Consider the following 57,671-nt stretch of genomic DNA (forward strand, 5'->3'; position numbering starts at 1 on the left):
AATATCAAATCTGCTTCAACCTGAGCAAAGAATGCCACACGCTCATCCACATTCCCTCCAGCAACCTGCTGTGCTAGTGCTAAGTAATCTTGATAATGACGAGATTCAGATCGAAGTAATGAAATGTAAAACTTAGCCAAATCATCATCTAAAAACGGAGCTAACTTAGCAAAGCGCTCACAAGAACGCGCTTCAATAAAAGCACCAATGATCAACTTATCAATTAAGGTACATGGCTCATGAGTAATCACTCTCGTAAATAACCCTTTTGCATAGCGCCCTGCTCTAATATTTTGATAAGGCACACCACGCTGATCCATAATCTCTAATACTTGATAAAAATGATGAAGCTCTTCTTTTATCAATAACACCATTTTATCAATCAGATCTTGGCTATAAGGTGAATCAGCGCGTGCAGTGATCTTTTTAGAGATGTTACTTTTACCCTTTAGCGTCTCTAATGACCCTACATGTTTATAAGCAAATTCTTCATACGGTTTGAACCAATCCAGTAATGCCTTTGCTCCTTCAGCATCAACAGCGTATTTGCGAATTAAATACATTGCACTCTGTGCCGCTTTTAATTCACACATTAAGTGGTCACGCAAAATAACAGATAAGTTTTCAGGCTTTCTTGCTTCTTCTATCCATTCGTCAGGCGTTTCACACTGCAGAAAAGAATAAATTGGGTCTAATAAAGATTTGTCGTACATAGTTTTTAACCATTAAAAGTTCTTATCGTCAGTATACCAAACCTCACTATATAAATTCATTACGTAAGGTAAAAATCAACAGTCCTTTTCTTTCAATAACTTAAAATCAAAGCTGTTGTAATTGCGTTTGAGATCTCAATAAACAAGCAAAAATAGCTTGATCATTAACCGATTTAAAAGTACTGTATAAATACACACTGTATGGATGAACAGGTATTTTATTATGAACACAGCAATGGCTTTTACAACTTACTCAAACTCATTTAATTATTCTATCTCTCAACGCATCTCTAGCGCTGCAAGCCAAGTAAATGCACAGTGTGAGAGCCAGTTTATTCAAATTTTAAAAAGTCTGTCTAAACAAAATAAATGGATTTTTATTACTGCAAATACAACAATGCCAAGTAGCGAATCGCTTCTAAAGCATGGTATTGAACTAAGTAAATTCGTACGTTTAAAAGAATCTCATCGTTTAACGGAAAGTGAAACGATTGAAAAAGCAAAACAATTAGGCACAGCCAGCGCCATTATTTCGAATGCTAATTGTTTTTATTTTTCCGATTCACAGTGGTTAACCCTGAACAGAAAATTAACCGTATTACACTAAATGTAGATGAGCATAACTGTAAATTGACAGCTACTGTGTTTTCTCATTTAGGTGGACATGGAGTAAATCAAAATCATCAGTTGATTGAGAAATGTCTGTGAAGGTGTTTTCAAGAATATAATTAATCTGCTCTTCATCCAAAGTATAAGGCAGCTTAATTTCTAGATCGGTGATCCCTTCAATACGCGCTAGGCGAATTAAACGAATAATATTTGATTCATCATTAATATGAGAAGAAAGCACTTGAAGCGCTTCTGCTTGAAGTCTTTCAGATAATGGTCTTGCATCATGAACAGAAGCATTCCATACCGTTCCAAATGTCGGAATGATACTCTTTAACGCTTGCGAAAACGTCCATTTTTGCTTACTTGAATTTACAAGAAACGAGCTGTAATCAAACTCTATTTTATTGCTCATGAATTGCCTCGATATATTCCAACATCTACTTTCAACATCCTATTGAAAAGCATTATTTTTTGTTTCTAATTATTAGTATCCCGAATATTGTTCTTATCGCAAGTAGAAAATTGGACATTGATCACACTTAATAATTCTTAGCTCTTTACCTTATCATTGCTCTAACACATATTTTACACTCACACATTTTGGCAACAAAAACCGCTACAATGAGCGGTTTTTATATCATTTGATTCTAATTGAATTGAGGATTAATTATCCGTCAAGCTCGTATTTTTAGAGACAATTGGATCAATCTTTATTTCGTACTCATTAAAGTAAATCTTACAGGGACTGTGTTCACGTTTAGTTGTTACTTGCTCATCTGAATACTGAATAGTCACTTTTGGATAAACTCGTTCCGTAACCTTAACAACATTTTCTGTTAGTTGTTTTCTTAGTTCTTCCTCAGCAGATTGGAAACGATGCATTGAAGCGGCAATTTCACGATTCGATTCTTCTTTCATGTTTTGCACACGTTCGACTTGCTCTGGTGTTCTCTCTGCTTTTGGAATTTTTGCTAAATCCATTTCTGCACGCACCACTTTCATGGTGTTTTCTTGTGCTTCTTTGTATTTAGCATTTAAGGCAACGATATTCTCTTTGTACTTATCAAAACGAGTAAATGCTTTTACTAATGTTTCAGTACCTGCCGTTGCACCTAAGTTTACGGTTGTGATATTAGAACCAGCATAAACTTCGCCACCAACAATAGAACCGTTACGACCACTCTTATCCATTACCGTGACAGAATTCTTACTCTTGATGAAACTCTGAATTGCATGAATACCAAGCTCAATATCGCCCGACGCTTGTAAGTCAGCTGATTGAACAAACTTAGCCGTGATTTTTCCACCTGCTTTTACAAAACACGTGTAATCTTCACCCGCTTCTACTTGGTGGCCAATAATGCCTTTCATGGCAATAACATCACCATGGGCTTGAACATCAGCAGATTCAATAAAGCCACCAACAGTTACGCTACCAGTTGCTCTTACAATCATATCTGGTGCAATATCACCACTTACAATCACACTACCTTTAAACTTAATGTGACCTGTTGAAATATCAACCGCATTCAAGCAAAGTGCGTTATCGACATCTGCACCATCTTTGTTAATCCATGGCATTCCAGATGTCGCAGCAATAACCAGATCAGGGTCATCAGGAGATATCATCGCTCCTTTACCTGCTCGCAGTTTGGTATTTTTTCCCGCGGTTGCTGGAATCACTTCCCCACGAACGGTAAAACCATCAACACCTTTTGTTGGTGGAATTCGTCGAATCAATTCATCGCCTTCCACAACCGTGATGGTTTCGCCCAGATCACGCATGTCTACTTTATCTTCTTCCCCTTCTTTTTCCTGAGGCTTTAGTGCTTGCTCACGAAAATCTTCAACTAGGGGAACAAAACTTGCGTTGGTACCATCAATCGGTTCTTTACCTTTAGCGATAACAAGCGACACTTTCTCGCCAGCAGGTAAATTACGACTCAAAAACATGATTTTCTTGAGTGCATTTTTACTGATACCACGGGTAATCTCCATGCTAGTTAAGCCAGAAATCACATCACTACTTACAAGATCACGACCACCATACGCACCAATGACAGCCATTGTCGCTTTCATGTCACGCTCTTCTATCGCAATAATAACTTCTGCATCACGTCGAGCTGCAACCGTACGGTTCTGATGATGAGCCATCATGCCGTTTTTCACATCTTGTATAATCGTTGTAATGATTTTTTCATCAAAATAAAAATTACACGCATTAATCTCTTCTAAACAATCTTTAAAGCTTTTTAATGTCGGTTCTTCATCCGGCTGAAACTTATCAGGAAAACGTAATACTACAACTGAGTCATCTTCCACTAATGTTAGAAGAGATTTCCACATACTTATCACTCTTATTTATCATTAAACCCAAAGCATTTAGGTTAACTATGTTAATTTACTGTATTCTACAGTTCAAAATCACCTAAATCCATGTCGGTGTCTTGACGCTCAAAAAACGCCACTAAATCGTCATGTCCACCGATATATTTACGGTCAAGGTAGATTTGAGGAACGGTATTCACTGCAATGTTTTCTTTTTCTTGAATTAAAGCAACCATTTCTTCTTTTGTTAGATCTTCATCTAAGGTTAATACTTTATATTCAATGCCTTTATCGTCCAAAATTGCTTTTGCTTTAACACAAAAAGGACATACTGTTTTTGAAAAAATGATCGTTTGATGAGTATTTAACATTTTTTGCTCTCTTTAAGTTCAATAATACGAATTCGGTAATTAAATGCTGAAAACTGGGTATGGTTGCAGTTCAGGAATTAACTGATGCAACTGTTGTTCATCTTGTGCAATACCTTTTGCTGAATCACATAAGTTTTGTGCTTCGTCTTTCATTTCTGTGCTGTGTTGTTTCATTTTCTCTTTGATCTTAACTTGCACATCAGCGAACTGTTGCTGTAATTCAGTAAAGTTCAACTCCCCTTCTTGCATCTTTAAAGACAGAGAGTTAAATACACTCGCAAAAAGTTCTTTATCCATGCTTTGCATCATCACTTCAAAATCTTGTTTCCAAGTAGTATCCACTTCTTTGAAAAAGTCATGCTCTAATACCATGTCTTTTCCTTGATAAAATTTTTGCTTGGCCGTGTGACCATATTCATCAATTTTGGTCTTAACGCCTTCAAATGATCCCTTTGCATCAAATGAGGTTTCAATTTCACTAACAAAATCATTAGCTGCGGCAATGCCTTTATCTGTAAAATCGACAATTTCAGGGATATAAGCCGACACTTGTTGCTGATAACGCTCTATCGCTTCTTTTTGTTTTTGAGTTAGCTGTAACTCTTTACCGTTCACAAAAACTCGACCGTCTTGATCAATTCGTAACTTATCCTGTGACTTCTCAACTTTTACTTCGCCGTTTTGCGTTAAAAGAACATCATTTTCGACATTCACTGGACACATACTTGCCCACGCATTACCAGATATAATTAACATGGCAGTAGCGATCATTTTTTTGGCTGACATACGTCTTTCTTCTCTTTATTTTAATTAGTTGCTCAGTTTAACTGATTGCACCTATTTAGCTCAACTTAGAAAATTAACAGAAAAAATAGCAATCGTTTGCTTTTCTTGTGGTAGTCCCAAATAGTTCTGGTATGATGCTCTCAGTTTTTAAACTTTCTTTATATAGGAATTCTACAATGAGTCTTTCCGATCAAGTGCTTGCAGTTAATGACGATTTACCTATTCGTACTGATAAACCAGTGCATAGTGGTAAAGTACGTTCAGTGTATTGGTTAACTGAAGAAGACAGTCGCCGTCTTATTAAAGAAAAGGGATACAATGTTGCACCTGATGCTCCCCTAGCTATCATGGTGATCAGTGACCGTATTTCTGCATTCGACTGTATCTGGCACGGTGAAGGCGATTTAAAAGGTATTCCTGGTAAAGGGGCTGCACTAAATGCTATTTCTAACCACTGGTTCCAATTATTTAAAGATAATGGACTAGCAGATAGCCATATCCTTGATATTCCACACCCATTTGTATGGATTGTTCAAAAAGCAAAACCAGTAATGATTGAAGCTATTTGCCGTCAATATATTACAGGCTCTATGTGGCGTGCATACACTCAAGGTGAACGCGAATTCTGTGGTATTACTCTACCTGAACGTCTTGAAAAAGATGAGCAATTGGCTGAACTACTTTTAACACCATCAACAAAAGGCATTTTAAAAGGTATTGATGGGGTTCCTGAAGTGGATGATGTAAATATCACTCGCAAGAATATCGAGGACAACTACGATAAATTTAATTTCTCTTGTATTGAAGATATCGCTACTTACGAGAAATTATTGAAAGAAGGTTTTGCCGTTATTGCTAAAGCATTAAATAAAATAGACCAAATTTTTGTCGATACTAAATTTGAATTTGGCTATGTAGAAGATGCGCAAGGTAATGAAAAACTGATTTATATGGATGAAGTTGGTACGCCTGATTCTTCTCGTATTTGGGATACTAAGGCATATCGTTCAGGTCATATTATCGAGAACTCGAAAGAAGGTTTCCGTCAGTTTCTATTAAATCACTTCCCTGAACCGGATATTTTATTAAATAAAAACCGCATGGAAGAGCGCTTTGCTTTAGCTGAAGAAAATGCCCTTCCTTTGGAAGCGATGATGGACCTATCTAAAACCTATTTAGATATCGCAGCAAAAATTACTGGTGCACCAATTACATTGAGTGATAATCCAAAAGCAGAAATCATCAAAGTATTAAAAGAAGAATATCAATTAGTCGATTAGTCGATTAGTCGATTAGTCGATTAGTATTTATTTTACTGATGACCAAATAAAAATGGCGACCGCATTGGCCGCCATTTTTTATCTCTTCATATAATGAAAACGAAAGATTTCGTAATTATAGGAAGTGAACCGTTAGGTTAAGAGATGCGAAATCGATGTTTTCGTCACCAACAGTGAAGTTGTTGTAGCCAGCACCTACTGTGAACATTGGGATGATGTTGTATTCAACACCTAAACCGAAGAATGGGTCTACGCCATCATCTTTACGGAAACCTTTTGCTTCCCAGCTGTGCATACCTGCTTTGCCGTAAACGTGTAGAGGACCAAAATCGATGCTTGGTTTAACAGCAAAGTTTACAGAAGTTACGTCTGTTGTTTGGCTACCGTAATCGTAAGAACCTAGGTTCCAAGCACCCATTTCTAAACCAATGAAAGGTAACAGACCTGTACCAATGTGAGCACCGTATACCGTTGAGCTCTCGCTTCTGTAATCAGCAGAACCAACTTGTACACCGCCGTAAACTAGTGAATCTGCCGCTGCTGTTGCTGATACGCTTGCTAAAGCTAACGCTAAAAGTGTCTTTTTCATCTTAAATCCTATTTTTACAAAAGGGAGCGGCAACCTTTGACGCTCTTTTTAATATTATTGTTATTGAAGCAATTAACATGCCGAAATTAATTCTAGTGTAGGCGATACATTAACAATCGGCAATGGCATTTTTGACTCGTTTATCAGAAACTGGATATGGCGTACCCAATTGTTGAGCAAAATAGCTAACTCTTAACTCTTCAATCATCCAACGGATCTCTTTTACTTTGTCAGGGATTGGCTGTCCTTTCGGTATCTTATTCAGTAATTCTTTATAATCACTGGTGATCCCTTCAACTTTAAGCAAATGCATACGGTCACGATTTGGATCGATCGGCAATTTTTCCATTCGACGTTCAATCGCTTTCATGTAACGGTGGATATCTTGAAGACGCTTCCAACCACACTCCGTTGCAAATCCTTTAAAGATAAGATTTTCTATCTGAGCTTTAATATCCGAAAGCGCAAACGCCATGCTTAAATCAACACGCCCTTTTAACTTTTTCTGAATTTGGAAAGCGGTAGTTAAAATCGTTTCAACTTGTTTTGCAATCTCAACAACCGTATCCCCAAGCTCTGCTCGAATATGTTCTTTCATTTTTTCAAAGGCTTCAGGTTGCCAAACAAGACCACCCTGCTCATCAATTAACTTATCGATGCCACAAGCAATACAATCATCAATCAAGTCCATCACACGACCATACTGATTAAAGTACAAGCCTAATTTCGATTTATTAGGAAGATTGTCATGTAAATACTTAATTGGCGATGGCACATTAAGAAGAATTAAACGGCGTTGGCCTGCCTTCATTGCATTGTGCTGCTCTTCTTCTGTTTCAAACAGTTTAATTTCTACACTGTCTTTACCATCAACAATCGCTGGATAAGCTTTAACTTCAAATCCACCACGCTTTTGTTTATACAGCGTTGGTAACTCACCAAAGCTCCATGTTTTAAGGCCTTTTTGCTCAATATCATCATCAGCAACTTGTGATAATGTTTCTTGAACTTTATCTTTTAAGCCTTCTTTTAACTCATACAAATCACGACTTTCTTTTAGCTTGCGATTACGATGGTCAACAACACGGTATGTTACTTTTAAGTGATCTGGGATCTGTTCAAGTTTCCAATCTTCACGTAACACTTCAAACCCTGTCATTCGACGAAGTTCTTTCTCTAAACTGTCTAACAACGGCGCTTCAAATGGTACAGCACGAGATAAAAATGCATCGGCATAATTAGGTGCTGGTACGAAATTCTTACGTACGGTTTTAGGTAACGACTTAATCAATGCCATAACTAATTCGTGACGTAAACCCGGAATTTGCCAATCAAAGCCATGAGGCTCAACTTGGTTTAAAATTGGTAGTGGTACATGTACCGTTACACCATCGCTGTCTTGTCCCGGCTCAAATTGGTAACTTAATTTTAGTTTTAAGTTTCCTTGATGCCAGAAGTTTGGATAATCTAAATCCGTTACATGGCTTGCATCACCACGGAACAGCATTTCTTTTTCAAAGTTTAATAACTCTGGCGTCTCTTTTTGCGCTTTCTTCCACCACGTATCAAAGTGACGACCAGAAACCACATCGACACCGACTCGTTGATCGTAGAATTCAGCTAGCTGATCATCATCAACAAGAATATCGCGACGACGAGACTTATGCTCAAGCTCTTCAACTTCTTGTAATAACTTACGGTTTTGCTTAAAGAACTGATGTTTAGTGTGCCAATCACCTTCAACTAATGCTGAGCGAATAAAAATTTCACGACACGCAGGCGCATCGATCGCACCGTAGTTAATTTGTCGTTTAGGTACGATTGGAATACCGTAAATAGTGACTTTTTCATAAGCCATTACTGCCGCTGATTTCTTCGACCAATGTGGCTCGCTGTAGCTACGTTTAATCAAATGTCCTGCTAATGGTTCAATCCATTCAGGTTGAATTTTCGCAACAATTCGACCCCAAAGTTTTGAGGTTTCAACCAATTCAGCAACCATTACCCATTTTGGTTGTTTCTTGAATAAACCAGACGCTGGAATATGTGGAATCGTGCATTACGTGCACCTTGGTATTCATTCTTTTCTTGATCTTTTTGACCAATATGAGAAAGCATACCTGCTAAAATTGCAGTATGAACACCTTGATAGCCTGCCGCTTCTTGGTTCACTTTGTAATTAAGCTCTTTCATTACTTGGCTTAATTGATAGTGAACATCTTGCCATTCACGTACACGTAAATAGTTCAAAAAGTCTTTACGACATTGCTTTCTAAATTGATTACTTGAAAGCTCTTTCTGTTTTGCTTTTACATGTTCCCACACGTTCACAAACGTTAAGAAATCCGAATCTTCATGATTAAAGCGTTTATGTTTATCATCAGATTGCTGTTTCTTATCGCTTGGACGCTCACGTGGGTCTTGAATTGATAGCGCCGCCGCAATGATCATCACTTCTTGTAATGCATTATATTTCGGGGCTTCAAGTACCATTCTAGCTAAACGTGGATCAATCGGAAGACGTGCTAATTCACGACCAACTTTAGTTAAGCTTTTCTTCGGGTCTTTCGCATTTGAATTAATCGCACCTAGCTCTTCAAGTAGCTTGATACCATCTTGAATATTGCGATTATCAGGGGCTTCTACAAATGGGAAGGCTTGAATATCACCTAACCCTAACGCTGTCATCTGTAAAATTACAGACGCTAGGTTAGTACGTAAGATCTCAGGGTCGGTAAACTCTGGACGAGAAATAAAATCTTCTTCAGAGTAAAGACGAATACAGATACCTTCAGATACACGACCACAACGACCTTTACGCTGATTTGCACTGGCTTGTGAAATCGCTTCGATTGGTAAACGTTGTACTTTGGTGCGATAGCTATAGCGACTAATACGTGCAGTACCTGGATCTATAACGTATTTGATTCCCGGAACAGTAAGAGATGTTTCTGCTACGTTAGTGGCTAATACAATTCGACGACCAGCGTGTGGTTGGAAGACACGATTCTGCTCTTGTGCAGATAAACGTGCGTATAACGGTACAATTTCCGTATCACGTAGATTACGTTTTTCTAATGCTTCTGCGGTATCACGAATTTCTCGTTCACCCGTCATAAAGATCAGAATGTCACCCAGCCCTTCTTCACACAGTTCATCTACTGCATCAAAGATACCTTCTAATTGGTCACGATCGGTATCATCACCATCTTCAACAATTGGGCGATAACGAGTTTCAACCGGATAAGTACGACCAGATACTTCAATCATTGGTGCATTATTGAAGTGTTTTGAGAAACGCTCAGGATCGATAGTTGCTGACGTGATAATGACTTTTAAATCAGGACGCTTTGGTAATAACTCACGTAAATAACCCATAATAAAATCGATGTTTAAGCTGCGTTCGTGCGCTTCATCGATAATTAATGTGTCGTATTGATTTAAGTAACGGTCATTCTGGATCTCAGCCAGTAAGATACCATCCGTCATTAATTTAACTTGTGTACGGTCAGAGACTTGATCATTAAAACGAACTTTATAACCAACATGGCTACCTAGTTCTGTCTCCATCTCTTCAGCAATACGATCTGCTACTGAACGAGCCGCTAAACGACGAGGTTGCGTATGACCAATATTACCAAACTTACCGCGACCTAGTTCTAAACAGATTTTAGGTAACTGCGTGGTTTTACCTGAACCGGTTTCACCAGCAACGATAACCACTTGGTTATTTTTGATTGCTTCTGCAATTTCATCTTTTTTCTGGCTAACAGGTAGTTGTTCTGGGTAAGAAATCGTCGGACGATCAGTTTCACGATTATTCGCCGTTTGCATTGATTGTGCGATATCTAATGCAATTTCATCAAACACGGCGTGTCTTGATTCTTCTTTTTTGATTCGAGATGCGCCTTGAATGCGTTTACTTAGGCGAAAACGATCACGCATCATACATTCACTTAATGCTTTTCTAAGTGTTGATGCTGAATTTTGATTTGATTGACTCAAAATATTTCCTACTGAATCTTTTATTTATTCTAATAACTAAAGCAATTCTATCACATTCTTGTCTCTATCGAGCCTTAGTAGACAAAAATCTGTTTTACTTAAATGTAATAATTCTCGATTGCTCGAACTAATACCTATTTGCTAAACTGAATAGATTAATCCCAACCATTAAGACAGTCGTATGGAATTTAACGGTAAGCAAATCGAGCGTGACGCTCAAGGGTATTTAAAAAACCACACAGATTGGTGTGAAGAGTTAGTTCCACTTCTAGCAAAAGAAGAGAATATTGAACTGACCGAAGCTCACTGGGAAGTAGTACGTTTCGTTCGTAACTTTTACGATGAATTTAAAACCTCTCCAGCAGTTCGCATGCTTGTAAAAGCAATGGAAAAAGAGCATGGCCCTGAAAAAGGTAACAGCAAATACCTATTTCAATTATTTAAGTTAGGACCTGCAAAACAAGCGACAAAATTAGCGGGTTTACCGAAACCGGCAAAATGCCTATAACATCGCTTCTTATTGCTTAACTTTGGCAAGAATTAATACATTTTAAAATCGGTTAATTCTTGCCATTGTGTCTCTTCTTTCTCTATTGAATCTACTCTCGCTAATTGCGGCCCAACCTGTAACCATTCAAGAAATTGATTAATTTTATCTTCATTACCACATACTAACACTTCGACAGAACCATCTTCTTGATTACGTGCATAGCCGGTTAAACCAAGTTTTAACGCGTTATGAGCGGTATGAAAACGAAAACCTACACGCTGTACTTTTCCCTTACATTAAATAGATATGATTTTTGTGACATGCTTCACCTATAAGTGTCGATTATAATAAGAATTTCTTAATCATGAGATATTATCCTTCGCTCCTCATCATATATACGGATTTATTATGAAAGAAACGGCATTTCGTTGGATTGACAAATATCTTATTCACCTCAAGATCCAAGAAAAATTTTATTTACTCTTCTTACTTCCAACTTTGGCACTTTTTAGCCTGATGTTTATTATGAACTCAGCCGCTGACAGTATGATGTCTGAAACCTTAGAACATGAAGTTCAATTTATTGCTTCTATGTTAGATCAACAAAATATATCTCGCCAAGATGCAATTACCCTACTGTCTCAATCAGCAGAGTTTACTGTGGGTTCTGGTGAGCATACCGCTTATGTTGCTTCTGGAAACTACAGCATAAATGCAAATTCCGATGTAACCCTATGGTCTACATTATCAAGCCTACAATTATCATTAATCATAGGCATTTTATTGGTAATGGCCATTGGTGTTTATTACATTATGACATTCATCGGTGGTGCAATGTTCACAATGAATAAAGCGTTAGAAACACTTGAGTCTGGTGATCTTACGCAACGTCTAAACTTCTTCCCAGTAAGAGATGAATTTAGCACCATTGCTATGACCATTGATAAATTGGCTGAGCGTGAGCAACAGCTAGTGTTAGCCATGCAGGAATCAGTGGCATTAATCCAACAAATGAGTTCAGAATTAAGCCAAAACAGTTATAAAAGCTCAGATGCTTCTGATAAACAATTAGCTCAACTTGATCTTTTATCTAGCGCAGCAGAAGAGATGGCGACATCTATCCAAGAAGTCGCAAGCTATACACATGAAGCGTCTTCTCAATCAACGGATGCGATGGAATCTGCACGCTTAGGACAATCTCAAGTTGATTCTGCCGTTAGCTCTATTCAAGCTTTAGCACAAGAAATTAATCAAGCGGCAAATGCGGTTCAAGAATTAGATTCAGATGCTGCAAAAATTGATGAAGTGGTGACTACAATCAACGCTATTTCTGAACAAACTAATTTATTAGCGCTTAATGCCGCAATTGAAGCTGCACGAGCTGGTGAGCAAGGTCGTGGATTTGCAGTGGTTGCCGACGAAGTTCGTACATTAGCAAGCCGTACTCAGCAAGCAACGGTTGAGATTCAGACCATGATTGAAGCATTACAAAATAACAGTAAGTCATTATTAACATTAACGTCGAACACGGTGACTAATGCTGAAACTGGTCAAGAATTAATGCATAAAGTTCACAATGATATTTCAAACATTGCAGAGCGTAACGATACGATAGCTCAAAGTAATAATGAAATCGCAACCGCAGCAACTCAACAAGGAGAAGTTGCGGCAAGTATCGCTTCAACCGTTGAAGATGTTCGTACTCAGTCAAATCAAGTTCATCAGATGATCAAAGATTCTGAATCGAATATCGAACAATTGCGAATAAAAGGCCAAGATTTAGAGTTACTATTAAATGGCCTAAAAGCATAGTTAATAAATTTAAGCCATTTATATTTTTTATTTATAGATGGCTTTCATCCCTTCCATTTAAATATATGTGTCAACATTCGTTTGACGCTTATTTACAATAAGTAACATTTTTATCATTAGATATATTTCAAACCGATATTAAATGCGAAATACATCACACTTCCTATCTTTATTTTACTATAAATTCCGCTCTCAGGTGCTTTACAAAAATGCACTTATTTATATAACAAAATAACACTATTTTTGAATATATATCAAATAATGATATTTATTTGCGTATACATTCAGGAGAGCAAACATGAACCACTCCTTTATATTTAAACTATCGCTAAATAAACCTTTACTAGCGTTATTGCTTGCACCAGTTTTCACTTCTCTTATTTTATTCGCTGTCGTTGCGTTTTTAATAGATAACCGTAACAATGAAGTTGAAGATAATATTATTCAAACCGCAGAAAGAGCCGCTCTTGGTTCTGAAATTATGCAACTACGCCACAATTGGCAAGAAATCCGTGTAAAAAATAGAGATACAATGTCTGAAAATGGACAAGCTATGCAAGAGCAACAAAAAGAATTACAAAAGGCATTTGTATCCACAAACACTCATATCAAAGAGAACATTCTGTCATCAAAGGTCTTAAGTGATGCAGGTAAGGCCGATATAGCTAATTTACAAAAAACATTAATTGATTACGAAAAAAGTATTAATACTTCAGTAAAAATATTAACTGAGTTATATGATGCTCAAATCGCCACTCCTATTTTTTGGCAACCAATGGTTGAAGTACTTACTTTTATTGGTCCTATATATAATGGTTCTGCATCAGATTGGGAAAAAGAGCGCATTACTTTTACCACTAACGTAGAGCGTTTTTATGACAGTTTAAGTCGAATGGTTAATGGTAGAGATTTGAGCGAACAAAAAACAGCAGAACAATATCTTACTTCAATTACTTCTTTTTTAAGTCAATATAATAAATACCCTGAGGTTAAATACTTTACTGATAATGTTTTTGGTTCATATTTATCTCTATACCAAGAAAGTATTAATACCTTAAAAGCAAACTCTGAACAGTCTAAACTACGTGTAAAGATGGTTGAAGATATTACTAATGTGATTTCAACTGTAAATGCGCGTCAAGTTGAATTCACGCAAACACTAAATCAACGTTCTTTGAATGCAAGTAAAAATGTAGAAAACACTCAAATTTGGTCATGGTTTGGGGCAGCCGTACTTTCTACTTTTATCGCACTATTACTTGCTCGTAATATTAATAATGTCTTAGCTGCTATTTCAAAAACAATTGCAGCAATGGCTAAACAAAATTTAACGACATTAACTAATTTATCAGGCACAAACGAACTTGCAGTTCTTGCTACAAATTTAGATGCTTCAATTAAAAACATGGCCAATATGGTTGGCTCTGTCAGAGAACAGAGTAATGATGTTGCCTCCTCTTCGACCGAACTTGCGTGTGTAATGACACAAAGCTCAAGTAACGCAGAAGAACAAAGCGCACAGATAGAACAAATTGCAGCTGCAGTGACTGAACTATCAGCCTCTTCAAACTTAGTGGCTGATTCTGCGAAAAATACAGAATTACAAGCAACAGAAGCAGCAACACTGTGTGAATTAGGTCAAGAGATTGCTGAGCAAAATAAAACACGTGCAGATGACTTAACCACTCAATTAAGTGAAACTGCATCTGTTGTTGAAAACTTACGTACTCACTGTGTAAGTATTGAAGAAGTAGCAACAGTTATTAATAATATTTCTGAACAAACTAACTTACTTGCGTTGAATGCGGCGATTGAAGCTGCTCGTGCTGGTGAAATGGGACGCGGTTTTGCGGTTGTTGCCGACGAAGTTCGTAACCTTGCAGGGAAAACACAACAATCAACGGTTCACATTAAGAAGATCATTTCTGAACTGCAATCTTACTCATTAGATGCGACAGAAAAAGTAGACGGCTGTTTAGACACGATTACCTTAACTCGTGAAACATCAATTCAGTCTTACGATCACTTAGCGAATATCAATGCTGCAATTCAGTCTATTTACGGTAGCTCAACTGAAATGGCTTCGGCAGCACTACAACAATCAAATGCGGTTGAAGAAATTACAGGAACAGTTATTGGTATTAAAGAAATCATTAATCAAAACGTAACTGGTATTGAAGAATCAAGTAAAGCGTCAAACTTCTTATCAGAGCTAGCAGAACAACAACGCTCACAACTTGAGCTGTTTAAAATTAAATAAAATCACGACCCTAATCTAGCCATGGAAAGTTTAAAGCTTTCCATGGTTTATTTAATTTTCACCTCTATTCCCCTTTCCTCACTATATAAATCGTTTTATTCATTGCTTTTATGACACGCATCACAGAGAATATCGGCTCACTTTTTATCAACAGAGCATCAATATGACTGTTTCAATTTATTTAGCAAAAGGACGTGATAAAGCATTGCGTCGTCGTCACCCTTGGATCTTCTCTCGCGGTATTGACCGTATCGATGGTAAAGCAGAGCTAGGTGAAACAGTTGAGATTTATGCAAACAACGGCGAATGGCTTGCTCGTGGTGCGTTTTCTCCACAGTCTCAGATCCGTGCTCGTGTTTGGACTTTTAATAAAAACGAAGCGATTGATAAAGATTTCTTTGTTCGTAAATTAAATCAAGCTCAAGCATTACGTGATGTATTAGCTGAGCGTGATGGTTTAACTGGTTATCGTTTAATTGCTGCTGAATCAGATGGCTTACCGGGCATCACGATTGACCGTTACCAAGATTACTTTGTGTGCCAATTACTAAGTGCTGGCGCAGAAGCAACAAAAGAGCTATTAGTTGAAGCATTAGTTGAATGCTACCCAGACTGTAATATTTACGAGCGCTCAGATGTGTCAGTTCGTAAAAAAGAAGGTCTAAAGCAACGTACTGGGGTTCTACATGGTGAAGAGCCACCAGAATCAGTGATTATTGAAGAAAATGGCGTGAAAATTAGCGTTGATATCGTAAATGGCCATAAAACAGGTTTCTATCTTGACCAGCGTGATAGCCGTGAACGCGCTTGTAAATACGTAAAAGATAAATCAGTTCTAAACTGTTTCTCTTATACTGGTGGTTTTGGTTTATACGCTCTAAAAGGCGGCGCAAAACACGTAATTAATGCTGATGTATCTCAACTTGCTTTAGACACCGCGAAATACAATGCTGAAATCAACAAGTTTGATTTATCTAAAGCTGAATTCTTAAATGCAGACGTGTTTAAGTTATTGCGTGAATACCGTGATAACGGTATTAAATTTGATGTTGTTATTATGGACCCACCTAAATTCGCTGAATCTAAAAATCAGCTGACAGGTGCATGCCGTGGCTATAAAGATATTAACATGTTAGCAATGCAAATCCTAAACCCAGGCGGTACGCTATTAACTTACTCTTGTTCTGGTTTAATGGATGCGGGTTTATTCCAAAAAATCGTTGCTGATGCTGCACTAGATGCTCATCGTACGGTTCAGTTTATTGAGCGCTTTGAACAAGCAGCGGATCACCCTCTTGATTCTGCTTACCCTGAGGGTTTCTACCTTAAAGGTTTTGCTTGTCGAGTTGTATAGCACTCACTTTAATTATTAAGCTATTGATAGCCAATTAAAAATCAATAAAAAAGGCGAGCAGGTATTACCTACTCGCCTTTTTATATTCACTTAAACGTTATTAATCCACTTTAAACATATTAAAATCATTATAAAGTGTACTTAGGATATCTTGGTCACTCATAGAGCCCAAATCACTGATACCTAGTGTCGTACTATCAACACCTTTTAGAGTGATATCTGTTTGATTTCCTAATTCATCAGTAACGGATAATACAGTTTGCGAGTTGCTATCATCAATATTCACATTAATGTGTTGCAACATATCATCCATGGTTGAGCTAGCTTGAATTGAATCAGGTAATAACTCAGCTAAATCAAGAATATCCGCTTCATTATTCACTGCGACGCCTTCAACTGCAAAATCTGCAATAGATGTTTGAGCTGGTGAAGCTGAACTACCAGCAATTTCATCTGCGAAATAAAAGATATCATTACCACCACCCCCCGTTAGGATGTCATTTTGACCTGAAGCATATAGCGTATTATTCGCTTCATTACCAAAGGTTTCAGACACAACTAGATGTCCTGAATTTGTAAGTGACGTTAATTTCTCTTCATCAGTCATTGATGCTGTTGATTCTCCAGTTAACTCATCTAGAGTAACACCATCGACAACAATGGTTTGAACCGTGCTCCCTGCTTCATTGATATAAATTTCAGTACTGCCATCAACTTCTGAAATTTGTATTTGAGAAGCAAGCGTAGCCGAATCCCAAACAGTGGTGATATTAGCAATGTCAGTTAAATCAATTCTGTCGCTATTTACGTCAAAATCTTTAATGATATCGCGAGCTAAATCTCCGCCAATCGATGCATTTGTCCATGTGAATGTATCAGCCGTTCCCGCATCAGATAAATCTAGTGGATTACCAAACAGCAATTCATCATTGGTTGTTCCAGTTAAAATATCTGAGCCAGAAACGCCTTGAACCACATTAGGAGCAGCTACGGCAACAGTGATGACCTGTTGAGTAATGCCACCTTTTCCATCTGATGCTTCAACAGTGAAAACATCTGTCGTATCAGTTGCTAATGCCAAGGTACTGTTTTCAGTAAGAACATATGTCCATAACCCTGCTGCATTGATGCTTAACGTACCATAAACACCTGTAGCTGAAGATGATGAGGAGATTTGCCATCCTATCGGATCACTCTCTGCATCGGTTGCATTTAATTGACCAGAAACCGTCTCAACAACGCCCTCTTTGACATCAGCGGTAGTGGTTCCAGTAATAACTGGAGCATCATTCTCACCTGTAATATCAATAGTAATGACTTGCTGTGTTACCTGTCCTGTCGCATCAGTAACATCAATAACTAAAGACTCTTGTGCCCCATCAGCACCAATTGCTTGTGCTAAGCTATCAATTAAATCGTATTCCCATTTACCTGTTGCAGGATCAACAATGAATGTGCCATATAAAGGTGTTGATGTTGTTGAAACAGTATAGCCAATTAATGTACCTTCTGGGTCCAGATATGTAATCGTTCCTTCTGCATGTAGCTCTCCATCTTCAACAACCGTTCCTGTCGTTTCCTGAGTTGCCCCTGCATCAATAATTGGCTGGTCATCATGCCCAGTCACGCTTACCGTAATATCTTGGGTTACTGTTCCACCATTACCATCTGAAACTTCAATTGTAAAAATTTCAGTTGCAACAATATCACCTAAAGCTTGAGCTTTATCGTTATCCAGAAGATAACTCCACTCACCATTAGCATCAACAGTTAGCTCGCCATATAATCCAGTAACATCTCCAGGTGTTGCTGCGGTATTTGGACCTGAAACAACAGTGTAAGTGAAACTGGTATCAGTTAAATCCACATCCGATACATCTAATTGACCACTGGCGGTAGCGGTACCATCTTCTTCAACACTTCCAATAATGATACTTGATGCATCAACCGTAGGATTATCATTCTCACCTGTAATATTGATAGTAATTACTTGTTGTATTGTTCCGCCAGTTTGATCCGTTACTTCAATGGTATAGGTTTCTTGAGCACCAGTAACGCCAATTTCTTGGGCTAAACCATTCAATAGCTCATAAGTCCATACGCCATTTGCATCAACTGTAAACGTACCATAAGGTGAAGAGGGAGAATTAATCACATTATAATTAATCGCATCCCCTTCTGGATCCACATAAGCAACTTGACCTGTTGCTGTTAGTGTTCCATCTTCAACTACCGTACCTTCGGTTACTTGTGGAATGGTCGTATCGATAATAGGGTCATCATCGGTACCTGTGATATTCACGATAACGTCTTGTGTAATTACACCACCATTTCCATCATCAATTTGAATCGTAAACGTTTCTGTAATCGTTTCATCACCAATCTCTTGAGCTTTATCGTTATTTAATACGTAAGTCCACTTCCCGTTAGCATCCACGGTTACAGAACCATAAGCATCTGTAGGTGATGTAGTGACACTGAAATCAAACGTTGTATCATTTAAATCTATATCTGTAATATCTAGCTGCCCTGACTGAGTCTGAGTCCCAATGCCATCTTCTTCTACATCAACAGAAAGAATACTGGTATCCACAACTTCAGGGTCATCGTTAGTACCATTTACTGTAAAGGTAATGTCTTGTGTACTACTTAAACCATGTTCATCTGTCACTTTAACGGTATAGGTTAAATCCAGTGATTCACCAACGCCTAGCTGCTGTATTTCTAACGCTGAGTTATCGATTACTAATTTATAATCACCGTTAGGATCAAAAGTTAAGGTTCCCAAGCTATCGCCACTTAGTACTTCCCAAATATGGGTATCCGCTGTATCAGGATCACCATCATCCCAATTACCTGTTACCTCAAGATTACCATCAGCATTAAGATCGGTATCTTCTGTCACCTCAGAAGGAACAGTCACAACAAGGTCTGGAGCATCATTTTCACCATTAATAGTAATCGTGATGGTCATCTCTGCCGTGTCACCTGCATCATCCGTTGCAATAATAGTGATCGTATCGGTTAACGTTTCACCTTTTGATAAACTGTTAACCGCTGGATCATTTCCATCTACCGTATAAGTCCAACGGCCAGTATTGTTATCTACGCTGACTGAACCATAATTCCCTTGTGCACCAGGGGAGACAACTACATTATCACCAACATCTACATCGGAAGTAACAAAGTTTCCTGACGCTGTACTGCCATCTGCTTCTTCTACAGAAGCTGTATCCATTCCTGATATCTTAGGTATATCATTAGTACCAGTAATATTGATCGTTACTTCTTGAGCTGTTTTCGCACCATGTTCATCGACAGCAAACACTGTAAAAGTTTCTGATACTACTTCACCTTCACGTAAACCTTGAATATGTGCTGCATCGTTATCAAGTTCATATGTCCAAACACCGTTCTCATCGACCGTAAATACACCGTAAGTACCCGTCAATGTTTTGGCATCAAAAGTAACATCATCACCATTAGGATCGGTTACAACTAACGTATTAGAATCCGTTATTTTTTCGTCTTCTTTTAACTCCATGACGATCTGATCATCTTGAGCTATTTCTGGAGGTAAATTTGAACCATCAATAGTTACAGTAATTGTTTCGGTTGACGTTTCACCATGTGAATCTTTTACTGTCACTTGGAACGTATCAGATAACGTTTCTCCAACGCCAAGTAATTTAACTGCATCTAAACTTGTGTCTAATGTATATGTCCATTTCCCATTAACTAACATTAAACGACCATAATCACCTTGATTGTCAGCAACTGACCAAGTGTGTGTATCACCGGTATCTACATCACCATCGTTTAAGTTTCCTGAAATACGTCCATCCGAATCTGTATTCGATATCGTCCCCGTCAATTGTCCTGATATTTCAGGTGCATCGTTAGTACCTGTGACATCAACTTTGAAAATCATTTCAAGAGGATCACCATTTTCATCAACGACGGTTTTACCAAATTTATCAACAACAGTAACACTGAAGGTATCAGTAACTAATTCACCTTCATTCAGTTGTTGAACAGCTAATGAGTCATTATCAAGAACATAAGTCCAATTACCATTGTTATCTAACGTTAAATGGCCGTATGTTCCATCACCAGTAACTAAGTTCCATGTTAATTCTGGTGTTAAACCTGCCACATCATCCAAAACGCCGGTTTGTGTTAATGGGGAACCATCTTCTTTGAATTCAATTTCTTCAACAACAGCAACAGCTGGAGCATCATCGGCCACACCAATAATATTGATATTAATCGTCGAATCTGAACTCACTGCACCTTTATCGTCTTCAACAACAACTCGTACGTATTCTTTTTCGATTTGATCTGGTGTGAGAGCCTGTACGATCTCACTATCGTTATCCAGCTTATACGTCCACTCACCAGTCGATTGGTCTAAGGTCAATTCACCATAGATACCTTGAATAACGATGTTTTCTCCACTCGGGTCTAATGTACCGATCTTGTTTCCATCTGCATCGACCAGATACCACGTATGAGTATCACACGAATCGGGATCCACAACTTCTAATTGCCCCGATACCTCAAGGATATCATCTTCAACTACCTCACCTAATTCTCCTGTAGGTGTATCGGCAACAATCACAGGAGCATCATTAGAACCCGTGATAGTGACGTTAACTAGAATCGTTTCTGTACCACAATCGGTTTGTACTGTAACAGCCCATCGCTCCGTTACTTCTTGGCCTTCACATAACGAATCTACATATGATTTATCATCATCAACATCGTAGACCCAGTTACCATCATTATCGACAGTAAGAGAACCAAATAACCCACCATCAATTGATGATGTTCCATCTACACTAATAATCTCACAACCACTAGGAAGTTCTATCGTGCCTGAACTGCCGCCACCAATAATATTTCCATCACCATCAACACCTTCTTCGATTGAATCGATGTCAATAACTTCATCATATGAGCCGCCACCGCCGCCATCAGGATCTGTGTTACCTTCAACAGTGATAGTTACCTCAAACGGTTCTGAAATACCACCGTGCTTATCTGTTGCTGTGATTTGGAAAACTTCTGTACGTACATCACCAAAGTTAAGCGCATTAGTGTCCGGGTCGGTATTGTCTAACAAGTAAGTCCATTGACCATTTTCATCAATAGTGAAAATACCATAAACACCACTTCCGTTAATAACTTGCCAGCTAACGACTTCATCACCTAAATCAATATCATCAGCAACAACATTGCCTGTTACTTTTGTAAATTGACCATTAAATGTCTCACCTGGTGGTAAGAAGTCTTGTGCGTCTTCAATAACCGTTGCGGCATTATCACCAGAGACAACAGGTCGATCATTTGTACCCGTGATAGTGAAATCTATTTGTTCGTTAGTAAAACCACCATTAGAATCATGAACAACCGCGGTGAAGGTCTCTGAGATCATTTCACCTTCATTTAACGATTGTATCGCAGCTGAATCTTTATTGATTTCATAACGCCATGAGCCATCAGCTTCTAAGTAAAATGTTCCATAGTTACCAACATAGGTTCTCACTTCAAATGTTGTCGTATCTCCCGCATCAACATCCGTTGCTATCAATTGACCTGTGACAACATCAAGAGATACATCTTCAATATATTCCCCTGTAGTTCCGCCGGTAATTTCTGGAAGATCATTCGTACCTTCAATTGTAATAGTGATGTCTTTTTGTACTGATTCACCTTGAGAGTCTGTTACGATAACAGTAAAGACTTCTGTCAAAGTATCCGATGGACCAAGAGCTTGAACCGCAGCTAAAGAGTTCATTAGGGAATAAGTCCAACGCCCATTTGCATTCATAGTTAAGGCACCGTATTGACCCACACCATCAACTAAATTCCATGCATGAATATCACCTACATCTGGGTCTCCACTCTTCAACTGACCTTCTACAACGGTTGTCGTATCCTCAACTACCGTACCAGTTAACGCTCCTGACATTGTTGGCGCATCGTTTGTACCTTCAATGGTGATCTCTATTTCTTTTTCTGAAACTTCACCAAATGAATCGGTCACTTTAACCGTTATAGTATCAACAAGCTCTGCGCCTTCTTTTAGTCCATTAACGGTGCTATTGCTGTTATCTAAGGTATATGTCCAGTGGCCATTTTGATCTAACGTAAATTGACCATATTGACCGGTAGAGCCGACAATTTCCCACGTTAATGTATCTTGAGTATCTAAATCACCTGAATTTAAATCGCCATCAATCACATTTACAGCAGCGTCTTCTTTTATCTCTCCCGTTGTATCACCAATAATGCCCGGAGCACTGTTCGTACCAGCAATATCAATAACCACTTCAATTTGATTTGTTCCCCCATTTCCATCATCAACTTCAACAACAAATTTATCCTGAACAATTTGTCCTGAAGAAATTCCAATAGTTGCAGGGCGAGAGTTATCAAGCTGGTAAGTCCAAATACCCGTATTAGGGTCAACGACTAAACTACCATATACACCATCAGGCGTAACTACAGACCATGTATGCGTATCTAAATGATCTATATCGACTGCAGCTAACTCACCTGTTGCTGTGTCTTTCCCTGGGGTTCCCTCAATAGTACTACCTGTTGTAGCACCACTGATTGATGGTTGATCATTATCACCAACGATATCAATAACAATTTCTTTCGATGTTGATGCTCCGAAACTATCCGTTACTGTTACGGTAAAAACATCTTGAACTTCTTCACCTTCAGATAAACTTTGAACCGATGCTTTATCATTATCTAAGTTGTAAACCCAACGACCATCAGCAGTTAGTGTTAATGTTCCGTATGAGCCAGTTTTAGAATCAAGCGTCCATGTATAAGTATCGCCAATATCTTTATCATCAGGCTCAAGTTTACCGTTAACCATAGTGATTGCTGAATCTTCTTCTACAATTCCTGTTAGATCACCAGACAACTCTGGAACATCATTGGTTCCTTTTACTTTGACGACAACTTCGATTGTATCGATAGCCCCATATTGGTCTTCAACTTGAATAATAAATTTTTCTTTTTCCGTTTGTCCTTCTAATAACCCTTGGGTTAATGGTGAGGAATTATCTATGGTATATGTCCACTTCCCATTCTCATCAAGAGATATTGAACCATATAGTCCTTGAGGATCAGTCAATAAAGTCCAAGTATGTGTATCAGTTAGATCGACATCACCATCAGTTAGTTGACCTGAAACTGATGCTTTATCATCTTCAATAATAGTTTGAGATGTTTTACCACCAATGATTGGAACATCATTAGTACCTAAAATCTCAACCGTAATAACAATTGCATTTTGTCCACCATTTCCATCATCGACTGCAATAGTGAATGTTTCAAATTCTTGCTGGTTTTCAGCTAAAGCCTGGGTATCAGGGTTTGATGGATCTAAGGCATAAACCCAATTACCATTCGCATCAATGGTCATCGTGCCATATTTTCCGACACCACCACCATCTACAAGCCAAGTATGTGTATCCGTAAAATCAACATCTACAGCAGTTAACGCACCTGTTGCGGTAGGAATAATGTCTTCTACTGCAGTACCTGTAGTTCTACCCGTAATTTCAGGTCTATCATTAGTACCAACAATGGTCACTTCGACAGTATGTTGCGCATAACCATTATTTCCATCACCTACAACAACAACAAAACTTTCAACTACTGTTTCATCTTTTGCCAATAACTGTGCTTCATCATTTTTGAGAACAAAAGTCCATTCACCTGTAGCTGCATCAATGGAAAAGTGACCTAATTTCGATTCATTAGCACCAATAACAAACCAATTATGTGTATCGGATAAATCTACATCTTCAACGCTCAGCGTGTCTGATATACTTTGAACTCCATCTTCAGTAACAGTACCTGTATCATTGCTATCAACAATACTTGGTAAATCATTAGTACCTTCAAGAGAAATAACGATTTCTTTTTGCTCTGTTCCACCTTGACCATCATCAACAGTAACAACAAATCGGTCTTCCCCTGACTCTCCTTCTGCCAGTTGCTGTGTTACATCCAACGAATTATCAATGGTGTATGTCCATTTACCATTCGCATCAACAACAATCGAACCATATTTACCCGTCGCAGGTTCAACACTCCAAGTGTGAGTATCTGTTAAATCAACATCGTCGACAATCAATTGCCCTTCAGTTGTTTCAATAGAATCTTCTTTTACTGAACCTAATGTTTGTCCTGATAATTCTGGTTTATCGTTAGTACCATTAATGGTAATTTCAACCGTTTCAGTAATGACACCACCAGCACCATCACTTAGCTCTACGGTATAGTATTCTTTGATAGGGTCATCACCAGCACCAAGCGATTGAGCGGCATCATTGTCCAATGTGTATAGCCAAACACCTGTTGAAGCATCAAGAGTAAATTTACCGTAAGTCCCCGTATCTGAACCAACAATATTCCAGTTAAATGAACTAGTAGCATCTTCATCTGTTGCAGTTAACGTACCTGTTGTTGTTAGCGTGGTATCCTCAGTTACTTCTCCAACCGTATCTCCGCCAATAATAGGTACACCGTTCGTACCAACGACAGTAATAATGATTTCTATCGTATCAGTACCACCTTGACCATCATCAACAGTAACGGTGAATTTATCTTCAACACTTTCACCTTCTGTAAGTGCTTGTGTGGCTGGTAGCGAATTATCAATACTATAGGTCCAAAGCCCTGTTGCAGGGTCAATAACAATGGATCCATAAGTTCCTGCGTTATTATCGACACTCCAAGCATGAACATCGATTAAATCCACATCATCAACCGTCAGTTGCCCTTCAGCTTCAGATTGCGTTGCCGTGTCTTCCTTTACTAAGCCAGTTGACTGACCCGAAACAATCGGATCATCATTAGTACCGGTAATTTCTATCGAAATAGTTTCGGTTGTAACACCGCCTTGCCCATCATCAACTTGAACTTGATATTCAACCGTATAACTTTCACCATTAGCTAATGCTTGCACTTGAGCTGCGGTATTATTTAAGGTGTATTCCCATTTACCAGAGCCATCAGGATTTGTGCTCACAGTAATAGAACCATACGGATCGTTATTTGAAGAGAGAAGCGTCCACGTATGAGAATCTAAAGTATCTACATCATCAACAAACAGATCACCACTTGTTGTTAGCGTTGTTTCTTCTGTCACTGCGCCAGCGATAACTGAAGTATCTGTGATTTCTGGAAGGTCATTCGTACCGGTAACTTCGACAGTTACCGTGTGTGTCACTGTGCCGCCATTACCATCATCAACTACAATCTCAAAGGTTTCCGTCTTCACTTCACCATTTGAAATCGCTTGAGTATCTGTAAGTGTATTATCTAAAACGTAGGTCCATTTACCCGTTGAATCTACCGTTAATGAACCATAAACACCGGCACCATCGGTTACTGACCACGTTGCGGTATCATTAACATCTGCATCAATTGCTTCTAACTGCCCACTGGCTTCTGCTACGGTATCTTCAACAACGGCACCGGTATCGGTACCGCTGATAACTGGACCATCATTTGAGCCAGTAACGGTAATGGTCACTTCTTGAGAGTCAATGCCACCATGGTTATCTTCAACTTGAACTACATAGGTAATATCTAAGGTTTCACCCACCCCAAGAGCAATCACGCTCGCTGAATTGGTGTTTAGGTTAAATGTCCATTTGCCATTCGCATCAACGCTGAAAGTACCTAAATCATCATTACTATTAGCTTCAACTGTCCATGTGTGAGTATCAAGTGCATCGACATCTTCAAGAATTAAATCACCTGTTGCACTTTCTGTTGTACGGTGCTCAACTGCACCAGAGGTCACAGATGTGTCCGTGATTTCTGGAAGGTCATTCGTACCGGTAACTTCAACAGTTACCGTGTGTGTCACTGTGCCGCCATTACCATCATCAACTACAATCTCAAAGGTTTCCGTCTTCACTTCACCATTTGAAATCGCTTGAGTATCTGTAAGTGTATTATCTAAAACGTAGGTCCATTTACCCGTTGAATCTACCGTTAATGAACCATAAACACCGGCACCATCGGTTACTGACCACGTTGCGGTATCATTAACATCTGCATCAGTTGCTTCTAACTGCCCACTGGCTTCTGCTACGGTATCTTCAACAACGGCACCGGTATCGGTACCGCTGATAACTGGACCATCATTTGAGCCAGTAACGGTAATGGTCACTTCTTGAGAGTCAATGCCACCATGGTTATCTTCAACCTGAACTACATAGGTAATATCTAAGGTTTCACCCACCCCAAGAGCAATCACGCTCGCTGAATTGGTGTTTAGGTTAAATGTCCATTTGCCATTCGCATCAACGCTGAAAGTACCTAAATCATCATTACTATTAGCTTCAACTGTCCATGTATGAGTATCAAGTGCATCGACATCTTCAAGAATTAAATCGCCTGTTGCACTTTCTGTTGTACGGTGCTCAACTGCACCTGTGGTCACAGATGTGTCCGTGATTTCTGGAAGATCATTCGTACCAGTAACTTCGACAGTTACCGTGTGTGTCACTGTGCCGCCATTACCATCATCAGCAACAACTTCAAAAGTCTCAGTTTGAACTTCTCCATTAGACAATGCTTGAGTCGCAAGCAAATTATTATCAACGCTATAAACCCACTTTCCTGATGCATCAATAGTTAATGAACCAAACATGCCTAGGCTTGGATCCGTTACAGACCATGTAATTGAATCACCTGCATCAGCATCAACTGCTATCAATTGACCTTCAGCTGAATCAATTAAGTCCTCAACAACCCGGCCAGAATTAGTACCACTGATCACAGGTTCATCATTAGTACCATTGATCGTGATAACAATTTCTTGTTGATCCGTTCCACCATTTCCATCATCAACTTCAATAGTAAATGTTTCAGTTACAACATCACCTTGACCAAGAGCTTGTGTTGCATCACGAGAATTATCTAACGTATATTCCCAGACCCCATTATTAATAGTAAGAACACCATAAACGCCACTCCCACCTTCTAAAATGGTCCAAGTATGCGTATCATTTGCATCAATATCTTCTACCGTTAAAACTTCACTTACTGTTGGATTAGGGTCACCTACATCTCCTTCAGTTAACTCTGCTGTAGATATACCTGAAATAATTGGATCATCATTAGTACCAACAATAATAACGGTAACTTCCTGAACCGAGCTTAATCCACTGCTAGAAGTTACAGTAACCTCAAAAACGTCGGTTTTTATTTGGCCATTAGATAAAGACTGAACAGATAAAGCGTCATTGTCTAAAATGTACTCCCACTCACCTGTCACAGAGTTTATAGACAAAGTACCAAATTCACTGACTGTATTTCCAGTAATAGCCCACGTATAGACTTCATTATTAGATGCATTCGATACAATAAGCTGACCGCTAGCCTCAGTGTCAACATCTTCAACAGTAAAACCAGGAGTATGAGGGGCTACATCAGGATCGGTAGGTAAATTAGGGATATCTTCAGAGTTTCTTTCTGAGATAAGCATATCAATAAACTTATCTTTATCATTCGAGAAAGCATTAGAAGTACTGAAGTCAGTCTCAGCTATTTTTGAGTAATAGCGGTAGTCAATTGTGATAAAACCATTGTTTGCAGAAGTACCATTTTCACCAGCAGCTGTAGCCTCAAGAATTTCAGTAGGATCTTCTCCATCGAGAATGGCATCTTGGATTGCTGCAATATCAACATCATCCGTTGGTTTATTAGGATCTAATTCAATATCACCTTCAACATTTTTTACTTGTAATGGATCTTCTGGTTTTGTTTCATCAAGGCAACTTATACAGTTTTTATCGATAGTTACTAACTTTCCGTTAATCTGAACAACAACCTTTGCATCATAGCCAGTAAATAAAACGTCATCCGCACTAATAGACTGACCAACATTTATCTTTGTTGGTTCGCCAGATTTATTCAAAGTGTATGCATCACCTTCTATCGTTTTAACTTCTACTTTTGAAGGTATTAGTGTCTCTTTCATGTAACCACCTAAAATCCATTTAACCGCATCAACAAATTAATTTTCACTTCAGTCTTTTAATCATAGGACAAAATGATTATCACCCCAAACCTCGATAGTTAATTTGTTGTTATAAAATTATTAACTGATAGTTTTATAACATAAAATCATATAAATTTAAGTATCAATATTCTCATATTCCTTTATTATTCTTTATGTTTATCCTAAAAGAGACATTGTCATGAGCAAATTAACGTCAGATACTCAAGCAAACTTAGAACTTTTCATTTCAGAGACAAAAGAAACACAATTAGTGTGGAGTCTTTATAATGAAGACGGTTGGATTTCAGTAGAGTCAACAGAATTTGAAAACTCTGAAGTAATGCCATTCTGGTCTAATAAAGAAGATGCTGCTTTTCACAACGTTGAAGAATGGGCTGAGTTTGAAGTAACAGAAATCCCACTAGATATTTTTGTTGAAGATTGGTTAATCACTCTTTCTGAAGATGATGTTTTAGTTGGTACTAACTGGAACCAACAGCTAGAAGGTAAAGAAGTAGAAGCAAGTGATTTAGCTAAGCTTTACTTGTAAGATTTATTTTGTCTTTATGATAAAAACGAAGGTGGTCAATTATGACCACCTTTTTTGTTTTTAATGACTATTAAGTTACTGAGTCAATTGTGTTCTATTATTCTTTCTCTTCATTATCCAACCGACACCAACAGAAAGAACTAATATTACTATCAAAAATGGTATTAATTGCTCTAATTGTCCTCCCTTAGAAAAAGTTAAAATTAGCATTAATAACCAACCACTTACCATTGGTATCAAAGTTCGACGAACTATATCAAATGGAGACAAACCTGAAATACCGGCAACAGCAATGATAACACCTGCAATCGGAGATATTGTTCTACCAAAACCTGCAGATAATTGAATTGGTAAGATCATATCTACAGTATTCGCACCTATTTTATGAGCAATTTGGGCACCATTGGAGCAAAAGAGAAAAAGGCCGCATTCCCTGATCCCATTAATGCAGAAATAATGAAAGTTAATAGAGCCATAAACAAAATAATAACAGCAGCAGAAAGCCCAACGCTACTTGCCATATGTAACATTGAATCAATAGCTCCTATTGACTTTAATCCCATAGAAAAAGTCTGGCCTGCTATAATTAAAGTTACAACAGAAGCAAAAACTTTTCCCATATCATCAAATACTCCTTGTAGTTTTTCAAATACAGGTTTTACTTCTCTTTCTCGAATAAATTCAAATACAAGGCTAATAAAAATACTCAAAATGATAGCAGTTGCCATACCCACATTAATTGTCTTCACGCCAAGGCTGCTAAATGTAAGCATAAAAAATAATGGTAACATTGGAAGTATTACATAATAGAAGGGAACACTTTGTTCCGATTCAATATCTTCATAATTTATTAGCTCTAATGTCTGATTTTTTTCGTCATTACGGTCAAAAAAACGTTGTGTAATTGCATGCATAATTGCCACAACTATAATCAATACGCTAATAATTGGTAATTGTTCCCCAACAAAGTATTCCGTAATCTCTAGACTAGCGGTTTGAGCAGCTAAAATTGAGTTTCCTGAACCAGGACCAAACTCAATTGCGCAAGTACTCGCTAATACAGAAGCAACACCCGCTTTACTACAGCCCAGTCTAATCAATACAGGATAAAGTGTTGCCATCAACAATAAACCAAGTCCCGTTGCACTTGAGATAAAGAGCGATAACATCTGACCAAGAATAAAGGCAAGTGCTAGCATCAAGTAAGGTGAATTTAGCTTCATTAATGGCTTAGCTGTTAACTTTACCATTACTTGACTTGCTCCTATAACTGACATTAATAAGGCAAACCCTCCTATAAGCATTATTTTTAAACCTAAACCACCGGATTGTTTGCCAAAAACCATGCTTATATATTCAAAAACATCAAACCCTATCCAACCCGTCGATTTATCGACAAAAGTAGCATTGTTAGTAAAGATTGATATGGTCATCATAACGATACCAACAAAGAAGAGTACGCCTTGGGGGTTATAGTTTTTTAAAATTAATCTTCCCGCAAGAATCAATCCACATAATGCAATAAATAAACTCATATCTAATCCCTTATTCAAAGTTTCCAGTTACAAGTAATTCATTATCAAGCAGTACTGTTTTACCTTTTGCTACTACCCCATAAAGTGTAAAGTCATCGTTAAATATGCATAAATCAGCATCTTGACCAAGCTGTAATCGACCTTTATTAATGCCCAGAGAATCTGCAACATTTGATGTTAACATTGCAATAGCTATTTCGGGGCTAATACCTGATTCAATCAATTTAGGTAATAACAATAAGTTTCCATCAACATTTGCAGCAGTTAACGCAACCATATTTCCATCAATATCAAACTTTGGCAGACTACCATTCCCATCTGAACTTACTGTTATATATTTCGGATCTATACCAGATTCTATCGCTTGTTTAATCGCAAGCTCAGGGGCAATAAATTGACTACCTCCAGATGTGATATCAATATAACCACCTCGGCGAGCAAATTGCATAGCTTCATTAAATAAAGATTCAGTTCGAGCAACATGGGTTGGTGAAAATGGCTAATGGGTATCCCCATATTTAATAACTCAAAAACAGAAGCAAAAGGATCAGATAGAGCCCCCATATGCATGTGCAACACCCCTCGTTTTTTAGCTAATAAGCTAGCAATACGTATATCGGAAACAATACGACTCAATTCTTGTAACGTTGGAAATGAGCACCTATGATCTGCTAGCGCTATCTTTACACCGAGAACTGAAGGTAAAAAAGAGATATCATCCCGAATGGATGTAGTTATCGTTTTTGTTGGCACCTCATACGACCCAGTATGCATATAAGCTGTAATCCCTTCTTCTGTAAGTGCTGCAGCTTTTGCATATAAATCGCGTGGTGAACGAGAAATACCATCTGTTCCCAATACCCAACGACACTTGTTGTTCCTGCCTGAATTAACTTAGAAAATGTAACTTGTGGCGTTCGACTAGAAAAACCGCCCTCACCACCCCTCCAATCAGATGTACATGTTGATCTATTAAACCTGGAGTGACTGTTTTCCCTTTACAATCAATAATCGAAATATCACCAATGCCTTGAACATTCAAATCAGATTCAATAGAAATTACCTTTCCACAACCAATCAACACATCAACTTTTCCTAAGTGCTGAGGAGCGTATACATTTGCATTCTTTAATAAAATAAACATCATTCCCTCTACTTCATATATTATTTATACATTCCACCTCCCTTATATCCTGATATTTATCTCGATGAATATTTGAGAGCTAGAACTATCAAAACAATAATAACCATATAAAAAATGTGAGTATCTCGATTTCTATTGCTAATTTTGAATGATAGTATTCTTATAAATCATAATGATAAAGATGAGTTGTTAAGTGTTTGAATTTAAATGGTTAGAAGACTTTATGAGTCTAATTGAACTAGGGAATTTCTCTGCTGCTGCTAAATCAAGATACGTAACACAATCTGCATTTAGCCGTCGAATTCAAGCCTTGGAGCTTTGGGTTGGTGTTCCATTGTTTGATCGTAGTTCTTACCCTATAGGTTTAACCGAACACGGAAATAAATTTGTCCCTTATGCTGAAAACCTACTTAACCAAATCAAAGTAACAAAAGAGGATTTTTCATTAGCTTCATTAAAAACAGACAATACGGTACGAATTGTCTGTTTACATTCCTTTGCGATTAATCTATTACCAAATCTTTTGGCGCAATTTAATAACCAACTAAGTCATCTCAACATATCTATTAATCCTTCTGTTCAAGGTATCGATAATCACTTTCAAACTCTATTAGATGATTCAAGTGACCTTTTATTTGCTTATAATATGATCGGAATGAGACCATCTATTTCCTTAGAAAATAAATTAGAAAAACATATTTTATTTAAGGAAAAAATTATTCCTATTATCTCTCCGGATTTATTAAAAAATCATAAAGATAATACTCCATGGCCATTACTCTCTTATTCAGAACATACATTTCTCTACAAAGTAGTAAATCAACTTACAAAATCTATTTCAGTACCTTTCAGTCAAGTGTTTGAAACAACGTTAAGTGAATCTCTCATTGAAATGGCGATTAATGGTATCGGGGTTGCGTGGGTTCCAATGCATGCGGTTGAAAAAGAATTAATTAAGGGGACATTAGTGCCAGCCTTTACAGAATACTCTGATTGGACTATTCAGTTAGATGTTGTTTGCTATCATTCGAAATCTAATAGTCGTCCTGCTGTACTGCAATTTTTAGAAGAAATACATAGCTTGAAAAAATAAAGGCGACCATTATGATCACCTTTTTTACCTCATCTAGGTAGCGAATAGTTAAGTTCCGAATTGTTCCATCTTCTTCTCCAAACTCTTCTTCGGTATCAAACAATACTGGGAAATGTCTACCTTCAAGCACACCACCATCTTTGGTTAAATGCCCCATTCGATAGCTGTTCATTCCGATACGAATTGGCGTTTAAAGACAAATTACAAATTTATGATGCGTAACTCATTAACAACAAAAAAGGCCATCAAACAAACTTGGTGGCCTTTATACAAAATCACTTCACATTTTATTGATTAACTTTCAATTAACCACACTTCTTCAGCAAAACGAGATAATCCTTTTTTAATTTTAGGGTGTTCTGCATCAGCTTCATCTCGTTGTAATCGTGTAATTTTCATTCCCGAGAACAACGCTTGCACCTCATTTTCAGGTACAGAGAAAGGAGGTCCAGCCATTTCATTTTGGTCGTAATCTAGCGTTACTAATAATATACGCCCACCTTCTTTTAATCGACTACGTAACACTTGAACGTATTCTTCACGCATCTCTTTTGGTAGAGCAACTAATGCGGCGCGATCATAAATTAAATCAGCGGCTTCAATAGGAGCAACAAAGTAATCACCTGAATAAATAGTGAACTCATCAAACTCATAAAGTTCTAGAGTGCTACTTAATTGTGTCACTGTCGGTGTATACAAACGTTCAGCAAAGAAAGCACGAACGGCTATTTGACTCAGCTCTACCCCTGTTACTGAATTATGACGTTCAGCTAACCAATCAAGATCCATTGATTTACCACACAATGGAACAAAAACAGTTTCATTTCTTTTTGGCTCTAGAGCTGACCAATATTGAGTTAAAATTGGATTAGTATCAGGCAGGTGGAAACCAATGACATTACTTGCCCATTTTTTTTGCCAAAACTCATGTTCCATTTACTTTCCTTTATTTAGCTTATTTTTATGCTGAAATGGTACCGCATCACATACTTTTGTTCTAGGTGTTAAACGATAACGACAATATCTATAACTTAATACAAACCGGTTATTCCATTTAGTTATATGGAATAACTTTTATCAATTACCCTCCTAACCAACGAATCGTTATTATCCTTACTAAATCAAAGTGCTTTGCGTCTTACCCCTTACAAATGGGCGCATTTATGAACAGGAATGCAGTATGTCATTAGCCGTTATCATCAATTTAGCCGTATTTATCGGTCTTATCTTTTTTATTAATACACAGCAACGTAAAGAATACACATTATCAAGACTGGTTCTGATCGGACTTGTTGCTGGTAGCTTATATGGCTTAGGACTTCACCTAGTATACGGTGGAGGCAGCGACGTAATTAGCACAACACTTGATTGGGTCAATATTGTAGGCAGTGGTTACGTTGGTCTACTTAAGATGGTAATCATGCCTCTAGTACTTGTATCTATGTTTGCTGCAGTGGTGAAACTTGATAAATCAGGCTCTTTAGGAAAAATCAGTGGTGTTACTATCAGCGTATTACTTGTTACCACCATGATAGCAGCTCTTATTGGTATCACTGTTACTCATACTTTCGGCTTAACAGCTGAGGGGCTAACTGAAGGTGCTCGTGAAACAGCCCGTGTTGCTGTACTTGAATCTCGTATTGGTAGCGTAAGTGATTTAAGTATTCCTCAAATGCTAGTTAGCTTTATTCCAACCAATCCATTTGCTGATTTAACAGGAACTCGCTCAACATCTATCATTGCAGTTGTTATTTTTGCCATTCTATCTGGTATTGCTGCTCGTAAAGTAAGCCAAGAAAAGGAAGAGCTAGCTGCTCCTATTAATACTTTTGTTGACGTTGCACAATCAATCGTGATGCGATTAGTTAAAATGATTATGGCTCTAACTCCTTACGGTATTTTAGCGCTATTAACTAAAGTGGTTGCCACATCGAATGCGGCCGACATTTTAAATCTACTTGGTTTCATCGTAGCTTCATATATCGCCATTTTATTAATGTTCGTTGTTCACGGTTTATTGGTATCACTGGTTGGTGTTAGCCCTATCGATTACTTTAAAAAGATTTGGCCTGTACTCACATTTGCATTCAGCTCTCGTAGCTCAGCAGCAACGATTCCACTAAATGTTGAAGCACAAATTACAAAATTACGAGTGCCACCAGCAATTGCCAATTTATCAGCAACCTTTGGTGCGACAATTGGACAAAATGGCTGTGCTGGTATCTACCCTGCAATGCTTGCTGTAATGGTTGCTCCAACAATGGGGATCCCAATTGATGGACACTTCATTTTATCTCTAGTTGCTATTATCACAGTAAGTTCATTTGGTATTGCTGGTGTTGGTGGCGGAGCAACATTCGCAGCGTTAATCGTATTACCTGCGATGGGCTTACCCGTAACTATCGCTGCACTGCTTATTTCTATCGAACCATTGATTGATATGGCTCGTACTGCACTAAATGTAAGCGGAGCAATGACAGCCGGTACGATTACAAGTCGAGTATTAGGACAGAAAAGTACTGATGAACAGGTAGAAAGCGCACAAGCTTAATAAAATATCTTGAAACTAAAAAGGAAGCCAGATTGGCTTCCTTTTTTATTTGCGATTTTAATAACCAACTTTTTTATATTCACTCTTAAGATAACACTAATTACATTAGGAAAACTAATCTGAAAATACAATTTTACTAGCTAGAAATTATTAAATTAATATCTATAATGCGCGCCATACAAAGACGAAATATCTCGTTTATTTATCAGATTAAAAGGTGGCGCTATGGCTAAAAATATCATGACTAAAATCGCAAATGCTTATCAGCGTTCATTCACTGAACTATACAAACGCGATAACAAGTAATACGAGTTTAGTATCAACAGATACAAAAAAGGAGCCCATTGGCTCCTTTTTTATTTTTAAGTTTTTACAATATTTTCAATGCTAACTGGGCTAGGTTATACGCATCAACATATCCTGAATGCTGACGGCCTTCCCATTCGATATTCAATTCTTCCATTGCCCTACGTTGCCCCATTCGTTCATTTTTCTTACGAGAACGAATTCGATAGATAGTGGCAAGATTCAAAAACTCATTAAACGGAACTTCAATTCCTTTTGCTTTACATTCCGCTTCAAGGATTTGCTCATCATGTCCCCACGCAGCATAAATTTTATTCGTTCCGCCAAAGTTTTTAACCATTGATTTCAATACATCAGCTAATGGGCGACCTTGCTTTTCAATTTTACGTGGAGATATACCAGTGAGATCGACACAAAATAGAGATATTTCATCTTTCTCTGGTTTTACATAATATTGCGCACGCTTAACCACTTCACCTTTTGTAAGATCAATCTCAGCTAAACCAACCTCAATGATCTCCCCTGTTCTACCTTTGCCATTTTCATTCCAACAGCACATTTCTAAATCAAAACAGACGATACGATTAAAGTTCATGAAGATCCTTGGTACACAATAAAAGGCGAAGCGCTATTCTACCTAAACTCAGCGCTAAGCGCGACACTATGGGATTTGATTGCTGAAAATTCAGCCTCGAATGGTAACTTGATTACGCCCCATCGTTTTACTTTGATATAACGCTTGGTCAGCAGCCTTCAACAACTCTTCAAGTGTTTCTCCTTGCCAAAGAACAGCACCAAGACTGATTGTTTGAGCAATTTCGAAATCATTAAACACCGTTGGGGATGTAGCGACGAGATCATGAATTTGCTCTGAAATTAACGTTAATTCATCAATATTGTTGAGTTTCAACACAATAGAGAATTCATCTCCTCCAAGACGTGAAACGTGGACATTATTTCCTAATGTGTCAGACATTAGGTGCCCAATATGTCGCAAGACTTCATCTCCTTCGGGATGGCCATATGTATCATTGATTTGTTTAAACTTATCGATATCAAAACACAATAAAGCAAACGGCTTTTCAGCTTCTATGTAACGAGTAATAACATCTCGTATAGCACGTCTGTTTAATAATCCGGTAAGATCATCATGCATTGCCATGTAACGTAATTCTTTGGTTCTAATTTCGAGTAAATTTTCAATTCGTTGTTTATCTCGAGTAACAACTGAAGTGAGTGCCGCAATAAGCATTGAAATGGTTAAAATACCAAAAAACAACCAAACTAACGTCAGCCTTTGATATTCAGTTAATTTATTATCGGATTTATATTCAATTTTCCAAAGGCGATTTTCGATTTTTACGCTAGTAGTGTAATCCACTCCTTTGAAATTATTCCACGTACTGCTTTGATACATAATAGGGTCATCACCTGCATCAAATCCCGTATCAATAATGCGTACAACCAACTCTTCACCTAACGAGGTGGAATTAACTAAACGGTCAAAATAACTGGTAATTCTTACGACACCAACCATTACCCCTTTTAACGATGTTTTATCTGAAGTAAATACAGGATGATAAACCAGCATGCCTGTTTTTTGTGCACTTTGATCAAGGCTATCTTGTAATAAACGAATTTTATCTGAAACACTCGGGCGACCCGTAGTTAAGAACTCTTCAACTACAAGGTTAAAACGCTCTCTTGATGAATAAAATCCAATTAAAGGCGTGTTCTTCTCATCTCTTGGATAAATATCGGTTGCGATATAAATAGGCTCATGATTTTTCATCACATAACCATAGGTTTTAGGTTGGTCTTTTGGAACCGTATATAATTTAGCTAAAGGATAGTTTTTATGTATTTGTTGAAAATGTTCATCAATGTCTTTTTCTTCAACTTTCTCCATCCATTGAAGTGAAATAAGACTATTAGAACGATGCAATAATGAATCCGCAAACAAAGGAAACTGAGACCAATCCTTTTTACTGCCAACTTGATAGAAGTTTGCTCCTGCACCTATAAAATCAATATCTTTCTCTATTAACATTGAAAGCAGTGCTGACTGTCTATCTGCTTCTTTATAGAAATTCTTTTGATTATTATCCAAATCGGATAGATAAACGAACCTCATACTTAATAGACCTAGAGATAGAGCTAACAAAAAACTGGTCATTACATAAAAGTAATTACTCTTAAACACTCTGCTCTCCAACGGTTGATAACCCTTTAATTCTAATAAAATTTTGAAATTTTCGAAACCAAAAGCCCATATTTAATTTTTATTACTCAGATTTGATTCATTCTGTTCAAAATTACATCACTCAGTATATATTCGTCGCTTTGATTGCCCTTCTTTTTATCTCTTATCCCTTGAATATGCTACTATTAGCCACAATTTAGTTAGAAACGTTTGGTGCTAAGCACCCTAGAATATAGAGAATGAATTATGAATTTTGACTTGAATGCTATTCCTTCTACCTTTGATTTAGGACACATTGTCCTGTTCGGTACATCTGCTCTATTTGCATTATTGTACATAACGAAGAAAGGTAAAGCGGTAGAGATCGAAAAAACGGTTGAAGTCGAAAAAATCGTCGAAGTTGAGAAACCTGTAGAAAAAATCGTCGAAATCGAAAAAGTTGTTGAAGTTGAAAAGATCATTGAAAAAATCATCGAAGTTGAGCCAAAAGTAAAAGCATCAACGCCTGAGTCTGCTTTACAACTATTAGCTTTATTACAAAAAGAAGCTCGTTTTATCGACTTTATGCAAGAAGATCTAAAAGGCTTCGCAGATGCAGAAGTTGGCGCTGCAGCTCGTGTTATTCATGAAGGCGGTCAGAAAGTATTATCTGACTACTTTACTCTTACTCCAGTTCGTACAGAGGAAGAAGAGTCTCGTTTATCTATTCCTGCTGGTTTTAACCCATCGGAAATTCGTCTAACGGGTAATGTAGTTGGTGAAGCACCATTTAATGGCACATTAATTCACCGTGGTTGGAAAGTAGCAGAAGTGAAGCTACCAAAGCTAGCTGAAGGTTATGACGCAACAATCATTGCTCCAGCAGAGGTTGAACTGTAATGGAACAAGCTAAATACAGCATTGGTATCGATTTAGGTACAACTCACTGTGTACTTTCATACGTTGATTTACATGATGAAGAGGCAAGCGTTCAAGTAATGCCTATTCCTCAACTTACCGCTCCAGGTCAAGTTGAAGAGAAATCGCAGCTGCCTTCTTTCATGTATCAAGCACATGAAGCTGAACTATTAGAAGGTGATACAAGCCTTCCTTGGACAACCAAGCCAAACGCAATTGTTGGTAGTATTGCCCGCAACCTTGGTAGTAAAACACCAATTCGTTTAATTGCGAGTGCGAAAAGTTGGTTATGTCACGGTGGCGTAAACCGTCGTGAAGCATTCTTACCACTAAACAGTCCTGAAGAAGTGATCAAAGCATCACCTCTTGAAGTAACAAAACGTTATTTAGAGCATTTACAAAACGCTTGGGATCATCAAAATCCAGAGCACCCTCTAAATGAACAAGACATTACAATTACGGTACCTGCATCATTTGACCCTGCTGCTCGTGATTTAACAGCAGAAGCGGCAAATAATCTTGGTTTCCGTAACTTAACGCTTTTAGAAGAACCACAAGCAGCAGTATACAGCTGGATCAAAAATAACGATGATTCATGGCGTGACCAAGTATCGGTTGGCGATGTGATTTTAGTTGTCGATATCGGTGGTGGTACAACGGATTTATCATTAGTTGCTGTTACTGAAGAAGAAGGTAATTTAAGCCTAAACCGTGTTGCGGTAGGTGACCATATTCTTCTTGGTGGTGACAACATGGATTTAGCTCTAGCTTATCGCTTAAAAATGAAGCTAGCGCAAGAAGGTAAGCAGTTACAACCTTGGCAAGTTCAAGTGATGACACACGCTTGTCGTGATGCAAAAGAAGCACTATTAAATGACGCAGAATTACGTGCAGTGCCGATTGTGGTTCCTAGTCGTGGTTCTAAGTTGTTAGGTGGTACGCTACAAACTGAATTAACTCAAGAAGAAGTTCAACAAACTTTAGTTGAAGGCTTCTTCCTGTTGTTCCTGTGACTGAGCACCCAGTTCAATCTGCACGTGGTGCATTAACTCAAATGGGTCTTCCTTATGCACAAGATGCAGCGGTAACTCGTCACCTTGCTAGCTTCTTGACTCGTCAACAAGCAGCAACTGATGAAGTATTTGGTCAACAAAACGAATCTGATTTTATTAAACCAACGGCCATTCTTTTAAACGGTGGTGTTCTAAAATCAAACCTACTTGCAGAGCGCCTACTTGGCATTATTAATCAATGGTTAATTGATGGCGAAGCGGAAGATGCAAAACTGCTTGAAGGTCTTGACCTTGATTTAGCGGTTGCTGCGGGTGCTTCTTACTACGGCTCTGTACGTACAGGTAAAGGGTTCGTATCCGTGGTGGTATTGCATCAAGCTACTATGTTGGTATCGAAAGCTCTATGCCTGCAATTCCTGGAATGGAACCACCAATGGAAGCATTATGTGTTGCTCCATTTGGTATGGAAGAAGGCTCGCATGCCGATGTACCTAGCCAACAATTTGGTTTAGTGATTGGTCAACCTGTGCAGTTTAAATTCTATGGTTCTACTACTCGTCGTGATGACCAAGCAGGAACACATTTGGATTTCTGGATGCCTGAAGAGCTAGAAGAGCTACCTGCAATTCAAGTGACGTTACCTGTTACTGAAGGACGTACCGCAGGTGAAGTGGTTCCTGTTCGTTTAGCCTCTAAAGTCACTGAGCTTGGTACTCTATATCTTGAAGCGATTGCTGCAGATAGTGGTGAGAAATGGCACGTTGAGTTTGATGTTCGTGAAGCATAATTTGGATATTATTCTTCGCTAGTTACGTATCTTAAGAGTTCAGTCACCGTTATGGAGTCTGAACTCTTTTACTATATATCCTTTGTATTTTTGCTGTTGCCTTCTTATACCAATGTAACTAATTAGATGTTCATTATTAATATTGGTATTACTAACAGCTACAAGACTAACATTACGTCGGGGTTTTTATGAGTTCTTCTAATCGCTATTTAATTGGTATCGATCTTGGTACTACTCACACCGTTGTTGCTTATACTGATATTTCTCTTGGTATTGAAACTAGCCCAATTGAAATCTTCAATATCGACCAATTAATTGGACCAGGTGAAGTGGCTCGTAAACCCCTACTTCCATCATTTCGTTATCATGCATCACAAAGTCAAATCACTGAAAATGATCTGACACTGCCTTGGAATGTAAAAGCAATTGAAGGTGAGATAAAGAACGCCATTATTGGTGAGTGGGCTCGTGAATTAGGGTCAAAAGTAGAAGGTCGCCAAGTCGTAAGTGCTAAGAGTTGGTTATCCCATACTAAAGTTGATCGCACCTCTGATATTCTTCCTTGGGCAGGCGCAGATGATGTCGAAAAAGTGTCACCTATTGTTGCCAGTGCAAGCTATTTAAACCATGTACGTCAATCGTGGAATTACCACCACCCAGATGCCCCAATGGAGCTTCAGGAAGTGGTTGTTACCGTACCGGCATCTTTTGATGAAAGTGCACGCTCATTTACGATTGAGGCAGCAAAACTGGCAGGCCTTGATAAAATCATCCTATTAGAAGAGCCACAAGCGGTGTGTTACGACTGGTATCATCACCATCAAGATACGGCAAAAGAAATCTTAAAAACCATCCCATTAATGGTGGTGTGCGATGTTGGCGGTGGTACAACCGATTTAAGCTTGATTCAAGCTCGCTTTAATAACGACGAATTGGCACTTGATCGTATTGGCGTGGGCGATCACTTAATGCTAGGTGGCGATAACATTGATTTAGCGCTAGCACATTTGGCTGAACAGCGCTTAGATAGCGGTAAAAAAATGACGGCAGCCGCGTTAACCAAGCTTATCCAACAAACACGTAAAACAAAAGAGCGTTTGCTATCTGCTAATGCTCCCGAATCAGGCCACATTACCCTACTTGGATCTGGTTCTAAATTATTAGGTGGCAGTCGTAAAGTCGAGTTGACCAAAGAAGAAGTTCACCAAATCGCATTGGATGGATTCTTACCACTGACTGACTTTAATGACCGTCCAAATCAACGTCAAACTGCTGTTGTTGAATTTGGTTTACCTTATGCTTCTGATCCTGCTATCAGTAAACACTTAGCTCAGTTCTTAGATAATCATAAAGAAGTCTCTGCAAAAGCATTAGGTTGGGATGATGCTGAATTGGCTAATCACGAAGACCGTGCAATACCTGTAGGTTTGCTGCTTAATGGCGGTGTTTTTAATAGCCCATTATTGGCTGAACGTTCTCTTCAACTACTTAATAACTGGAACGGTGACAGTGTCACCCAACTATCAAACCCTCATCCAGATCTAGCGGTTGCTTATGGCGCAGTTGCTTATGGCAAAGCACGTCATGGTGCACAATTAAAGATAGGTGGAGGCTCAGCTCGTTCATTCTATTTACAGCTAGAAGAGAAAAACAAACAACCTCAAGGTCTGTGTTTATTAGCTAAAGGCAGTGAGGAAGGTGAAGAGATCCGCATGACGAGTCGTCGTTTCTCGTTAACCTTGGGGAACCTGTTCGTTTTAATCTACTTTCTACAACAAAAGATCAACTTGCAACCTCAGGCATGATCACTGAATTAGCTGATTCTAGCTTTGTTAGCCTACCTCCTTATGTGGTAACACTAGAATCTAGTAAATCAAAAGATGAACTGCATGCAAACCAAAAAGATCGCGTTGAAGTAACCTTAGCTTGCCAATTTACAGAAGTCGGAACCATTAAAATTGAATGTGTTTCTGTTGAGGACGATTCACAGCGTTGGTTGGTTGAATTTGAAGTACGTAATCAAGCGTCTAATAAAAGCGCTAACCTTGCGGATCAAATTAGCCTTCCCCCTCGCCTACCTAATGCTATAGCAAGCATTAAAGAGGCTTATGGCGGTAGCAAACAAAATCCAAATGCCATCAAAGCTTTTAATAAAAATATTGAAAAGCTAATTGGTAAGCGTGAATCGTGGGATCTTATTACGTCTCGTGAACTTGCAACAGCATTACTTGATAGTAAAAAACGTCGTCGTCGCTCTGACAAACACGAACAAAACTGGTTAAAAATGACGGGATTCGCTTTACGTCCCGGTTTTGGCTACCCTGCTGATGAATGGAAGATATCTCAGGCATGGGAAACCTATCAACAAGGTATTCAATTTGAATCGAAACAATCTTGGAACGATTGGTGGACATTCTGGCGTCGGATCTCTGGTGGTTTAAATCAAGAGCAACAAGAAACCATTTTAGCTGATATGGCGAAATACCTGCATCCTGGCTCTTTACGCAACCCAAAAACATTAGAAGAAGCCAGTAACAAAAGTTATGAAGCTATGGTACGACTTGCCGCTGCACTCGAACATTTGGATGTAGAAGATAAAATGTTGATTGCATCTTGGGTATTAGGCCATGCTAAAAATGGAAATCAACCGCAAGTACATTGGTGGGCATTAGGCCGAATTTGTTCACGTTCACCATTCTATGGAAGTCAGCATAATTTAGTGCCGCCAAGCCAAATATCTCAATGGCTACCAACATTATTAGAGCAGGATTGGAAAGAACAGCCCATGGCTGGTTTTGCCGCAGTAATGATGGCTCGCTTAACCGGTGATAGAACCCTCGATGTTTCAGATGAATATCGAGAAAAAATCATCGAAAAATTGAAAAAAAATCGCTGCCCACAAAGCTGGATTGAATTAGTATCAAGCCAACAAGCATTGACAGAAGCAGACTCTAAACGCTTATTTGGTGACGCATTACCCGCAGGCTTACGTCTAATCAATTAGACAGATTCTCATTAATGCTTTAATTAGTTATATGAGAAATGAATATCTCTGATGAAAAATTGCGCACCTCTGTCAAAGGTGTGCAAACAACATCTTATTCGTCTTCTAATTGTATTTGATTCAAGTATACTGAAATCATCACATTTTAAAGGTAACTTTTATGATTGAAAGCGCCACGTTGGCGATCATAGTGTTACTTTATTTTGTTGGTTGGTCTCGTTTCGGTACTCGAGAATTACGCAATGCAGCTAAGAGGATGAGTGATATCGCCTCTGTTCCACAAGAGCTGATTATTGAATGGATTATGTATAATAAACAGATATTGGATATCAATGAGTTTCAACGTTTTATCATCCATTTAAATAAAGCCGACACCGAAAACTTAAAGCATGAACTAGATAGCTTTTCTCATTATCTTGAAATTCACGCTCCCGAACACATAATTTCAATTAATCGGGTATGACATATAAAAAAGCTCATTGCTTTCACAATGAGCTTTTCTTTTAAATAAAATGGCGAATCTAGCCTAACTTCTTGTTCCTAATTTCACTTTGCCTTTAGAGTTAAACCATAAGACTTGTGATTTCTTCTTACCAATTAATAATGGTAAATCATCATAAAATAAGAAGTTCTTCCATGTTTTCTTAAACGTTCCCCATGAAGTTTCAATTAAGTTATATTTCTCATAACAAAAATAAACGGTTACTTCATCAGACCAATCGATAAATTCCAACACTTCTTCAGGTAATGATTCATTATCGCTGTCCCAACGATGTTGCCAATCAATTTCATTTGTCCACGAACTTTTCTTCATTGGCCACTCTTTCGAGCCAAAATGATCCGCGGTTGGGCTATTGCTGCTGATAAAGTCATTCCAAACTTGAGCTGATTTTGCTTGAGTGAATGGTTTTATTAATGGTAGCAAGGCATCATCAACCGGCATTGATTGATGAGTAAAAATCCACTTGCGATTGTATTCATCTAAAGGTAAATAGCTCATAAACTCTTTCTATAGTAAGGCATGTAGCTCTATTCTATCGTCTTTTTTTATTAAGCCCAAATAAGAATATCTAACAATAGCTTGATTTTTATCATCCTCCCCCTCATAACTGTAGTATTGAATAGTCAAAATTATTCAAAACCATAAATATAACGAAAGATTACACATGCCTTCTTGCTTCCATTTATGTGTAATCGCCATTACAAGGATTATTAAATGATTACGCATGTTGGCATTTTAGATCAAGACCCCGTACGTCTTATCACCCCCCTTTTAGACTTATCTGTTAAAGGGGAACACATGGTATTTATCGGCGATGAAACTCAAAAAGAGATGTTCCATCGACTGGAGTCAATTCTAAAATATAAAGGGATCAGTTCTGATTTTTTGAAATCCCTAATATTGTTGATACCCACGCAATCAAGCAGTCATTACAAGCGCTTGCTGCTGAAATGAAACTTCACTTTAGTGACATCAAATTAAATGCGAGTTGTGGTCTTCGTCACCGTCTTCTTTCTGCCTATGAAGTGTTCCGTTCATATCATTGGCCAATCTTTGTTGTAGAGCCATACAGTGATAAATTATGCTGGTTATACCCAGATGGTCGCAAACAAAAACACGTTGCTGATAATATTCGCTTGAGTGATTATCTTGCTATTTTTGGGGCTCGTTGTGAGTTTTCAGAAACTGAATTACCAGAAAGTATCGATAAGCGCTTAAGAGAACTATGCCAACGCTGGGCAAGCAACGCATTAGAGTTAGGCCCGGGCTTAGCAACATTAAACTACTTAGCAACCACCTGTCGTAAAGAACAACGTTTAGATGTTGAAGTAACAGAAAAACAGCAGAGTTATAAAGAGCTTAATATGCTACTAACTGACCTTGTAGAAACAGGGTTAGCGACCTATGAAAACGGCATACTCACTTTTGATTGCGAAGAAGCTCGTCGTTTAGCTAATGGTGAATGGCTTGAAATATTGGTTCACAACACGGTTGTCGATATTCAGCAATATTTACCAACACTGCAAGACCATTCATTAAATGTTCAAGTGCATCGTGAAATTGGTGAAAAAGACGTTCGTAATGAACTTGATGTGGTTAGTATCGTGAATAACAAACTGCATATCATTGAATGTAAAACCAAAGGCATGCGTGATGATGGTGATGATACACTTTACAAATTAGAATCATTACGTGATTTACTTGGTGGACTGCAAGCTCGTGCAATGTTAGTAAGTTTCCGTCCTCTACGTAATAACGACATTATGCGCGCACAGGATTTAGGCTTAGCTATTATCGGCCCTGATGAATTAGGCGATCTTAAAAAACACCTTCTTAACTGGTTCTTAGCGGCCGGTGGTCATTAATATTTTCGATTAAGATCCTCTCTGATACTAAAAAGGCCCTGTTGTGGGCCTTTTTTACTGTTTTTCAATTCATATAAAAATGCCGCTGATTCACTATGAACCAGCGGCACTCTATATATTTCTTTGTACTCTTCCTATTATAGAAGATTTCGAGCAGCTTCAATTACCACTTTAATTGAACGCGCTTCTGTTTCTTTTAGCGTTGCGTGATCTGGGATTTCTTTTTGAGTACGGTTAATAATTACACCCGCAACACAACCTGCACGTAAACCAGAGCTTGCACACATAGTTAATAACGTCGCTGATTCCATTTCAAAGTTCAATACGCCCATGTCTTGCCATTCTTGCATAGAGCCTTGGAAACGCTTAACAACACGACCAGAGAACGTGTCGTAACGCTCTTGACCCGGGTAGAAGGTATCACTTGATGCTGTTACACCTGTGTGTACATTTGCACCTTGGTCAACTACCGCTTTACGCATTGCTGTTGCAACGTCAAAGTCAGCAACTGCTGGGAATTCCATTGGAGCAAAATGAAGACTCGCACCATCTAAACGAACTGAACCTGTAGTAACAATCATATCACCTACATTCACATGAGGTTGAATTGCACCAGTTGTACCTACACGTAGGAAAGTACGAACACCTAGTTGAGCAAGTTCTTCAACCGCAATCGATGTTGATGGACCACCAATACCTGTAGAACATACCACAATCTTCTTACCATCTAGCTCAGCTAGGTACACCGTGTATTCACGGTGGCTTGCTAAAAACTTAGGGTTTTCCATTTGTTCTGCGATTTTCTGAACGCGTGCTGGATCACCTGGGATGATCGCCATTTCTGCACCTTGAAGATCTTCTTTTGTTACGCCTAAATGGAATACTGCTGCTGTCATGGTTAGCTCCTTGCGGTTTTGTAGGGCCGCGTTAATTAAATTAGTTATATTTGATTTGATGAAGTTACTTTACCCAATTAAATGACAGCTTTATGTGACAAACACCTCAAATGGTACGCTTTCATATTACATTATTGCAAAGAAAATCGATTGGCATCACATAAAAATAGAAAAGCGCTCATAATACGAGCGCTTTAATTTGAGTTACTTCACTAATTTATTTCGTTCTTATTACTCTTTTTCTTTAAAACGTAATAAGCGAAGTGCATTTAAGGTCACGAGAGCCGTTGCACCGCTATCAGCTAACACAGCAACCCATAAACCTGTAATACCAAATAAGCTAGTCACTAAGAAGACGGCTTTTAAACCAAGCGCTAATGTAATGTTTTGGTGAATATTACTTAGTGTTGCTTTTGATAGTGCCACCATTGGTGCAAGCTCTTCTAAACGGTTGTGCGTTAACGCAGCGTCTGCAGTTTCCAGTGCCACATCAGTTCCGCCCCCATCGCAATACCGATTGAAGCCGTTTTCATAGCTGGAGCATCATTAATGCCATCACCTACCATTGCCGTTTTCGCATTAGCGGTTAATTGCTCAACATATTTCACTTTATCAGAAGGTAATAAACCCGCTTTGTAGTCAATATTTAACTCTGCTGCTATGGCTTTTGCTGCTCGCTCATTATCACCAGTAAGCATGATTGGTTTAATTCCTAATTTAACCAACTTTTCTACAGCAATTTTAGCATCAGGACGAAGTTCATCACGCCATGCTAATAATCCAGAGATCTGCTCATTAATCAGCACCAAAACAACCGTTTTACCTTGCTGCTCTAAGAAAGCGATTTGGCTTTCAATTTCAGGAATAACTTCGCCATCAAATTGTTGAGGTGCATATAATTCAATATGTTGATCGTTAACCGTTCCTTTAATACCTTTACCAACAACCGTCTCACGATTATCTGCTTCAATAACCGTTAACCCCTGCTCTTGCGCTCTAACTACAACAGCTCTTGCTAACGGATGAGATGATCCCATTTCTACCGCAGCTGATTGAAGTAAAATACTCTCTTCCGTTTCGGTTTCAGTTAATACTCGAATATCGGTTAAAACAGGTTTTCCTTGCGTCAATGTGCCTGTTTTATCAAAAGCGATATTTTGGATATGACCTAACTCTTCTAAAGCAGCGCCACCTTTAATTAATGCGCCACGCTTTGCAGCCGTTGCTAAACCAGAAGTAATCGCTGCTGGCGTAGAAATAACTAACGCACATGGGCAGGCAATCAATAGCATAGCTAAACCACGATAAATCCATGTATCCCATGACTGACCAAACATTAATGGTGGAATAATGATAACTAGCAACGACAGCACCATCATTGCCGGTGTATACCAACGACTAAACTTATCAAGGAAACGCTCTAATGGTGCCTTACGTGACTCAGCTTCTTCAATTAGATGAAGAATACGGTCAATGGCATTTTCACCTTGAGCTGAAGTGATCTGAATTTCAATGACACGATCATTAACAATAGAACCAGCCATCAATGGATCGTTTGCTTTTTTATCAACAGGTACTGATTCACCCGTTAAAGCACTTTCATCAAACGAAGCAAACTCAGAAAGTAAAATTGCATCCGCGGCTAATCGGTCACCAGGACTCACCTGCACACGGTCACCCACATTTAATTCTGATGCGGGTACTTCTTCTTTGGTTCCGTCACTGTTAATTCGTAAAGCCGTATCTGGTACTAAATCCATTAATGCTTTAACACCACTTCTTGCTTTTGCTGACGCATAGCCTTCTAATTGTTCACCTAACATAAACAATAAGATGACCATTGCCGCTTCAACGGTTTCACCTAGATACACAGCGCCAATAGCAGCAACTGTCATTAAGGTTTCAATGGAAAATGGTGAACCATTTTTTGCTAAGCGAATAGCTTTACGGCCAATCGGAATCAAACCAAACAGCCCTGCAACGGTAAATGCAATAGTACCAAATTCTTTGTTTACTACATTAATGCCTGTAGCAACCACTAAAAAAGCAACCAATAGCAATAATAATGCGTTCTTTTTCCAAAATGGCTGAGCTGCATTTTCTGATGTATTTTTAGCATTAATATCGGTTAGCGGAAAACCCGTTGTTCTAGCAACGCTTTCAACAACATCAAATACTAATTCATCATTTGTTCGTACAGTAAGTTTTTCTGTTGCAAAAACAACGTTCGCATCAACAACATCTGGAATGGCAAGAATTGCTTTTTTTAGTTTTGCCGCACAACTTGGGCAATCCATATCAGAAATAAGCCAACTACGAGATAACGTACCTTTCTCGGATGCTTGAGGAATGACAACTAAGGGGTCTGATTCTCCAGGATCTGAACCACAACATGAATCAGAACTCGTTGGTTTATCAACACTACTACAACAATCCACAACGGCACTTTCCGCTTTGATAGTTGATATTTTTGGCTTCGCACAGCATGAGCTTGATGGGTTATGCTTATGATCATGACAGTGCGTCGATTTATGAGTAGTACACATGAGATATTCCTTTGTTAGATGTTAGGTTTGAATTCACTCTCACCATTAACTATAAACCTTAGAGTTAACTCCAAGGTCAAGAATATTTTTTATTTGAAACAAAAAAAGACACCGAAGTGTCTTTTTATAAGAAGAGATGATGAAAATTAAACTGGGTGTTTAAAACAGTGACCTATTGATTCACTTATAGCCTGAAGAACGTTGCGACGAGTAATAATCCCAACTAACTTGCCACCTTCAACCACAGGATAAATCTTTGGTTTGTTTTCTGTCATTGTCTGTGCCAAATCAACAATCGCATCATCAGGTGTAACGGTTAACACTTCTGTCTTCATTACATCTGCAACAACATGTGTATCTTGGCAGTGATAACTCACACCTAACAAAGACTTAATTAAATCTTGCTCAGAAATAAATCCAATAACCTCACGTTGCTCGTTAACAACTGGACCACCAATATGTTGTGAAGTAATAAATTGATCTAACGCCGCTGCTAATGACATATCCGCTGTCAAATATAGAGGTCGTACACTCATGTATTGTTTTACTTTTTTATTTTCCATTATAGCCCCCTAACGTGCTATCGCTTACTTCGATAACTTAAGTGTGGACTATTTTTGGAAAATTGCTAAATCGCTCTTTCCTATCTCTGTGATGGATAAAACCTATTGAGCAAAAAAGAAGTAAAAAATTATGCACTACCTAACAAAACGTCAATCAATATTTTCTTGTTTTGTTCAACAGAAGACATTACGTTTTCATACCCAGCAGTGTTATTAGTGCGCTCCATTCTATGAATAATGGCTAGACACTGTTTAATATTCTCTGGGTTTTTCATTAAGTTCTTACCTTTTAGCGTTAAAGTAAGAAGCATATAGTTTAAATCTGATGAATACGGATACGTCTGTCCTATCTTGATCAACTGAAGTCTGTTTTCATCTGCTGATTTTTGAGCTCTAAGCCATTGGTACACTTTATTTAGTTTTTGGAAATGCACCATCGACTGTTGTAGTAATTGTGGTGAATTCTTTTTGAGGTTCGCTTGATCAAACACTTTATACAACGCAACACACAACTTCACTTCACCAGCCATAGCTAAAACGCCAAATGTAGCAACACGAAATTCATCTGAAGCCACTTTACGCTCAGATAAGAATCGATGATAACAAGTTGCTGCAATTGCTTTTGCTTTATAACGCTTACCTTGTTTAAACAATTGTCGCGCTATAAAGATATTAATATAACCTTGCAATTCATCACGCTTATCCATTGATACACGTTTTTTCAACGTTATAACTAATTGACCAAAAAAGCGTCGATACTTTTCTTTATTAAACTGATGATTCGATTTATATACCGTATCAGCAATATCCAAAATCATTTTGTTTAATGTTACTGGTGTAATACCAATATGATAAAAACGTTTCATTATCATATTATGAATAAGAGAGTGCTCATTATTCTCAATAATAAATGTTAAATACGAATAAAAAGCACTATCACTTTTTGGATTATTCTCAAACGCTTTTGATAACGACGCTTGCTGCTTACTTTTTTGTTTTGCTTCTTCATATATTTCAGCCAACATTAAATTAGCTTTAAATAAATACTTCTTAGAACGCAATAATAACTCAAGAACAGGTATTGCTTTTGGTTTTTCAACCATTTGACAATACGCCATTAAGTTTTGTGGCATGATTTCGCTTTTATCATGTCGTTGATAAACCTTTTTGAACGTCATAAAGTCTTTTGCTTTATACAGCTCTTCCAACGTCATGTTTAACAGCATTCTATTTTTATATGTGCCAGTAAACGTTTGTGCTCGCTTGATAAAAGCAGCTTGTGACCCTTTTACTTCCGCAATGAGTTTTTCGATCAATAATGTTAAATTAAATGATTTTTTAATTAATTCATCAATATATCCATAATTGATAGGACTATTAACAATAAAATCAGGAAATAACTCTCTAGCATTTAAATCATCAACTTGAGAATCTTCATTTTCAATATCAACAATAAAAATAGGTCGCTTACCAAACTTAGCATTCGCTCGTGCGTTATCTACAATTTCAGCAATTACTTCATGCGAAGAGTAATGATATTCAATAAAATAATAATCATAGACAGGTAGATCTGATGCTTTCATGCCAAGATTAAAATTATCCGCGCTTTTAAAACCCGCTTTTTGAAAAAATTGACGAATTTGAGTACTGCGTTCACGTTTTTCAGTAAACACTAAAACATTCATTTGCGGAATACGTCTAATTAATTCGGCACTGCTCATTTATATTACAACTCTAATGAAAACAACAAACACAATATACCAACCTGTAAAAATCAAATTACAATAGTTTTAACAAACACAACACAGTCCGTTTGCATTTAACTCGTTACAGGAATTTCGCGCTACTTTACCACAAAGTAGCGCAAAGTTAGATCATTATATGTTAGTCAGTAGCGCTTGTAATGGATGCTTTAACTGCTGTCCTTCAAATCGCTTAACCTGACTACGGCATGAATAACCTGTAATCAAGCAACGTTCCTTATCCAAACTAGCTAGATTTCCTTTCCAACTTAATTCATAAATCGCTTTGGATGAGGCTAATTTTTCTGCCTCATGCCCATACGTTCCTGCCATGCCACAACAGCCAACTGGAACCGTATTTAATTGTAAACCAAAATGACTAAAAATTGCCCCCACTCCTTCTCCGCGTTCGGCAATTTCGTTTTTTCCGTACAATGGGCAAATAATTGCCAAGCTCTAGTATCAAATACTGTCGCTTTATCAAATGAGGATAATCGAGGATATAGCCATTCATGAACGGTTAACACAGCAAAATCACCACGCTTATCAGCTAAAATCTCATTATACTCATCTCGGTAACAAAGAACTAAAGCAGGATCCACGCCAACCATTGGAATATTCAACATAGCGACTTGATTTAAAAATTCACCGCTTGTTTTTGCAGTAGAAGCAAACTGCTTTAAAAACCCTTTAATATGTTGCGCTTTTCCATTTGGTTTAAATGGAAGTAACATTGGTTTCAAGCCTAAACGTTGAATTAATTCAATAAAATCACTGACCACTTCAGCATCGTAATAGCTCGTAAATGGGTCTTGAACGATGAGTACATGCTTCTGACGCTCTTTCTCTGAAAGTTCTGATAGCTGTTTCAAGTTAAACTCTGCAATATCATTTGTTCTACAACGCTCTTTCAATGTCGGTATAGACAGAAGAGGCATATCGACATAACCGAGTGTTTTCTTCGTAATACTTTTTGTTATTGATTGCTTTAAAACACCATTAATCAGTTTTGGCGCTTTAGCCATTAACGGCAACATAGTCTCAATATTTGCAACCATATAATCTTTCATCGGACGTTGATAACGACTGTAATAGATATTTAAGAATCGTGACCTAAAACTTGGCACATCCACTTTTATTGGACATTGGCTCGCACACGCTTTACAAGCTAAGCACCCCATCATGGCTTCATGAACTTCGTGAGAATAATCGTATTCTCTTTCTTTATTAAACGTGTTTTTAAGGCGATCTATGATCTGTTTAATTGATGGGCGCTTGGTTAATAACTCTTTTTCCAACTCAATGGGATCGATACCCTGCTCTGAGAGTTGACGTAACCATTCTCGAACTAAACCTGCTCGTCCTTTTGGTGAATGACGTCGATCAGCCGTCACTTTCATTGATGGACACATTGGCGAACTGGTTTCATAGTTAAAACAGAGACCATTACCATTACATTCCATTGCTTGATTAAAACTGTCTCTTACTTCTACAGGTATTTGGCGATCATAAAATCCACGCTTAGTGCCACTTACTTTAACCAATTCATCATTACTGTCTAATGGTGTACAGATTTTTCCTGGGTTCATCTTATTGTATGGGTCAAACGCCGTTTTTACTCGACGCAATTCCGTGAATAGTTCTTCACCAAAGAACTCTGGACCATATTCAGATCGGAAACCCTTACCGTGCTCTCCCCACATTAAACCGCCATATTTAGAGACCAAAGCCACAACTTGATCTGAAATAGTATGCATCAATGCTTCTTGTTCAGGATCACACATATCCAACGCTGGACGCACATGCAGAACCCCTGCATCTACATGACCAAACATGCCATAATTTAATTTGTGTGAGTCGAGCAATTCTCTAAACTCTTGGATAAAGTCCGCTAAATTTTCAGGTGGCACACAAGTATCTTCTGCGAAAGCGACTGGTTTTGCCGCTCCCTTTGTCGCCCCAAGCAGTCCTACCGCTTTTTTGCGCATCGTATATATTTTTCCGATACTTGCTACATCACTTGTTACTTGATAACCAATGATTCCTGCCGTTCCCGAATGCTGCAATGCTTCTAATTTTTCAATTAAAGTATTAACTTGCTGCTGTACCTCATCAAGATTAGCTCCGGCAAATTCCACCATATTTAGACCAAGCATTTCTTTATCTGGAACATCGGTGATCAGATCACTCACCGTATGCCAAACAATATCCTGCTTTGCAAAATTAAGAACACGTGAATCAATGGTTTCTACAGAAAGCGCATTCGCATCTACCATAAATGGTGCATTTCTTAATGCCGCATCAAAGCTGTCATATTTAACATTAATTAACGTTCGAGCTTTAGGTATAGGGGTAATATTCACCTTCGCTTCTGTTAAAAAAGCAAGCGAGCCCTCTGCTCCACATAAAACACGAGTAATATCGAATTCATCATTAGTGGTATCTAAGGCATTTTTTAAATCATACCCAGTCAAGAATCGATTTAATGGCGGAAATTTATCTTCTATTTTCTGGCGATTATCTCGACACACTTTAGCCGTAACATCTAAAACCTTACGTATTTTCTCCGGCTGTTTATCATCATCAAGTTCCGTATTTAAGCATTCTCCGTTTGCTAAAATAGCAGTAACTGCCAAAATATGATCAGATGTCTTGCCGTATTTAAGCGAACCTTGACCTGATGCATCGGTATTGATCATTCCACCAATCGTTGCTCGGTTACTGGTTGATAAATCAGGAGAGAAGAAAAAGCCATGAGGTCGAAGTGCATCATTTAATTGATCTTTAATTAAACCGGTTTGAACTCTCACCCACCCTTCCTCAATATTAATCTCTAATACCTGATTCATATGACGAGAGAGATCAACAACAATTCCTTGCGTTAAAGATTGTCCATTTGTCCCCGTACCTCCACCACGTGGAGAAAACTGAATAGTTCGATACTCTTCTTTACTTGCCAAGGTCGTTAGACACTCGACATCTTTTGTTGTCTTTGGAAGTAAAACGGCTTGCGGCAATTGTTGGTAAACACTGTTATCTGTTGCAACAGCTAAACGACTCGAATATGTCGTTTCTATATCACCACTAAAATCAGTACGGCTTAATTGCTCTAAATAATCTACAACTTTTGGATCAATCGTAGATTGAAATTGTAACGCTGGTAACATTGCTCCATGCTCCTTAACTCGCTGATCCCTCAGCTCTATAATGTTGTTCTATACACACTTTACAACATCTCGATTGGATAAAACATCCGGTATATGCTATATCCGATAAATATTTGCCGCTTTAAAGGCACATATTTTGCTTTGATAATTATTATCTGTGACATTTTTAATAGAGAACGCTATGAAACCAGCAATAAGAAAATCAAAAATAATTACGACGGACGATATCCTATTAACCTTATGTCGCTCAATGTCAGGAGTGTTAAGTAAAGCTACTCAAAGCTCTGTAACCTATTCTGCTATGGTACAAAAGATCACTAAAACAAGTTTAAAACCAGATTTTGGCTGTTTTGTTTTATTTGATGGTGGTTTTTCTGGTCTTGTTGTAACTAACTTCACTAAAGACGCTGCATTAGAACTATATACAAAATACATGCGTAATATGGGCATGCCAGCTGAAGAATTAGCGATTTTACATACTTCTGATGAAGTGGGTGACGTGCTAGGTGAGCTAATGAACCAAATCGTAGGTGATTTCACAGGTCAGATCCGTAAAACACTACAAACGACGATTTCTCAAAACCAACCTAAGATGCTGTCATTAAATAAACAAGTGATCTTATCGGTTGATACTAACCTAGATCGCCCACAAGCTCGTCGTGTCACCTTCACGACTGAAAATAATCACATTTTCTATCTTGAACTTGCTATGGATAAAACCGAATTTATTCAATTAGAAGAATTTGAACAAGAAGATGAATTCGATGCTGACGATCTATTAGACCAACATCGTTCCGCTAAGAAAGAAGAGAAAAAACAGAGCCTAATCAAGATTTCGATGACTCTTTATTTGATGAGTTAGGTATTTAATACCAACCTACATAAACATTTCATCCTTCCAAATAAAAAAACAGCCAATAATTAATATTGGCTGTTTTTTTATTTAAAATACGAAACTATATGCCTCTAGTAATACTGAAACATCTTTTGAATTTCTTTGTAGTTTTCCGTCTCAGTTAACGACAACATCAATAAAATTCGAGCTTTTTGAGGGTTCAATGTACCTGACGCAACAAAACCGTATTTCGCATCATCTATTTCAGCATCAAGCGTTGTTGAACCTGAACCAGTGCGAGCACTACGTACAACCACCACCCCTTCTTTGCTTGCTTTAGCTAACTCATCAAATACCGAGTGATAAATATTACCATTACCTACACCCGCACTCACGATACCATCATATTTTGCATCAACCATTGCTATTACAGGTAATGCTGATGCATTCGCATAGTTGTACACAATACCAACCTTAGGTAAGGTTTTTAACTTTGATACATCAAATTCAGCTTCAGTTGTATGCTTACGTTCAGGGCTACGTTGATATTGAACATCACCATTGTGAATATAGCCTAGAGGCCCAAAATTTGGTGATTGAAACGTATTTACAGACGTTGTATTGGTTTTGGTTACATCACGAGCATCAAATACCGTATCATTCATTGCAACCAGTACACCACGCCCTACAGAATCTTCGTCCGTTGCCGCAACAACCGCATTATATAAATTGACCGGGCCATCGGCACTCATTGCTGTTGATGGTCGCATTGCACCAACCAAAATTACAGGTTTATCACTTTTAACAGTAAGGTCTAGGAAATAAGCAGTTTCTTCCATCGTATCTGTGCCATGAGTAATCACAACACCATCAACATCATCTTGAGCTAATAACTCATTTACACGCTTTGATAATGTTAGCCATACCTCATCATTCATATCTTGAGAACCGATACTTACGACTTGTTCACCACTAATATCCGCAATTTCTGTCATTTGAGGTACAGCATGAATCAAAGAATCGACTCCAACTTTACCAGATGTATAGCTAGAACCTGTTGCGGATTGACCTGCGCCAGCAATAGTACCGCCAGTCGCTAAGATTTTAATATTTGGTAAATCATCAGCAAGACTGATTGAGCTAAAGCAAAGACCAGAAAGCAACATACCTACTGCAATGGCATTCTTTATCATGTTAGTACTCCATTATAAAAACAATTAATTACGAGAAAATAAAATTACATATTTTGACTTAATTCATCATATTCGCTTTTAATTAATGTACCGTGATAACAATCACAACTATCATGTCCACACAGAGCAATATTAGATTTAATTTTTGTAAATCAACAATTTACAAACACAATAAACCACAAACCACACATTCAGAAACATGGTAATTACATAGTGATCTGCATCATTAAAATACACATTAACGCCTGAACTTTCCTACTCATCATTTCACTCTATTTCTTTCAAAACCTAGCAGAGAAAGGTAGAATATCGCCCCCGAAAAAAAGAAAGGTAAAGTCATGTCATCAACAAAGCAAAAGGCCCTTAAAAAGATAGCTAAATGTCTTGAGCTCGGTAATTCAGCAAATGTGAATGAAGCCGCTCAAGCCATAAAAATGGCTCATCGCCTTATGCTTAAGTATGGCCTTGAAAAAGATGACATCGAATTTATCAAGATGGGTAAGACACAAAGTATCCATCTGCTTCCTGCTAATGTAGGCAGCAATATATTAAAAATCATCCGTGGTATTAATACCCGTTTTGGTGTCGAAGCCGTATTACTTAATCATAAAGGCTTAAAGAAAGTTGAAT

The 57,671-nt window shown here is 38.1% G+C and carries 30 protein-coding genes and 9 pseudogenes (2 of these 39 only partly in view); 16 read left to right on the plus strand and 23 right to left on the minus strand.

The features are described from left to right. Positions 1-713, minus strand: the 5' portion of a protein-coding gene (miaE, locus tag AAFX60_008110; GenBank protein ID XDF76744.1) for a tRNA isopentenyl-2-thiomethyl-A-37 hydroxylase MiaE. The gene continues 46 nt to the left of window position 1, outside the view; only the first 713 of its 759 coding nucleotides appear in the window; it begins with the start codon at positions 711-713; its stop codon lies off the left edge, out of view. A gap of 223 nt (positions 714-936) precedes the next feature. Between miaE and AAFX60_008115 the strand changes: the two genes are divergently transcribed. Continuing rightward, positions 937-1,320 (plus strand): SulA-like leucine-rich domain-containing protein, encoded by a 384-nt coding sequence (locus AAFX60_008115; GenBank protein ID XDF76745.1) that lies wholly within the window; start codon positions 937-939, stop codon positions 1,318-1,320. 30 nt (positions 1,321-1,350) lie between these two features. On the opposite strand, the gene AAFX60_008120 is transcribed toward AAFX60_008115, so the two are convergent. The 4 genes from AAFX60_008120 to AAFX60_008135 form a co-directional block, all read right to left on the minus strand. After that, on the minus strand, positions 1,351-1,737 hold the full coding sequence (locus AAFX60_008120; protein ID XDF76746.1) for a transporter: 387 nt from the start codon (positions 1,735-1,737) through the stop codon (positions 1,351-1,353). 251 nt (positions 1,738-1,988) lie between these two features. Beyond that, positions 1,989-3,671 carry a FapA family protein gene (locus AAFX60_008125; protein XDF76747.1) on the minus strand — a complete coding sequence of 561 codons (1,683 nt, stop codon included), beginning with the start codon at positions 3,669-3,671 and terminating at the stop codon, positions 1,989-1,991. A 65-nt stretch (positions 3,672-3,736) separates the two neighbouring features. Further along, positions 3,737-4,024 (minus strand): glutaredoxin, encoded by a 288-nt coding sequence (locus AAFX60_008130; GenBank protein XDF76748.1) that lies wholly within the window; start codon positions 4,022-4,024, stop codon positions 3,737-3,739. A gap of 39 nt (positions 4,025-4,063) precedes the next feature. After that, positions 4,064-4,810 (minus strand): YggN family protein, encoded by a 747-nt coding sequence (locus AAFX60_008135; protein ID XDF76749.1) that lies wholly within the window; start codon positions 4,808-4,810, stop codon positions 4,064-4,066. Between the two features lie 176 nt (positions 4,811-4,986). On the opposite strand from AAFX60_008135, the gene AAFX60_008140 reads away from it, so the two are divergent. Beyond that, entirely contained in the window at positions 4,987-6,090 is a 1,104-nt protein-coding gene (locus tag AAFX60_008140; GenBank protein ID XDF76750.1) for a phosphoribosylaminoimidazolesuccinocarboxamide synthase, read from the plus strand. 115 nt (positions 6,091-6,205) lie between these two features. Here AAFX60_008140 and AAFX60_008145 read toward each other — a convergent pair whose 3' ends face one another. Together AAFX60_008145 and hrpA are read right to left on the minus strand one after the other, a co-directional pair. Further along, positions 6,206-6,679: an outer membrane beta-barrel protein gene (locus tag AAFX60_008145; GenBank protein ID XDF76751.1), complete on the minus strand. Its 474-nt coding sequence runs from the start codon at positions 6,677-6,679 to the stop codon at positions 6,206-6,208. A gap of 109 nt (positions 6,680-6,788) precedes the next feature. After that, positions 6,789-10,627: pseudogene (gene hrpA / locus AAFX60_008150) on the minus strand (ATP-dependent RNA helicase HrpA). Positions 10,628-10,865: 238 nt separating this feature from the next. Between hrpA and AAFX60_008155 the strand changes: the two are divergent. Continuing rightward, the gene (locus AAFX60_008155; protein ID XDF76752.1) at positions 10,866-11,192 is read left to right on the plus strand and encodes a TusE/DsrC/DsvC family sulfur relay protein; all 327 of its coding nucleotides are present in this window, start codon (positions 10,866-10,868) and stop codon (positions 11,190-11,192) included. Positions 11,193-11,224: 32 nt separating this feature from the next. On the opposite strand, the pseudogene yccX reads toward AAFX60_008155, so the two are convergent. Next, a pseudogene (gene yccX, locus AAFX60_008160) lies at positions 11,225-11,496 on the minus strand (acylphosphatase). A gap of 86 nt (positions 11,497-11,582) precedes the next feature. Between yccX and AAFX60_008165 the strand changes: the two are divergent. The 3 genes from AAFX60_008165 to AAFX60_008175 all read left to right on the plus strand — a co-directional run bounded on the left by AAFX60_008165 (position 11,583) and on the right by AAFX60_008175 (position 16,600). After that, positions 11,583-12,986, plus strand: a complete 1,404-nt coding sequence (locus tag AAFX60_008165; GenBank protein ID XDF76753.1) for a methyl-accepting chemotaxis protein — start codon at positions 11,583-11,585, stop codon at positions 12,984-12,986. Between the two features lie 298 nt (positions 12,987-13,284). Beyond that, entirely contained in the window at positions 13,285-15,246 is a 1,962-nt protein-coding gene (locus AAFX60_008170; GenBank protein ID XDF76754.1) for a methyl-accepting chemotaxis protein, read from the plus strand. Positions 15,247-15,409: 163 nt separating this feature from the next. Continuing rightward, the gene (locus tag AAFX60_008175; GenBank protein XDF76755.1) at positions 15,410-16,600 is read left to right on the plus strand and encodes a class I SAM-dependent methyltransferase; all 1,191 of its coding nucleotides are present in this window, start codon (positions 15,410-15,412) and stop codon (positions 16,598-16,600) included. Positions 16,601-16,700: 100 nt separating this feature from the next. Here AAFX60_008175 and AAFX60_008180 read toward each other — a convergent pair whose 3' ends face one another. Then, on the minus strand, positions 16,701-28,628 hold the full coding sequence (locus AAFX60_008180) for a retention module-containing protein (protein ID XDF76756.1): 11,928 nt from the start codon (positions 28,626-28,628) through the stop codon (positions 16,701-16,703). Between the two features lie 220 nt (positions 28,629-28,848). Here AAFX60_008180 and AAFX60_008185 point away from each other — a divergent pair, with 220 nt between their 5' ends. Beyond that, positions 28,849-29,199 (plus strand): DUF2750 domain-containing protein, encoded by a 351-nt coding sequence (locus AAFX60_008185; GenBank protein ID XDF76757.1) that lies wholly within the window; start codon positions 28,849-28,851, stop codon positions 29,197-29,199. A 75-nt stretch (positions 29,200-29,274) separates the two neighbouring features. Here the strand turns inward: AAFX60_008185 and dcuC are convergent. The 3 genes and pseudogenes from dcuC to AAFX60_008200 form a co-directional block, all read right to left on the minus strand. Beyond that, a pseudogene (dcuC, locus tag AAFX60_008190) lies at positions 29,275-30,734 on the minus strand (C4-dicarboxylate transporter DcuC). Positions 30,735-30,744: 10 nt separating this feature from the next. After that, positions 30,745-31,182: an amidohydrolase family protein gene (locus AAFX60_008195; GenBank protein ID XDF76758.1), complete on the minus strand. Its 438-nt coding sequence runs from the start codon at positions 31,180-31,182 to the stop codon at positions 30,745-30,747. A 441-nt stretch (positions 31,183-31,623) separates the two neighbouring features. Further along, positions 31,624-31,881 (minus strand): amidohydrolase family protein, encoded by a 258-nt coding sequence (locus AAFX60_008200; protein XDF76759.1) that lies wholly within the window; start codon positions 31,879-31,881, stop codon positions 31,624-31,626. Positions 31,882-32,071: 190 nt separating this feature from the next. Here AAFX60_008200 and AAFX60_008205 point away from each other — a divergent pair, with 190 nt between their 5' ends. Continuing rightward, complete coding sequence (locus tag AAFX60_008205) at positions 32,072-32,971, plus strand: LysR family transcriptional regulator (protein XDF76760.1); 900 nt, start codon at positions 32,072-32,074, stop codon at positions 32,969-32,971. Here AAFX60_008205 and AAFX60_008210 read toward each other — a convergent pair. Further along, complete coding sequence (locus AAFX60_008210) at positions 32,913-33,143, minus strand: hypothetical protein (GenBank protein XDF76761.1); 231 nt, start codon at positions 33,141-33,143, stop codon at positions 32,913-32,915. The two genes, AAFX60_008205 and AAFX60_008210, sit on opposite strands and share 59 nt — an antisense overlap. A gap of 122 nt (positions 33,144-33,265) precedes the next feature. Continuing rightward, the gene (locus tag AAFX60_008215; protein XDF76762.1) at positions 33,266-33,907 is read right to left on the minus strand and encodes a thiopurine S-methyltransferase; all 642 of its coding nucleotides are present in this window, start codon (positions 33,905-33,907) and stop codon (positions 33,266-33,268) included. A 244-nt stretch (positions 33,908-34,151) separates the two neighbouring features. Here AAFX60_008215 and AAFX60_008220 point away from each other — a divergent pair, with 244 nt between their 5' ends. Then, entirely contained in the window at positions 34,152-35,522 is a 1,371-nt protein-coding gene (locus tag AAFX60_008220; protein XDF76763.1) for an L-cystine transporter, read from the plus strand. A 370-nt stretch (positions 35,523-35,892) separates the two neighbouring features. Here AAFX60_008220 and AAFX60_008225 read toward each other — a convergent pair whose 3' ends face one another. Together AAFX60_008225 and AAFX60_008230 are read right to left on the minus strand one after the other, a co-directional pair. Continuing rightward, positions 35,893-36,423 (minus strand): 3'-5' exonuclease, encoded by a 531-nt coding sequence (locus AAFX60_008225; GenBank protein ID XDF76764.1) that lies wholly within the window; start codon positions 36,421-36,423, stop codon positions 35,893-35,895. 90 nt (positions 36,424-36,513) lie between these two features. Next, a complete protein-coding gene (locus AAFX60_008230) occupies positions 36,514-38,031 on the minus strand; it encodes a sensor domain-containing diguanylate cyclase (GenBank protein ID XDF76765.1) in 1,518 nt (505 codons plus the stop codon). Positions 38,032-38,277: 246 nt separating this feature from the next. On the opposite strand from AAFX60_008230, the gene AAFX60_008235 reads away from it, so the two are divergent. The 4 genes and pseudogenes from AAFX60_008235 (at position 38,278) to AAFX60_008250 (ending at position 44,195) form a co-directional block, all read left to right on the plus strand. Continuing rightward, entirely contained in the window at positions 38,278-38,910 is a 633-nt protein-coding gene (locus tag AAFX60_008235) for a DUF2760 domain-containing protein (GenBank protein XDF76766.1), read from the plus strand. Then, positions 38,910-40,728: pseudogene (locus AAFX60_008240) on the plus strand (Hsp70 family protein). The gene AAFX60_008235 and the pseudogene AAFX60_008240 overlap by 1 nt, the downstream one beginning before the upstream one ends. 188 nt (positions 40,729-40,916) lie before the next feature. Next, a pseudogene (locus tag AAFX60_008245) lies at positions 40,917-43,732 on the plus strand (Hsp70 family protein). 160 nt (positions 43,733-43,892) lie between these two features. Beyond that, positions 43,893-44,195, plus strand: coding sequence for a hypothetical protein (locus AAFX60_008250; GenBank protein ID XDF76767.1), 303 nt, complete (start codon positions 43,893-43,895; stop codon positions 44,193-44,195). Between the two features lie 63 nt (positions 44,196-44,258). Here AAFX60_008250 and AAFX60_008255 read toward each other — a convergent pair whose 3' ends face one another. Continuing rightward, on the minus strand, positions 44,259-44,732 hold the full coding sequence (locus AAFX60_008255) for a DUF2947 domain-containing protein (protein XDF76768.1): 474 nt from the start codon (positions 44,730-44,732) through the stop codon (positions 44,259-44,261). A gap of 216 nt (positions 44,733-44,948) precedes the next feature. Here AAFX60_008255 and AAFX60_008260 point away from each other — a divergent pair. Further along, positions 44,949-46,099: pseudogene (locus AAFX60_008260) on the plus strand (DUF1887 family protein). A gap of 137 nt (positions 46,100-46,236) precedes the next feature. Here the strand turns inward: AAFX60_008260 and udp are convergent. The 5 genes and pseudogenes from udp to AAFX60_008285 all read right to left on the minus strand — a co-directional run bounded on the left by udp (position 46,237) and on the right by AAFX60_008285 (position 55,013). Then, positions 46,237-46,995 carry a uridine phosphorylase gene (gene udp, locus AAFX60_008265; protein XDF76769.1) on the minus strand — a complete coding sequence of 253 codons (759 nt, stop codon included), beginning with the start codon at positions 46,993-46,995 and terminating at the stop codon, positions 46,237-46,239. A 231-nt stretch (positions 46,996-47,226) separates the two neighbouring features. Then, positions 47,227-49,541, minus strand: a pseudogene (locus tag AAFX60_008270) (zinc/cadmium/mercury/lead-transporting ATPase). A 146-nt stretch (positions 49,542-49,687) separates the two neighbouring features. After that, entirely contained in the window at positions 49,688-50,104 is a 417-nt protein-coding gene (locus AAFX60_008275) for a CBS domain-containing protein (protein XDF76770.1), read from the minus strand. A 128-nt stretch (positions 50,105-50,232) separates the two neighbouring features. After that, positions 50,233-51,825, minus strand: coding sequence for a hypothetical protein (locus AAFX60_008280; GenBank protein ID XDF76771.1), 1,593 nt, complete (start codon positions 51,823-51,825; stop codon positions 50,233-50,235). A 156-nt stretch (positions 51,826-51,981) separates the two neighbouring features. After that, positions 51,982-55,013: pseudogene (locus tag AAFX60_008285) on the minus strand (FAD-binding and (Fe-S)-binding domain-containing protein). 181 nt (positions 55,014-55,194) lie between these two features. On the opposite strand from AAFX60_008285, the pseudogene AAFX60_008290 reads away from it, so the two are divergent. Continuing rightward, a pseudogene (locus tag AAFX60_008290) lies at positions 55,195-55,883 on the plus strand (DUF3334 family protein). A gap of 96 nt (positions 55,884-55,979) precedes the next feature. Here the strand turns inward: AAFX60_008290 and ansB are convergent. Further along, complete coding sequence (gene ansB / locus AAFX60_008295; GenBank protein ID XDF76772.1) at positions 55,980-57,041, minus strand: L-asparaginase 2; 1,062 nt, start codon at positions 57,039-57,041, stop codon at positions 55,980-55,982. Between the two features lie 338 nt (positions 57,042-57,379). On the opposite strand from ansB, the gene AAFX60_008300 reads away from it, so the two are divergent. Next, positions 57,380-57,671 carry the 5' portion of a DUF2786 domain-containing protein gene (locus AAFX60_008300; protein XDF76773.1) on the plus strand. It continues 398 nt past the right edge of the window, so only the first 292 of its 690 coding nucleotides appear in the window; the start codon lies at positions 57,380-57,382; its stop codon lies off the right edge, out of view.

The organism is Aliivibrio fischeri (genome assembly GCA_038993745.2).
GTDB classification, from domain to species: domain Bacteria; phylum Pseudomonadota; class Gammaproteobacteria; order Enterobacterales; family Vibrionaceae; genus Aliivibrio; species Aliivibrio fischeri_B.

Bases quoted from the DNA above. Each gene is read 5' to 3' on its own strand.
- AAFX60_008115 (XDF76745.1), top strand. From the start codon at position 937: ATGAACACAGCAATGGCTTTTACAACTTACTCAAACTCATTTAATTAT.
- AAFX60_008120 (XDF76746.1), bottom strand. From the start codon at position 1,737: ATGAGCAATAAAATAGAGTTTGATTACAGCTCGTTTCTTGTAAATTCA.
- AAFX60_008125 (XDF76747.1), bottom strand. From the start codon at position 3,671: ATGTGGAAATCTCTTCTAACATTAGTGGAAGATGACTCAGTTGTAGTA.
- AAFX60_008130 (XDF76748.1), bottom strand. From the start codon at position 4,024: ATGTTAAATACTCATCAAACGATCATTTTTTCAAAAACAGTATGTCCT.
- AAFX60_008135 (XDF76749.1), bottom strand. From the start codon at position 4,810: ATGTCAGCCAAAAAAATGATCGCTACTGCCATGTTAATTATATCTGGT.
- AAFX60_008140 (XDF76750.1), top strand. From the start codon at position 4,987: ATGAGTCTTTCCGATCAAGTGCTTGCAGTTAATGACGATTTACCTATT.
- AAFX60_008145 (XDF76751.1), bottom strand. From the start codon at position 6,679: ATGAAAAAGACACTTTTAGCGTTAGCTTTAGCAAGCGTATCAGCAACA.
- AAFX60_008155 (XDF76752.1), top strand. From the start codon at position 10,866: ATGGAATTTAACGGTAAGCAAATCGAGCGTGACGCTCAAGGGTATTTA.
- AAFX60_008165 (XDF76753.1), top strand. From the start codon at position 11,583: ATGAAAGAAACGGCATTTCGTTGGATTGACAAATATCTTATTCACCTC.
- AAFX60_008170 (XDF76754.1), top strand. From the start codon at position 13,285: ATGAACCACTCCTTTATATTTAAACTATCGCTAAATAAACCTTTACTA.
- AAFX60_008175 (XDF76755.1), top strand. From the start codon at position 15,410: ATGACTGTTTCAATTTATTTAGCAAAAGGACGTGATAAAGCATTGCGT.
- AAFX60_008180 (XDF76756.1), bottom strand. From the start codon at position 28,628: ATGAAAGAGACACTAATACCTTCAAAAGTAGAAGTTAAAACGATAGAA.
- AAFX60_008185 (XDF76757.1), top strand. From the start codon at position 28,849: ATGAGCAAATTAACGTCAGATACTCAAGCAAACTTAGAACTTTTCATT.
- AAFX60_008195 (XDF76758.1), bottom strand. From the start codon at position 31,182: ATGCAATTTGCTCGCCGAGGTGGTTATATTGATATCACATCTGGAGGT.
- AAFX60_008200 (XDF76759.1), bottom strand. From the start codon at position 31,881: ATGATGTTTATTTTATTAAAGAATGCAAATGTATACGCTCCTCAGCAC.
- AAFX60_008210 (XDF76761.1), bottom strand. From the start codon at position 33,143: ATGAACAGCTATCGAATGGGGCATTTAACCAAAGATGGTGGTGTGCTT.
- AAFX60_008215 (XDF76762.1), bottom strand. From the start codon at position 33,907: ATGGAACATGAGTTTTGGCAAAAAAAATGGGCAAGTAATGTCATTGGT.
- AAFX60_008220 (XDF76763.1), top strand. From the start codon at position 34,152: ATGTCATTAGCCGTTATCATCAATTTAGCCGTATTTATCGGTCTTATC.
- AAFX60_008225 (XDF76764.1), bottom strand. From the start codon at position 36,423: ATGAACTTTAATCGTATCGTCTGTTTTGATTTAGAAATGTGCTGTTGG.
- AAFX60_008235 (XDF76766.1), top strand. From the start codon at position 38,278: ATGAATTTTGACTTGAATGCTATTCCTTCTACCTTTGATTTAGGACAC.
- AAFX60_008250 (XDF76767.1), top strand. From the start codon at position 43,893: ATGATTGAAAGCGCCACGTTGGCGATCATAGTGTTACTTTATTTTGTT.
- AAFX60_008255 (XDF76768.1), bottom strand. From the start codon at position 44,732: ATGAGCTATTTACCTTTAGATGAATACAATCGCAAGTGGATTTTTACT.
- udp (XDF76769.1), bottom strand. From the start codon at position 46,995: ATGACAGCAGCAGTATTCCATTTAGGCGTAACAAAAGAAGATCTTCAA.
- AAFX60_008275 (XDF76770.1), bottom strand. From the start codon at position 50,104: ATGGAAAATAAAAAAGTAAAACAATACATGAGTGTACGACCTCTATAT.
- AAFX60_008280 (XDF76771.1), bottom strand. From the start codon at position 51,825: ATGAGCAGTGCCGAATTAATTAGACGTATTCCGCAAATGAATGTTTTA.
- ansB (XDF76772.1), bottom strand. From the start codon at position 57,041: ATGATAAAGAATGCCATTGCAGTAGGTATGTTGCTTTCTGGTCTTTGC.